This window comes from Campylobacter concisus, assembly GCF_002092855.1.
In the GTDB taxonomy this organism is placed as follows: domain Bacteria; phylum Campylobacterota; class Campylobacteria; order Campylobacterales; family Campylobacteraceae; genus Campylobacter_A; species Campylobacter_A concisus_AI.
On the sequence record NZ_LVLC01000012.1, the window covers coordinates 230121 to 287791 of the forward strand.

The 57671-nt window shown below is 38.8% G+C and carries 56 protein-coding genes (2 of these 56 cut by a window edge); 2 read left to right on the top strand and 54 right to left on the bottom strand.

Features of this window, described 5'->3' with window-relative positions; genetic code table 11:
- The 23 genes from serC to lpxB form a co-directional block, all read right to left on the bottom strand.
- A protein-coding gene (gene serC, locus A3223_RS05425) for a phosphoserine transaminase (RefSeq protein WP_084109459.1) crosses the window boundary here: on the bottom strand, positions 1-916 show its 5' portion. The gene continues 164 nt to the left of window position 1, outside the view; the window shows 916 of its 1080 coding nt (coding positions 1-916); its start codon is at positions 914-916; the stop codon falls past the left edge of the window.
- Positions 917-918: 2 nt separating this feature from the next.
- Positions 919-2085, bottom strand: coding sequence for an exodeoxyribonuclease VII large subunit (gene xseA, locus A3223_RS05430; RefSeq protein WP_084109460.1), 1167 nt, complete (start codon positions 2083-2085; stop codon positions 919-921).
- A complete protein-coding gene (gene ubiE, locus A3223_RS05435) occupies positions 2078-2800 on the bottom strand; it encodes a bifunctional demethylmenaquinone methyltransferase/2-methoxy-6-polyprenyl-1,4-benzoquinol methylase UbiE (protein WP_084109461.1) in 723 nt (240 codons plus the stop codon). Before ubiE ends, xseA begins: the two co-directional genes overlap by 8 nt.
- A gap of 12 nt (positions 2801-2812) precedes the next feature.
- Positions 2813-4219 (bottom strand): CYTH and CHAD domain-containing protein, encoded by a 1407-nt coding sequence (locus A3223_RS05440; RefSeq protein ID WP_257639255.1) that lies wholly within the window; start codon positions 4217-4219, stop codon positions 2813-2815.
- Between the two features lie 140 nt (positions 4220-4359).
- Positions 4360-4770, bottom strand: coding sequence for a Fur family transcriptional regulator (locus A3223_RS05445; protein ID WP_054197019.1), 411 nt, complete (start codon positions 4768-4770; stop codon positions 4360-4362).
- A 72-nt stretch (positions 4771-4842) separates the two neighbouring features.
- Positions 4843-6669 (bottom strand): 1-deoxy-D-xylulose-5-phosphate synthase, encoded by a 1827-nt coding sequence (gene dxs / locus A3223_RS05450; RefSeq protein WP_084109462.1) that lies wholly within the window; start codon positions 6667-6669, stop codon positions 4843-4845.
- Complete coding sequence (fliH, locus tag A3223_RS05455) at positions 6662-7525, bottom strand: flagellar assembly protein FliH (RefSeq protein WP_084109463.1); 864 nt, start codon at positions 7523-7525, stop codon at positions 6662-6664. The genes dxs and fliH overlap by 8 nt, the downstream gene beginning before the upstream one ends.
- Positions 7522-8553 (bottom strand): flagellar motor switch protein FliG, encoded by a 1032-nt coding sequence (gene fliG, locus A3223_RS05460; protein ID WP_021091747.1) that lies wholly within the window; start codon positions 8551-8553, stop codon positions 7522-7524. Before fliG ends, fliH begins: the two co-directional genes overlap by 4 nt.
- Positions 8553-10250, bottom strand: coding sequence for a flagellar basal-body MS-ring/collar protein FliF (gene fliF / locus A3223_RS05465; protein WP_084109464.1), 1698 nt, complete (start codon positions 10248-10250; stop codon positions 8553-8555). The genes fliG and fliF overlap by 1 nt, the downstream gene beginning before the upstream one ends.
- A 4-nt stretch (positions 10251-10254) precedes the next feature.
- Positions 10255-11352, bottom strand: a complete 1098-nt coding sequence (gene hisC, locus A3223_RS05470; protein WP_084109465.1) for a histidinol-phosphate transaminase — start codon at positions 11350-11352, stop codon at positions 10255-10257.
- Positions 11352-12431 carry a prephenate dehydratase gene (gene pheA, locus A3223_RS05475; RefSeq protein ID WP_084042224.1) on the bottom strand — a complete coding sequence of 360 codons (1080 nt, stop codon included), beginning with the start codon at positions 12429-12431 and terminating at the stop codon, positions 11352-11354. Before pheA ends, hisC begins: the two co-directional genes overlap by 1 nt.
- Positions 12415-13638: a diaminopimelate decarboxylase gene (gene lysA / locus A3223_RS05480; protein ID WP_084109466.1), complete on the bottom strand. Its 1224-nt coding sequence runs from the start codon at positions 13636-13638 to the stop codon at positions 12415-12417. Before lysA ends, pheA begins: the two co-directional genes overlap by 17 nt.
- A 55-nt stretch (positions 13639-13693) precedes the next feature.
- Positions 13694-14758: an LptF/LptG family permease gene (locus A3223_RS05485; protein WP_084109467.1), complete on the bottom strand. Its 1065-nt coding sequence runs from the start codon at positions 14756-14758 to the stop codon at positions 13694-13696.
- Entirely contained in the window at positions 14755-15303 is a 549-nt protein-coding gene (pth, locus tag A3223_RS05490; RefSeq protein ID WP_084109468.1) for an aminoacyl-tRNA hydrolase, read from the bottom strand. Before pth ends, A3223_RS05485 begins: the two co-directional genes overlap by 4 nt.
- Positions 15304-15315: 12 nt before the next feature.
- Entirely contained in the window at positions 15316-15852 is a 537-nt protein-coding gene (locus A3223_RS05495) for a 50S ribosomal protein L25/general stress protein Ctc (RefSeq protein WP_021091684.1), read from the bottom strand.
- A 117-nt stretch (positions 15853-15969) separates the two neighbouring features.
- The gene (locus A3223_RS05500) at positions 15970-16962 is read right to left on the bottom strand and encodes a transaldolase (protein ID WP_084109469.1); all 993 of its coding nucleotides are present in this window, start codon (positions 16960-16962) and stop codon (positions 15970-15972) included.
- Between the two features lie 6 nt (positions 16963-16968).
- Positions 16969-17595: a phosphoserine phosphatase SerB gene (gene serB / locus A3223_RS05505; protein WP_084109470.1), complete on the bottom strand. Its 627-nt coding sequence runs from the start codon at positions 17593-17595 to the stop codon at positions 16969-16971.
- Positions 17596-17603: 8 nt separating this feature from the next.
- Positions 17604-18101 carry a chemotaxis protein CheW gene (locus tag A3223_RS05510; protein WP_072594427.1) on the bottom strand — a complete coding sequence of 166 codons (498 nt, stop codon included), beginning with the start codon at positions 18099-18101 and terminating at the stop codon, positions 17604-17606.
- A 9-nt stretch (positions 18102-18110) separates the two neighbouring features.
- Entirely contained in the window at positions 18111-20453 is a 2343-nt protein-coding gene (locus A3223_RS05515; protein WP_084109471.1) for a hybrid sensor histidine kinase/response regulator, read from the bottom strand.
- A gap of 8 nt (positions 20454-20461) precedes the next feature.
- Positions 20462-21415: a chemotaxis protein gene (locus A3223_RS05520; protein WP_021091802.1), complete on the bottom strand. Its 954-nt coding sequence runs from the start codon at positions 21413-21415 to the stop codon at positions 20462-20464.
- The gene (locus tag A3223_RS05525; RefSeq protein ID WP_084109472.1) at positions 21415-22206 is read right to left on the bottom strand and encodes a UDP-2,3-diacylglucosamine diphosphatase; all 792 of its coding nucleotides are present in this window, start codon (positions 22204-22206) and stop codon (positions 21415-21417) included. The genes A3223_RS05520 and A3223_RS05525 overlap by 1 nt, the downstream gene beginning before the upstream one ends.
- Positions 22207-22269: 63 nt before the next feature.
- Positions 22270-22755 carry a transcription elongation factor GreA gene (gene greA, locus A3223_RS05530; RefSeq protein ID WP_072594430.1) on the bottom strand — a complete coding sequence of 162 codons (486 nt, stop codon included), beginning with the start codon at positions 22753-22755 and terminating at the stop codon, positions 22270-22272.
- A 2-nt stretch (positions 22756-22757) separates the two neighbouring features.
- Positions 22758-23792 carry a lipid-A-disaccharide synthase gene (gene lpxB, locus A3223_RS05535; protein ID WP_084109473.1) on the bottom strand — a complete coding sequence of 345 codons (1035 nt, stop codon included), beginning with the start codon at positions 23790-23792 and terminating at the stop codon, positions 22758-22760.
- 102 nt (positions 23793-23894) lie between these two features.
- Between lpxB and surE the strand changes: the two genes are divergently transcribed.
- Positions 23895-24671 carry a 5'/3'-nucleotidase SurE gene (surE, locus tag A3223_RS05540; protein WP_084109474.1) on the top strand — a complete coding sequence of 259 codons (777 nt, stop codon included), beginning with the start codon at positions 23895-23897 and terminating at the stop codon, positions 24669-24671.
- Positions 24661-25308: a tRNA threonylcarbamoyladenosine dehydratase gene (locus tag A3223_RS05545; protein ID WP_084109475.1), complete on the top strand. Its 648-nt coding sequence runs from the start codon at positions 24661-24663 to the stop codon at positions 25306-25308. The genes surE and A3223_RS05545 overlap by 11 nt, the downstream gene beginning before the upstream one ends.
- Before the next feature lie 534 nt (positions 25309-25842).
- On the opposite strand, the gene A3223_RS05550 is transcribed toward A3223_RS05545, so the two are convergent.
- The 31 genes from A3223_RS05550 to A3223_RS05700 all read right to left on the bottom strand — a co-directional run.
- A complete protein-coding gene (locus A3223_RS05550; protein ID WP_084109476.1) occupies positions 25843-27357 on the bottom strand; it encodes a 2-isopropylmalate synthase in 1515 nt (504 codons plus the stop codon).
- 146 nt (positions 27358-27503) lie between these two features.
- Positions 27504-28235 (bottom strand): CDP-diacylglycerol--serine O-phosphatidyltransferase, encoded by a 732-nt coding sequence (gene pssA / locus A3223_RS05555; protein ID WP_021091822.1) that lies wholly within the window; start codon positions 28233-28235, stop codon positions 27504-27506.
- On the bottom strand, positions 28228-28854 hold the full coding sequence (locus A3223_RS05560; RefSeq protein ID WP_084109477.1) for a phosphatidylserine decarboxylase: 627 nt from the start codon (positions 28852-28854) through the stop codon (positions 28228-28230). The genes pssA and A3223_RS05560 overlap by 8 nt, the downstream gene beginning before the upstream one ends.
- A gap of 2 nt (positions 28855-28856) precedes the next feature.
- Positions 28857-30782 (bottom strand): ATP-dependent zinc metalloprotease FtsH, encoded by a 1926-nt coding sequence (ftsH, locus tag A3223_RS05565; RefSeq protein ID WP_084109478.1) that lies wholly within the window; start codon positions 30780-30782, stop codon positions 28857-28859.
- A complete protein-coding gene (locus A3223_RS05570) occupies positions 30775-31608 on the bottom strand; it encodes a 50S ribosomal protein L11 methyltransferase (protein ID WP_084109479.1) in 834 nt (277 codons plus the stop codon). Before A3223_RS05570 ends, ftsH begins: the two co-directional genes overlap by 8 nt.
- Positions 31608-31973, bottom strand: coding sequence for a chemotaxis response regulator CheY (locus tag A3223_RS05575; protein ID WP_002939933.1), 366 nt, complete (start codon positions 31971-31973; stop codon positions 31608-31610). Before A3223_RS05575 ends, A3223_RS05570 begins: the two co-directional genes overlap by 1 nt.
- Positions 31974-32036: 63 nt before the next feature.
- On the bottom strand, positions 32037-32747 hold the full coding sequence (gene hisA, locus A3223_RS05580; protein ID WP_084109480.1) for a 1-(5-phosphoribosyl)-5-[(5-phosphoribosylamino)methylideneamino]imidazole-4-carboxamide isomerase: 711 nt from the start codon (positions 32745-32747) through the stop codon (positions 32037-32039).
- Complete coding sequence (gene hisH, locus A3223_RS05585; protein ID WP_084109481.1) at positions 32747-33358, bottom strand: imidazole glycerol phosphate synthase subunit HisH; 612 nt, start codon at positions 33356-33358, stop codon at positions 32747-32749. Before hisH ends, hisA begins: the two co-directional genes overlap by 1 nt.
- Entirely contained in the window at positions 33355-34251 is an 897-nt protein-coding gene (locus A3223_RS05590; protein ID WP_084109482.1) for a PDC sensor domain-containing protein, read from the bottom strand. The genes hisH and A3223_RS05590 overlap by 4 nt, the downstream gene beginning before the upstream one ends.
- A gap of 2 nt (positions 34252-34253) precedes the next feature.
- Entirely contained in the window at positions 34254-36035 is a 1782-nt protein-coding gene (gene pglF, locus A3223_RS05595; protein ID WP_084109483.1) for a UDP-N-acetylglucosamine 4,6-dehydratase (configuration-retaining), read from the bottom strand.
- Positions 36035-37126 carry a UDP-N-acetylbacillosamine transaminase gene (gene pglE, locus A3223_RS05600; RefSeq protein WP_084109484.1) on the bottom strand — a complete coding sequence of 364 codons (1092 nt, stop codon included), beginning with the start codon at positions 37124-37126 and terminating at the stop codon, positions 36035-36037. The genes pglF and pglE overlap by 1 nt, the downstream gene beginning before the upstream one ends.
- Positions 37127-37174: 48 nt before the next feature.
- Positions 37175-37765 carry a UDP-N-acetylbacillosamine N-acetyltransferase gene (pglD, locus tag A3223_RS05605; protein WP_084109485.1) on the bottom strand — a complete coding sequence of 197 codons (591 nt, stop codon included), beginning with the start codon at positions 37763-37765 and terminating at the stop codon, positions 37175-37177.
- Positions 37752-38357 carry an undecaprenyl phosphate N,N'-diacetylbacillosamine 1-phosphate transferase gene (gene pglC / locus A3223_RS05610; RefSeq protein ID WP_084109486.1) on the bottom strand — a complete coding sequence of 202 codons (606 nt, stop codon included), beginning with the start codon at positions 38355-38357 and terminating at the stop codon, positions 37752-37754. The genes pglD and pglC overlap by 14 nt, the downstream gene beginning before the upstream one ends.
- Positions 38350-39465 carry a N,N'-diacetylbacillosaminyl-diphospho-undecaprenol alpha-1,3-N-acetylgalactosaminyltransferase gene (pglA, locus tag A3223_RS05615; protein WP_084109487.1) on the bottom strand — a complete coding sequence of 372 codons (1116 nt, stop codon included), beginning with the start codon at positions 39463-39465 and terminating at the stop codon, positions 38350-38352. The genes pglC and pglA overlap by 8 nt, the downstream gene beginning before the upstream one ends.
- 2 nt (positions 39466-39467) lie before the next feature.
- Positions 39468-41567, bottom strand: a complete 2100-nt coding sequence (locus A3223_RS05620; RefSeq protein WP_084109488.1) for an STT3 domain-containing protein — start codon at positions 41565-41567, stop codon at positions 39468-39470.
- Positions 41560-42684, bottom strand: a complete 1125-nt coding sequence (pglJ, locus tag A3223_RS05625; protein ID WP_084109489.1) for an N-acetylgalactosamine-N,N'-diacetylbacillosaminyl-diphospho-undecaprenol 4-alpha-N-acetylgalactosaminyltransferase — start codon at positions 42682-42684, stop codon at positions 41560-41562. Before pglJ ends, A3223_RS05620 begins: the two co-directional genes overlap by 8 nt.
- The gene (locus A3223_RS05630) at positions 42681-43724 is read right to left on the bottom strand and encodes a glycosyltransferase (protein ID WP_084109490.1); all 1044 of its coding nucleotides are present in this window, start codon (positions 43722-43724) and stop codon (positions 42681-42683) included. Before A3223_RS05630 ends, pglJ begins: the two co-directional genes overlap by 4 nt.
- Entirely contained in the window at positions 43721-44779 is a 1059-nt protein-coding gene (locus tag A3223_RS05635; protein WP_084109491.1) for a glycosyltransferase, read from the bottom strand. Before A3223_RS05635 ends, A3223_RS05630 begins: the two co-directional genes overlap by 4 nt.
- Positions 44776-45708, bottom strand: coding sequence for a glycosyltransferase family 2 protein (locus A3223_RS05640; RefSeq protein WP_084109492.1), 933 nt, complete (start codon positions 45706-45708; stop codon positions 44776-44778). Before A3223_RS05640 ends, A3223_RS05635 begins: the two co-directional genes overlap by 4 nt.
- The gene (locus A3223_RS05645; RefSeq protein ID WP_084109493.1) at positions 45709-46470 is read right to left on the bottom strand and encodes a glycosyltransferase family 25 protein; all 762 of its coding nucleotides are present in this window, start codon (positions 46468-46470) and stop codon (positions 45709-45711) included.
- A complete protein-coding gene (locus tag A3223_RS05650; protein WP_084109494.1) occupies positions 46471-47988 on the bottom strand; it encodes an MATE family efflux transporter in 1518 nt (505 codons plus the stop codon).
- The gene (locus tag A3223_RS05655; RefSeq protein WP_084109495.1) at positions 47988-50114 is read right to left on the bottom strand and encodes an STT3 domain-containing protein; all 2127 of its coding nucleotides are present in this window, start codon (positions 50112-50114) and stop codon (positions 47988-47990) included. Before A3223_RS05655 ends, A3223_RS05650 begins: the two co-directional genes overlap by 1 nt.
- Positions 50115-50122: 8 nt before the next feature.
- Positions 50123-51355, bottom strand: a complete 1233-nt coding sequence (locus A3223_RS05660; protein WP_084109496.1) for a nucleotide sugar dehydrogenase — start codon at positions 51353-51355, stop codon at positions 50123-50125.
- Entirely contained in the window at positions 51352-51792 is a 441-nt protein-coding gene (locus A3223_RS05665; RefSeq protein ID WP_084109497.1) for an ecotin family protein, read from the bottom strand. The genes A3223_RS05660 and A3223_RS05665 overlap by 4 nt, the downstream gene beginning before the upstream one ends.
- The gene (locus A3223_RS05670; protein WP_084109498.1) at positions 51789-53111 is read right to left on the bottom strand and encodes a UDP-glucose dehydrogenase family protein; all 1323 of its coding nucleotides are present in this window, start codon (positions 53109-53111) and stop codon (positions 51789-51791) included. Before A3223_RS05670 ends, A3223_RS05665 begins: the two co-directional genes overlap by 4 nt.
- An 8-nt stretch (positions 53112-53119) precedes the next feature.
- Complete coding sequence (gene galE, locus A3223_RS05675) at positions 53120-54103, bottom strand: UDP-glucose 4-epimerase GalE (protein ID WP_084109499.1); 984 nt, start codon at positions 54101-54103, stop codon at positions 53120-53122.
- A gap of 80 nt (positions 54104-54183) precedes the next feature.
- Complete coding sequence (locus A3223_RS05680; RefSeq protein ID WP_084109661.1) at positions 54184-55032, bottom strand: DNA ligase; 849 nt, start codon at positions 55030-55032, stop codon at positions 54184-54186.
- On the bottom strand, positions 55032-55610 hold the full coding sequence (locus A3223_RS05685; RefSeq protein ID WP_084109500.1) for a DNA-3-methyladenine glycosylase I: 579 nt from the start codon (positions 55608-55610) through the stop codon (positions 55032-55034). The genes A3223_RS05680 and A3223_RS05685 overlap by 1 nt, the downstream gene beginning before the upstream one ends.
- Before the next feature lie 9 nt (positions 55611-55619).
- Complete coding sequence (locus A3223_RS05690) at positions 55620-56678, bottom strand: NAD-dependent epimerase (protein WP_084109501.1); 1059 nt, start codon at positions 56676-56678, stop codon at positions 55620-55622.
- 45 nt (positions 56679-56723) lie between these two features.
- Positions 56724-57401 carry a DUF4272 domain-containing protein gene (locus A3223_RS05695; RefSeq protein ID WP_084109662.1) on the bottom strand — a complete coding sequence of 226 codons (678 nt, stop codon included), beginning with the start codon at positions 57399-57401 and terminating at the stop codon, positions 56724-56726.
- Between the two features lie 38 nt (positions 57402-57439).
- Positions 57440-57671: the end of an FAD-dependent oxidoreductase gene (locus A3223_RS05700; RefSeq protein WP_084109502.1), read on the bottom strand. It continues 1115 nt past the right edge of the window; the window shows 232 of its 1347 coding nt (coding positions 1116-1347); its start codon lies off the right edge, out of view; it ends in the stop codon at positions 57440-57442.

Consider the following 57671-nt stretch of genomic DNA (forward strand, 5'->3'; position numbering starts at 1 on the left):
GCGCATGATCTTTTGGTATCGTAAAGCTCACGTTCATATCTGATCTGCTTGATTTTTTAGCGTGACCTACGTAAAAGCCATTTGAGCTATCTATGATGTCATAAAGCGTGCTTGCTTTTTTGGCATTTATCTTCTCAACCTCTGCAAGTCCGCCAAGATCAAGCAGGTGCTGCATGGTTAAATTTAAAAGATAAATTCCAAAAGTTGGCGGTGTGTTATAGAGCGAGTTTGCCTCTACGTGCGTTTTGTAGCGCAAAAACATAGGGACATTTTGACTGCTCACACGATCAACTAGGTCTTTTCTTATAATAACGATAGTCACGCCGCTTGGGCCTGCATTTTTCTGAGCGCCGCCGTAAAGCAAGCCAATACTGCTAAAATCAAGCGGTCTAGCGAAAAAATCGCTCGAAGCGTCGACAACTAGGGGCGATTTGGTCTTTGGCATAGCCTTATACTGCGTGCCGTAAATCGTATTGTTTGAGCAGATGTAGGCGTAGTCGGCATCGTCACTAAATTTTACATCAGGGATGTAAGAGAAATTTTCATCTTCACTACTTGCGACGACATCTACGTTTACGCCAAGCACTTTTGCCTCTTTGATCGCCTTATTTGTCCAAACGCCGGTATTTGCATACTGAGCCTTGCCGCCTTGATATAAATTCATTGGTATCATGCTAAATTGCAAGTGTGCACCGCCTTGAAGAAATAAAATTTCATACTCATTGCCGATATTATAGAGCTTTCTTATCTTCTCCATCGCGCCAAAGTGGATCTCCTCAAAGGTTTTGCTTCTGTGGCTGATCTCCATGATCGAGTAGCCCTCGCCTCTGTAGTCGGTAAATTCGGCCTTTGCATGCTCTAAAACGCTTAGTGGTATCGCGCTTGGGCCTGCGCTAAAGTTAATTTTTCTACTCATTTTTACTCCTTGATAATTGCTTTTTTATGTGTATTTTGTGAGATAAGCTCGATCTCATCGTCTATTTTTAGATCCCTAAGATCAACCATCTTGCCATCTTTTCTAACCTCGATAAGCCCTTTTGTGCTCTCAAAAAAGAGTTTCCTCATCTCATAAGCCTTTTCTAGCGAGCCAAGGGCCGAGCCAAGGACTAAAATTTTTCTTTGCACGGCGTTTGTTAGGGCATTTTGCTTGTTTGTCATCTCGCTAAATTTTAGCTCGATCCTAGCTTTTAGAGCATTTGATGAAAATTTAGAAAGAAGAACATTTAGCAAATTTTGCTTTTTGGTGATCTTTAAGCTTAAAGCGCTATCAAGATCATCGCTGAGCCTGTCAAGATACTGAAAAAATGCCTCTTCATCAGGCAGCAGATCAAGCATAGCTGCACTTGGCGTAAGCGATCTGCGGTCTGCTACAAAGTCGCTTATAACGTAGTCGATCTCGTGTCCGATAGCGCTTATGACTGGCGTCTTTGTAGCGTAAATTTCACGAGCTAAGCCCTCGTCGTTAAAGCACCAAAGATCCTCTTTGCTGCCACCTCCTCTAGCTAAAACAATCACATCTACGCCGTATTTATCGGCTCTGCGCAAGGCTTTTATAAGCAAGCTTGGGGCATTTTCACCTTGAGTTAAAGCATCAAAAATATAAATTTCGCTTAATTTCCAACGGCTCGTCACGACCTTTAACATATCCTGAAGCGCCGCCGAAGTAGCGCTTGTGACAAGGGCTATTTTTTTAGGTAAATTTGGTATCTCTTTTTTTGCAGCAATGTCAAAAAGCCCCTCATTTTCGAGCTTTTCTTTAAGCTGCCTAAACGCAAGCTCAAGCTCACCCTCGCCATCAGGCAGCATCGCACTAGCCACTAGCTGATACGACCCGCTTGGCGAATAAATGGTCACTTTGCCATAAATTTTTACTTTTAGCCCATCTTTTGGTAAGAATTTCACCTTTTGGTTATTCATGCGATACATCACAGCTGAGATGCTTGACTTATCATCCTTTAGCGTGAAGTACCAGTGCCCAGAAGTGTGCTTAGTAAGGCGCGAAATTTCTCCACTTACCTCGACGTAGTCAAGCGTTGCTTCAAGCAGTGCCTTTGCTTTTTCGTTTAGCTCAGAAACACTAAGCATTGATTTCTCTTACCTTTTTAGCGATAAATAGTGTCGAGATATCCATGCTAAAGCCCTTGCAAAGCTCTATCTCAAAGCCAGCCTCTATAAGTTCATCACAAAAGCTCTTTGCGTCCAAGAAATTTTCGATCGAGCTTGGCAGATACTCGTATGCCTCTTTATTTTTTGAGATAAAGCCTCCTATACTTGGCAAAATTTTACTTAGATAAAAATCTCTTAGCGAGGTTATAAAGCCCTTTTTCTGGCGCTTTGTAAATTCAAGTACGACTACGTAGCCATTTAGAGCAAGCACTCTGTTAAACTCCCTAAGCGCCGCCTTTCGCTCGACCACGTTTCTGATGCCATAGCTTATGCTTAGAATTTGAGCCTCTCCGCTTGCAAGCGTAGTGTTGTCAGCGTAGGCCTCTATAAATTTAAAATTTGGAAATTTTGCCCTAGCCTCTTTTAGCATACCACTTGAGGGATCGATGCCAGTGAGGTTTTTCACCTCAACGCCAAATTCTTTTGAAATTTCACTCCAAAGCCCCATCATATCGCCAGTACCACAAGCCACGTCGACGATATTTATGCTTCTTTCTTTAAAAATTTCTAGCATATATCTGCAGGCGAATTTCCTCCAGCTCACATCCACACCAAGACTTAATACCCTGTTTGCGACGTCATAAGTCGGAGCGATCTGGTTAAACATATCAACTATTTTTTCTTGTTTTTGCATAAATTTGCCCTTTTATATGTAGTAAATTTTTAAATTTCTTGAAATTTTACGAGTTGCTTTTATAAATTTAAGACGCTTTTTTAGTATCTCTTCTCTACTTTTATAAATTTGCTTGTAAATTTTACTCTCGAGCCTCTCTTTGTCTGGCATTTCTGGAAGTCTTTTAAGGATACCGAGCCAGACGTCATAGTCTTGAAGACTACCAAAAATTTCTTGCATCTGCTTTAGCTTCTCTTCATACTTTTTAAGCCCTTCAAAATAGAAAATTTCACATAAAAGCTCGTATGTATATCTCATCTTCTTAAGCTCTATCCTAAGATCATGAAAGCTCTCATTTGGGCAGTCTTGATTTAAGCCTTTTAGCCTTTTTTGAGCTAAAACCAAAAGCGTTCTAAGCTTAAACGAACCAAGGCGCGAAAGGCTTACATCAAAGAGTTTTGACTTATAAAATTCACCCTCGTTTAAAAATATCTCCCACTCTTTTAAAAATGCGTAATTTTCTTCGTCGCCAAGGTAGCTTTTTACATTTTCATACTCTAAATCTAGAGCCTTTTGCACAAAATAGATAGGCTCATTTGCATGTTTTTGCTCGTTTAAAAAGCTCAAAAATACATCCAAATCTCGCTTTTTGTTTGTCGAGTTTGCAAGCATTTTAAAATTCTCGCCAAAAAAAAGTGTCACTTTCTCATCAAAAACGCCACTAAAAATTTTAAGTAACGATCTAACCTTTCTTAAATTTACGCGAAGCTCATGCAAAACTTCTTCATCTTTGTCTATCAAATACTGGCTTTTTAGACTTTTTATTACTTTAAAAATACTAACAAAAAGGACTCTTAGTGCCTCGCCGCTTTTTAGATTTGCAGCAAAATTTGGAAGAATTTCTTTTCCTTTTATGATCTTATAAGCTCTTTTGTAGTCAATTTCTTCATTTTCATTAGCATGGACGGCAAGAAATTTGTTTTTATATCTTTTATCGCAAGTTACGTCACTTAGGCAAAAATTTTCTAAAAACGGTGGCAGCTTGAAAAAGACAGCTTCATTTTCATCGCTAAATTCGATTTCAAATGTGCAAAGCCCGTTTAATTCATTTTTAAAAATATCAATATTGCAAGGATTGTTATTTAGTTTAAAAATGTATCTATCTTTTAAGATGACGCTACCAATGCGATTTTTAAGAGCCTTTTTAAACTCCGCTTTTTCGCAAAATTCTTCATTTTCTTCTCTGATTAGATCTTTGCCGATCTTTACAGTTTTTATAAATTTATCCTCTTCACTTCGAAAGCGGATCTCTTTATTTTGCGTTATCTTGGTATAAAATTGAGAAATTTCAAGATGCTTAAAGACTACTCCAGCTTCTTTTAAAAAATCTAGAATTTGAGAATTTTTGAGTAAAAATTTACGCTCTATCTCCAAACTCACATTTTTCTCCAAAATTTTTTGTTTATTTTAGCAAGTTAGTGCTTAAAACAATGAGGAAGATGCTAAATTTAGGCTTATTTTAAAAGTATTTTTATTAGGAAAAAAGATGGAATTTATGCTGCTAAATAGCAACATAAATTTTATTTACAGTGTTTACAGCTTTTTACGCTAGCTACGATGTTTAGACGTTCTATTATATTTCCGATCTTCTTTTCTAATGCCTCTTGGTATTTGCCAAGCTCAGCATCATCGTAGCTCACGTCCTCGACGCTTCCACAGCTTTCACAGACAACATGAATATGTGGATATTCGTAGATGTCGTATCTAGCTTTTTGATTGACGATATTTACTTCAACTACAAGACCTTCGTCTTTTAAAGTATTTAAATTTTTATAAACTGTCGCAAGAGAAACCGATGGACTCTCTTTTAAAATCTCATCATAAAGCTCATCAATCGTTGGATGCGTGTGGCGATCAAGAATTCTTAAAACGCTAAGGCGCTGTGGCGTGACTTTTAGCCCAGATTGCTTTAATAATGATACGTATTGCATAGTGCTTTTCCTTGTTTTTATTTTGGCTTATGCTAGCAAAAATAATATTAAACGTTACTTTATTAAATGATATTAATTATTTTCTAGTAAATTTTTGGTAATCTGCTCGGCACTTATACCAAGGTACTTTTCAACCTCGGCGGTTGAACCATGGGGGATAAATTTATCTTCATACTCAAAGCTAATGACGCTTATATTTGAAATTTTATTTTCTTGTAAAAATGCACTTACTATCTCGCCAATACCGCCTTTTTTGGCACTATCGCTAAAGATGTACCACTTTTTAGTGCGTTTTGCAAGATCCAGTAAAAGCTCACTATCAAGCGGCTTTGCAAAGACAAGATCAACCAATATCACATCAAGCTTATCAGCTAGTAAATTTCTAACCAAATTTGCCCTACCAACGCCGTTGCCATAGCCCAAAAATGCAATATCACTATTTGCATCAGCTAAAATTTCACCATTGCCAAACTCAAGTGGCTTGGCATTAAATTCATCTCTTAAGATAAATGCTCCGCGCGGGTATCTAAATGCGCTTACGCCCTTGTAAGAGTAGGCAAATTCCATAACATTTTTCATACTCTCTTCGCATCTTGGGGCAAAGAGAACCATATTTGGCACAGCGTTTAAAAAGCTAATATCAAAGGCGCCCTGATGCGTTTCGCCATCCTCGCCCACGATGCCAGCCCTATCCATCGCAAAGGTAATGTTTAAATTTAAAATAGAAGCGTCATGAATGACCTGATCATAGGCTCTTTGCATGAATGTCGAGTATATTGCAACAAATGGTTTAAACCCCTCTTTTGCCATGGCTGACATCGATGTAACTGCATGCTGCTCAGCTATCGCTACGTCCCAAAAACGATCTGGGAATTCTTGTATCAAGGCATCCATACCAGTACCTGTTGGCATCGCAGCCGTCACACCAACGATATCGCTATGCTCTCTTGCCATTTTTAAAAGCTGTTCACTAAAGATTGCAGTGGCTGACTTGTTTGACTGTCTTTTTATAAATTCGCCACTTTTTAGATCAAATGGCCCGACTCCGTGCCAATTTTCATAATAGCCCTCAGCAAATTCATACCCTTTGCCCTTTAGTGTCTGCACGTGCACAATGACTGGCTTTTTCATATTTTTAGCAGTTTCAAATGTACTAAGAAGCGCGCCTAAGTCGTGTCCATCAACTGGCCCAATATACTCAAGACCAAGCTCTTCAAAAAACATGCCAGGAGTGATGAGTCTGATGCCCTCCTCCATGCGTCTAGCCATGTAGGCTGCAGAGTCTGGCATATAGCTTAAAAAGCGCTCAACCCTGCCTTTAAATTTTTGATAAAACTGTCCTGCCATCATCTGGCTTAAATACTTGCTAAGTGCGCCTATTGGCTTGCTTATACTCATCTCGTTGTCATTTAGGATGATGACGCAAGGATATTTTCTATCGCCTAGCTCATTTAGCGCCTCGTAAGCCATGCCGCCACTTAGTGAGCCATCGCCTATGACAGCTACTGGGATACGATCTTCGTTTTTAAGTTTTATCGCCTTTGCAGCACCAACTGCTAGAGATATAGAAGTCGAGCTATGTCCTGCCACAAAGTAGTCAAATTTGCTCTCACTTGGCTTTGTATAGCCACTGATGCCGTTAAATTTTCTAAGCGTATCAAAGCTCTCCCAGCGTCCAGTAAGTAGCTTGTGTGCATAGCTTTGGTGGCTTACATCGAAGATAAATGGATCTTTTGTCACATCAAAAATTTTATGCATCGCCACAATGATCTCAACTGCACCGATGTTTGAGCTAAGATGACCACCATTTTTGCTAACAGTGGCTAAAATTTTATCCCTGATGTCATGACAAAGTGCGTTTAGTTCATCAACATCTAAACTTTTAACGTCTTTATTCATTATTTACCAGCATTTTTAGTTTTTCTAGCCTTGTTTGCATAGTCGCATCGATATTGCCACCATCACTTATAATAACCACACCGCCTTTGCTTATAGCATCATCAGCGCTTATCTTGACATGTTCATTCTTGCTAAATTGCTCTTTTATATATTCGCTATCTTCGGGATTTACGCGAATTTCTATATTTTTAACATTACTTAGCTCTTTTATAAGCGAGCTTGCTAGATGATGAGCGATCTGACTTGAAGAGGTTGAAATTTCTTTATCAATTACTTCTTTTGCGATTTTTATAGCAGTTTGCCCAAGCTCTTCTTCGATCTTCTTTAAAAACTCATCAAATTTAACGTACTGCTCATCTAGCTTTGCAGCTGAAGCGCTAAATCTAGCCTCAAGCTCATTTATCCTTGCTTCATTTGCCGAATTTGCTTGGGCGATACCCTCATTTTTACCATCTTCTTTTGCACGAGAAATTTCAGCCTCAAGGCGTTTAGCAAATTCGCTCTCTTGGTTTTCTATTTGCATTTGAAGTTTGATGATGTTGCTGCTTAGCTCATCTGTTTTTTTAAGCAGTTCTTCGACAAAGCTTGACTCGCCTGCTTGCTGTATTTGTGGACTTTGAGCCTGAGAAGCAAAGTGGTTTTGTGAGTTTGTCTGCGTTTGGTGGCTAGCTTGAGGAATGAAATTTTCACCCTTTTGCCCAAAATTTTGCTCACTTAGCTCTTCACTAAGATTATTTTCTTCTATCAATACAGGAGCACTATCTGCAGCTCGCTCTCCAACTCCAAGTACTTTAAATCTGTAATTTTCTATAAAGTGAGCTGGAGAAGTTTCACTGGTTATTACGCTGCTTTTCATTCTATCATCTCATCTGCTTCGCCGACTTGGAATACACCTTGATCAGCTAGAGTTTGCACAGTCTCTACTATGCGTCTTTGAGCCTCTTCAACATCTTTTACACGCACTGCGCCAAGATATTGCATCTCCTCTTTGAAGGCTTCTGCTGCACGTTGAGACATATTTGATAAAAATTTATCCTTTATGCCGTCGCTTGAGCCCTTAAACGCGACCATAAGGTCTTTTTTATCGACATTTTTAAGAATTTCTCTAATCGCAGTTGCGTTAAGGTTGATAATATCTTCAAATGTAAACATAAGCTCTTTAATCGTTGTTGCAAGCTTATCATCGCTTTGTTCGATGCGTTCGATCGTACTTTTGCTGGCTTTTTGCCCAAGTCTATTAAGCACTTCTGCCACAGCTCTTGGACCACCAACTTCGACTTTATATGATGTAAGGCTTTCAAGCTTGCCCTCAAGCACGGTTGAAACACGCTTAATTACCGATGGACTAATATCACCAAGATTTGCCATTCTAATGACAACTTCGCTTCTCAGCTCATCTGAGAAAAAGCTAAGCGTTTCAGCAGCGCTCGTTGAGTCCATGTGAGCTAGTATTAGCGCGATGGTTTGAGGGTGCTCTTTTATGATAAAGTCTGCCAGCTGTTGTGGTTTTATCTTATCAAGATAGCCAAAGCTTTTTGAGTTTTCCATGCTTTTTGCAAGCTTGTCCAAAATTTTCTGAGCTGCCTCTGGACCAAATGTGCGGTAAAGAATTTCTTTTGCGTACTCTAAACCACCACTTCTCATATATTGATTTGACTGCATTAGTGCGTAAAATTCTTCTAGTACGGCACTTGCGACTTGTTTGTCTATGTTTTTTGCGGTTGCGATATAGCCTGAAATTTCAGTGATGACATCAACATCCATGTGAGAAAATATAAGAGCAGTTGCCTCTTCGCCAAGCTGAATCAGCAAAATAGCAATCTTTTCAGGCATCGATAGATCATCATAAATCATTTTTTGCTTGTCATTTAGCTTTATTGACATCAAATTTCCTTACGCATATTAAAGTCGCTGTCATTTTTTACCATATCTTGAAGTAGCATTGCTATCTCTTCATTTCTCTCTGTGATGACCGCTCTCATTTTCTCAAGTAAAACATCGTATTTTAATTCATCTTCATTAAACTCGCCACTAAGTCCTAGTTGCTCTTCGACCTTTTTGCGAGCAGCTTTGAATTTTTCAAGCGTATCTTCAGCATCTACCTCAATATCCTCAAGGCCATCTTGAACTTGCTCCTCTTCTTCTTTTGTCTCTTCAAGCATCTTTTGCATAAATGGCACAATGACTTTTTTGTAGAAGATGTAGAGCAACAATGCTGCAAAAATATATTTTAGTAGCGGCATAAATGGCACTACATAGTTATTCACAAAGCCATCCATCTTCTCACTAGTGCTTATATCTTTGCCGGTTTTAAACTCAAAGTTATCTAAACTTACTTCATCGCCCCTATTTTGGTTATAGCCGATTGATTGCTTGATCAAATTTGTGATTGATTCTCTTTGCTCTTTAGAAAGTGGAGTAAATTCTACCTCACCAGTTGGCTTGCCGTCACTATCTTTTTTACTTTGATAAAGTCCGTCTATAACGACAGCCGCACTCACTCTATTTATGCTAGCAAACTGCCCTTTGATGCTTGTTACTTTCTTTGAAATTTCATAGTTTGTCTGCTGTGAGCTTTTATTGTATTGCTCTTTTAAAGTACTATCATCAAGGCCTTGGACAGGGCCAATGTTGCTAACCGCACCTGGGACGCCACCTACTTCATTTGGTGCTGAGCCTTGGCGCTTTTCTTCGATATTACTTTCACTTCTAACGACGTTATTTGGGTCATAAACCTCGCTTTTTGTATCTTTTTTATCAAAGTCAAAGTCAATATTTACCTTTGCTACGACCTTATCTACTCCGCCCACGATAGGAGCTAGCACATTTACGATCTTTTGTTCGTAATTATTTTCAAACTCGCGCTTATAGCGGATCTGCTGAGCTATAGCGTCACTATCAAACTCTCCATCTTCATCGCCAAGTGCGACGCCGTCTTGATTGACGATCTTTACATTTTCTGTGCTTAAATTTGTAACAGAGGCAGCGACTAGGTTTTTAATGCCAAAAATTTGCTTCGCGTTTAGGCTAACGCCTGGCTTTAACTCAACAACGATAGAAGCTGTTGGAAGTGCTTGACGCTCAGTAAAAACGCTCTCTTTAGGGATAGCGATACGAACAGTCGCTTTTTGGATAGAAGAAAGACTCTCGATCGTTCTAGCTAATTCGCCCTCAAGCGCTCTTTGAAATTTTACTCTCTGTTCGGCATCAGTCGCACCAAATTCTTGCTTATCAAAAATTTCAAAGCCGATTTTGCTCTCTTTTGGTATTCCAAGCGTTGCAACAGCGATACGCTCTTTATAGACATCGCTCGTTGGCACAAGGATAGTGCCTTCGTTTGCCAATTTATATTTAATTCCATCTTTATTTAGCTGATCAAGTATTAAGGCTGAATCGTTTGGGCTAATGTTTTCAAAAAGGACGCTATAACCTGCAAAATTTTCATTTTTGCTTTTATAAAGTGTTAAAAATACTAAAAATGCCACGACCAAAACGATCGAGCTAGCTGCAACGATTTTTTGCTTTAATGAAAGCTTTTGATAAATTTGACTTATTTGATGAAGTAATGCTTTAAAATCCATATTCCTACTTTAAAATTTGCTTTAATTCTTCAAAAACTCTATCATTTTGCCAGCTAAGGCCGATGGTGATTCTCACCGCATTTAAGGCGTAGCTTTTTAGATCTCGCAAAATTATACCCTTTTTTAGCATCTTTTCGCATATCTGGCTTGATTTTGGCTCGTTAAATTTAAATGTGATGAAATTTGTATAGCTTGGGATAAATTCTATGCCATTTTGCTTTGCAAATTCTTCATATCTCTTCATCTGCTCGAAGTTATTTTGCATAGTTTTTTGCACAAATTCATCATCACCAAGTGCTACTATCGCCGCTCTTAAGCTTAGAGTTGTGATGTTAAACGGAGCTCTTAGTTTTGAAAGAGCGCCTATGGTCTCTTCATTTGCCACGCCGTATCCCACGCGCATGCCACCAAGTGCGTAGGCCTTTGAGAATGTTCCAAGATATATGGCATTTTTAAATTTTATCACCTCGCTTGGCTTTATCTCTTTTTTACTATCTTTAAATTTTGCAAATTCGTTGTAGGCACAATCAAGCACAACAAGCGTATTTTCATCAACGCTTTTTATAAATTTAAAGACCTCATCTGCGTCCAAACACTCACCCAAAGGATTATTTGGCAAGCAAAGAAAGATGACTGAAATTTCATCTTTTTTGGCGTTATAAATTTCTAAGAACTCGCTCAAATCATGCTCCATACTCTTTGTGCGGTAAATTTTAGCCCCAGTTTGCTTTGCATAAATTTCATACATTGCAAAGGTCACACCAGCCATCAAAACGCCACTTTGCTTGTTTGCTTTTGCGTGTAGTGCATACTCTATGATCTGGTCGCTTCCAGAGCCGATTATTAAATTTTTACTGCTAACATCATATTTTTTAGCCAGCCCTTCTTTTAGTTCAAAATAGCTGTCGTCTGGATATAGATGTGCGTTCTTAGCGACCTCTTTTAGTGCCTCCTCTACGCGTTTGCTCGTGCCAAAAGGGTTTTCGTTGCTAGCTAGCTTTATCACATCTTTTGCTTCAATGCCAAACTCTCTAACTACAAGCTCGATCGGCTTTCCAGCCTCGTAATTAACTAAATCATCTAAAAAATCATTAAACTTCATTACTCTTCTCCGTTTAAATAACTTCCTAACCAGCTTATCTCAGCGCCACTCTCTTTTGCGAGTTCAAAGGCGTTTTGCACCTTCTCATCGTCGATATGCCCTTCAAAATCAAGATAAAACATTGATTTAAACTCGCGTTGCTTAATAGGGCGTGACTCAAGTTTTGTGATATTGATATTTTCATTTTTAAAGATAGAAAGCAGATCAGCAAGGCGTCCTGGGCTGTGATCAGTCTTTGCAAGGATCGAAGTTTTCGAGTTTTCAACTCTTGCGTTTTTAAAATCGCTTAAAATCAAAAATCTTGTTCTATTTGCCATATTGTCTTCAATCGTCTCATAAACTATCGGTACGTTATAAATTTTTGCTGCGATCTTTGAGCAAATGGCGGCTGAGTTTCTATCCATTGATGCCATATATGCAGCTGCTGCGGTTGATTTTGCTGGAACAAATTCAATTTCATTTAGCATATGATCTTCTAAAAATTTACGGCATTGATTATACCCTTGCGGATGCGAATAAATTCGCTTTATCTCTTTTAAATTTTCATTTATGCTAACAAAGCTGTGATGGATATCCACATAAAGCTCAGCAACTATTTTTATATCACTAAATTTACTCAAACAATCAAGCGTAGCGCCAACAGCGCCTTCAGTGTTGTTTTCAATAGGCACAACGCCGTATTTTGCCTCTTTTTGAGCTAGTTTTGTAAAAACCGCCTCGATAGTCGCAAGTGGCAAATATGAACTCATCGCACCAAATCTACTCTGAGCCGCCTGATGTGTGTAAGTGCCTTCAGGCCCTAGATAGACGATCTTTTGAGGCATTTCTAAATTTCTACTTACAGCAAAAATTTCAAGATAAATGGCTTCAATAGCAGCTTTATTTAAGGCTTTATCTTTGCTAAGACTAGTTAGTCGGTTTATGATAGCTCGCTCACGCTCAGGACGATATATAGGCGTTCCACTAGTTTGTTTTAGCTTGCCGATTTGCTCAACTAAAATCATCCTTTCATTTAGTTTATTTAAGATGAGATCATCGATCGCATCGATCTCTTTTCTAAGCTCATTTAGCTCTTGCATCAGCGCTCTCCAAAAATTCTCTCTCAAGTGCCACGACATCTTCAAAGCTCTCACGTCTTCTTATCAGCCTATCTTTGCCATCAAGCACGCAAACTTCAGCGGCTCTGTTTCTTGTGTTGTAGTTTGAGCTCATACTAAAACCATAAGCTCCAGCACCTTTTACCACGATAATATCTCCGCTCTCAGACTCTGGCAACTCTATATCTTTTGCTAAAAAGTCACCACTTTCACAAACTGGACCAACCACGTCGCAAACACCTAAATTTTTATCTTTTCCGCAAACAAAAATTTCATGATGAGCACCATAAAGGCTTGGTCTAATAAGATCATTCATCGCGCCATCAGTGATGACAAATCTCTTTTTGCCGTTAAATTTTTCATATAAAACGCTTGCGACAAAGTAGCCAGCATTACCCACAATAAAGCGTCCTGGCTCGCATACGATAGTCACATCTTGACCCTTTAGTGCAGCTAAAATTCCTTGAGCATAGTCATATAAATTTATCTCTTTTTCGTCGTTATAGATGATGCCAAGTCCGCCACCAACATCGAAAAATTTGATATCTATCTCAAGTGCTCTTAGCTCTCTTAAAAGCTCACTAACGATATTTGCAGCATCAATTATCGGGCTAAGTGATGTTAGCTGAGATCCGATGTGAAAGTGTATGCCAGTTGGCTCAAGAGAGTCTGAAGCTTTAGCGTGGATGTACATTCTTTTAGCTGTTTCGGCATCAACGCCAAATTTATTTTCATTTAGCCCTGTCGAGATATATGGGTGAGTTTTTGCATCGACACCTGGATTTACCCTAATGCTAATTCTTGCCTTTAAGTTTAGCCCTTTTGCGATCTTTTCAAGTCTTAAAAGTTCAGCAAAACTCTCGACATTTATGAGTAAAATTTCATTTTTCAAAGCCTCTTTTAGCTCATCATCGCTCTTGCCAACGCCACTAAAAATGATCTGATATCTCTTTGCACCTGCTAAAAGCGCTCTTTTTACTTCGCCAATGCTAACACAATCAAATCCAGCTCCAAGATCAGCTAGAAATTTTAAAACACTTAAATTTGAGTTTGCTTTCACCGCATAGCAAATGAGAGATTTTCTAGCAAAAAATGCATTTTTTAGTGCTTCATAGCGGTTTTTTATGTAGTTAAAATCATAAACGTAAAGTGGGGTTTTGTATCTATTTGCAAGCTCTTTAAAATCCATAAAATAGCCTTTATTAAAATGGCTTGATTTTACAAAAAGCTTACCAAAATTTGGCTTAACGATGCGATTTTATGAGATAAATGGCGTATACAAAAAGTAAAATAACTGGCAAAACTATGCCGATTTCTGGCAAGATCACAGAAGTTTGTGCAAATTTTGCAAGAATAAAGAGCAGCCCCCAAACGACAAGAGTTATCACAACAAAGATAAAAGTCGAAAGTGCAAGATTAAAAAACCTGCCAGTTACAGGCAAATGATAGTAAAAAATGAGCAACAAAAATGGTGCAAAAAATGGTGCGATAGCAAGGTTGTAAAAAGCTGTTTTTGCGCTATCAAGGCCGATGCCTTCATTCTTAAATGTCTTTATAAAATTTATCGCATCTGGGATATTAAATTTTGAGTTTTCAACACTAGCAGCGCTTTCAATACTCTTTGGCTTAAAGCCTTTTAATGCATCTAAGCTATCACTTTGTATTTTATTAAAACCAGCTTCACCAAGCTCTAAAATTTGCGGCAAAAGAGTTTGATTAACATCTTTTAAAATCCACTCATTGTCTTTAAAATTAGCATGATTTGCAAATGTAGTTGAGAGTAAATTTGTGCCATTTATCTCAAAAATTCTAACATCATTTGCTATTTGATTAACAGAATTTAGCTCTTTTATGTAGATAAATTTGCCTTCAAATTTTAAAAATGAATCATTTGTACTTTTTGAGAAAGCCGTATTTTTAGCGATACTTTTTTGATAGTCGTGTGCATAGGCAAATGGAGTAAAATTTAAGCCAACATAAAAAATAGTTACAAAAAGTGCAATAAAAAAAGGTGGAAAAATTAAGTTATTTTTACTAATGCCAAGCGCATAAAAACTGATTAGCTCGTTTGACCTGACCATATTTACATGTAAAATAATGAGTGCAAAAATAAGCGAAAGTGGCAAAACATAACCAATAGCGCTAAGTGATGTAAGCCCAACATAAAGGAGCTGAAGGTTAGCAGATGGTGGCAGATCTTTTAAATTTGTAAGTAGATCAATGCCTACATAAAATAGTTCAAGTGCTAAAAATACGACAAGAAAAGATTTTATATAGACCCAGCCAACGTATCTGGCGTATAGTTTCATTTGATAAGACCTTTTTTTATCGTAAATTTTTGCGAAATTTCATTGATGTCACTCTTTAGTAGCTCGCAAACTGCATTTTTTGTGTAGGCTAAAATTTCATCTAAAGCCTTTTTCTCCTCATCACTAAACTCTCCAAGAACAAAATTTTTAGCATCACCAAGGTGCCCAATGCCAACACGCACCCTTTCGTAGTCATTGCCTATTAGTCCATCGATCGATTTTATGCCGTTATGGCCGCCGCTACTGCCGCCTTTTTTAAATTTAACTGCACCAAAACTAAGATCAAGGTCATCGTGTATTACGATTATTCTATCTGGTTTATAAAAATCTTTGACCGCTTTTACACTTTGTCCTGAGAGGTTCATAAAAGTTGTAGGTTTTAGCAAGATAATGTCATTAAATTTAAAAACTTCGCCTTGGAATTTGGCTGAGCTAACATCTTTGTAATTTGAGTCTTTTAGGAGATCTATAAGCATAAAGCCTATATTATGTCTAGTGTTTTCATATTTGGAGCCAGGATTTCCTAGCCCCGCTATTAGTGTCACAAAAGCCCTTTTTTATTTAGCTTTAATAACTCCAAGTACCGCAACACGGTCAGCGTCTACAATAGTAACGCCTTTAGGAGCTGTGATGTCACGAACCAAAATAGTATCGTCAATGTCAAGTTTGCTTACATCAACGTCAAATGAATTTGGTAAATTTTCAGCCGTGCATTTTACGCAAAGACGTCTTTTTGACTGGATCAAAACGCCCTTATTTTTAAGACCAATAGGTGTTCCAACTGGCTTAACTGGGATCATATATTTTGATAAAACGCCTGGAAGTGCTACTTTTAGATCTACGTGTTTAAGATCACTTGTAACAACATCTCTTTGGTAATCAACAATAACGACATTATAAACTTTTCCGCCTACTTTTACATCAAAAGCAAGGCTCTCTTTTTTGCGTGCTTCTTTAATAAAGTCATTTACTTTAAAAGCAGCTGCAACATTCTCTAATCCCTTGCCATAAATGTTGGCGATTAGATAACCATCTCTTCTCAAAGCCTTTGCAGACTTCTTACCGATACTCTCTCTAACGATTCCTTCTAACATCGTTTTCCTTTCATAAAAAATAGGTGCTGATTTTATCCAATGCTTTATAAATTTCACATAAAGCTTACTTAAGAATGGTCACTTTTGCTGTTTTTGTATTAGCTTAGGCTTCTTTGTCTAAAGTGATTTCATAATATCATCAAATGCTGATACAAACTGCTTTAAACCGTCGCTTAATAAATCTTTATAAACGACATTTATATCTATCTCATTATTTTTTATAATCTGAAAAAAGCTTGAGATATTTTCTTTACTAGGCACATTTTTTGCCTCTGCTTTTTCTTTTATAAATTCTTTTATCGTCTCTATTGGTGCTGTATTTATAGAATTTTTATACATTAGCTCTCTAACGTAATAATCCCCTCTTAAACCACCACCTTTTACGCCTGTGCTTGCAAAAAGTGTTCTTACATTTTCTAGTCCAAAATCTTCGATCAGGTGGTATATATTTGCAGCATTCATTATGCCAATTTGTCCCGTTGGCAAGCTCTTTGCAGCCATAACTTCATCAAGCTTTCTATCAAATCTACTTACAAAAACGCTTATCACACCTTTTGGCATAGTAGTATCTATAAAGCGACTTGTATAAGCCTTACTACCCTCTTTAAAAGCTTCTAGGCAGTTTTTAGCCTGATCTGGTGAAAATATAAGCGTAGCATTTACACTAATTCCCCTTGCCATAAGCGCGCTCATCGCCTCATAGCCATCTTTTGTAGCTGGAATTTTTATCATAACATTTGGCATTGATATTAGATTATGAAGCCTGATACCTTCTTCTATCGTTGCGACTGTATCGTCACTTAAATTTGGATCAACCTCAATGCTTACAAAGCCATCATCGCCGTTTGCATAATTTCTTAACATTTTACATGCTGCAATTTTTATATCTTGAGTAGCCAAAATTTCATAAAGATCTTTTGGGTGGCGTTTATTGCTAGTTTCTATGATCTTTTTATAAGCAGGTGAAGCAAATGCTGTTTTAAAAATAGCCGGGTTACTTGTAGCGCCGTTTATAATATTATTTTCCAATAAAGAGTTAAATTCGCTTTGTAAAAAATTTCTCTCTATAAAATCACACCAAAGAGAGAATTTAGCTTCGTTGTCATACATTAATTTCTACCTTATAAATTTTAAAATTTCACGCAAGTCTTTAACATCAACACAATGTGTCGCTTCTTTTTTTAAGATATCTTTTGCACAAAATGCAATGCTAAGGTCGCACTTTCTAAACATCGATATGTCATTGGCCCCGTCCCCAACACACATTATCTCGTCCTTGCCTAAATTTAATAGTCCACATAAGCGGTCAATCATATCTCCCTTTGAACTACTAAACATCATTTCTCCGCCAACTTCGCCTGTTAAAATTCCATCTTTGTGGTGCAAAATATTTGCAAAATTTGCATCAAAATTAAGTTTTTTTTGCATTACATCGGTTGCATTGTGAAATCCACCGCTAAAAACCACGACTTTGATACCTTTTTGCTTTAAAGCTTCTATTAGCTCGCCAGCTCCTGGCATTATGGGTAAATTTTTGCAAATTTCATTTACTTTTAAAAGTGGCAATCCTTTTAAAAATTTTACTCTTTTTGTAAGACTTTCAAAAAAATCAAGCTCACCGTTCATCGAACGCTTAGTTATATTAGCTACTTCTTCACTAGCATTATTAGCGGCGGCGAGAATATCTATCGTCTCGCCGTCCATTATTGTAGAGTCAAAGTCAAAAACACAAAGTTTTATCAAGCTATACCCTAAAAATCACGTTTTAAAAGGCTTTCGACCTTTAAGATCGTAAGGATATTTTGATCACGCTTTCCGATACCATAAATCATGCCTTTGTCTTTTACTAAAGTCTCTGGTGGCGGATCGATCCTGTTACGGTCTATTCTGATAGCCTCCGTCAAGCGGTCTATCACAAAGCCAGCAATATTATCCGCATCTTTCATAACGATATATCTTGTGCTTGGGCTTTGTTTTGTGACATTTAGTGAAAAACGCTTACGCAAATCAATAAGCGGAATAACATTTCCACGTAGGTTAAACACGCCAAGAACGTAATCAGGTACACTAGGAACACGTGTATATTCAATAGGTTTGATTATCTCTTGGATATTTAAAATAGGTATTGCGTACTCTTCCTCGCCAACAACAAATCCTACTAGCTGAACTATATCCTCATTATTTTTTAACTCAGGACCATTCATTTGCTGTTTTTGTTTACTTAAAACTTGATTTAGTTTATTGTTCATCCCTTACCCCTAAGCTAATTTTATATTCTTTCTAACGACATTTTCTAAGTACTCGGCTGAATATGGTTTTGTAATATACTCAGTCATTCCAACTTCTACGCCACGCAACCTATCTGTTTTTGACGTCCTTGATGTAACAGCAATAAGCGGTAAATTTCTATACTTAGAGTATTTTCTAATTTCGCCAGCTAGTGTATATCCATCCATTCTTGGCATCTCAATATCTATCAAGATCGCATCAAAGGAGTGCTCTCCGGATTTTACGATATTTAATGCCTCAACACCATTTGTAGCTTCTATTATTGTTACCCCGGTTGGTTCAAGCGCTTTTTGCATGATAGTTCTATCCATTTTTGAGTCATCAACTATCAAGACTTTATAATCGCTTGGTTTTTCCTTTGCTTTTGTGCTATCTTCTATTTCGGCTCTAATATCTACCTTGATATCTTTTGCCATCTCCATCATAGCACCAACATCGATAATCAATGTCACACGGCCATCACCTCTAATAGTCGCACCAGCAATACCTGGGATATTTTGCAAATAATCACCCATTGATTTAATAACAATCTCTTCTTGCCCAACCAAAGTATCGACGATAATACCTAGTTTTGCTTCAGCAACACCGATTATTACGACATAAGTTTGATCTCCACCATCAAAAGCTTTTTCTACACCAAATACATCAGAGAGTCTAACAAGAGATAAGACTTCATCTCTTAGCCTTAGTACATTTTTGCCATCGATCGTGTAGATATCATCAATCGGCACACGAACAGTTTCAAGAACACTAGCAAGTGGAATAGCGTAAAATTCTTCTTGCGTTCCAACAAGTAGCGACTGAATAATCGCAAGTGTGAGTGGAATTTTAAGCTTCATAACTGTGCCTTTTCCAACTTCACTTTCAATATCAATGATACCGTTTAGTTTTTCGATATTAGTCTTAACAACGTCCATACCAACACCACGACCAGATACGTTTGTAACCTTTGCCGCAGTTGAAAATCCTGGTCTAAAGATAAGTCCAAATGCCTCTTTTTCGCTCATCGCATCAGCTTCGCGCTCAGTGATGATGCCTTTTTCTATCGATTTAGATTTAAGCATGTCAGCATCTAAGCCTTTACCATCATCAACTATCTCAACAACGATATGATTGCCTTCATTGTAAGCTTTTAGCTGAACAAGGCCTTTTTCAGGCTTACCTGCGGCCTTTCTTGTCTCGGGATCCTCGATACCGTGATCGCATGAATTTCTGATGATGTGAACTAGTGGATCGCCGATCTCTTCTACGATTGACTTATCAAGCTCAGTCTCTTCACCTGAAATTTCAAGATCGATTTGCTTACCAAGGTCGCGGCTAAGATCGCGTATCATACGTGGGAATTTATTAAAGACTTTTGCTATTGGAAGCATTCTTGTCTTCATAACGGCAAGCTGTATATCAGTCGTAACTAGACTTAGGCTTGAGACTACTTGATTTAGCTCTTCAAGGAATTTCTCACCCTCATATCTCTCTTCCACGTCATCATAAATTTTTAATAAGCGGTTTTTACCAAGAACAAGCTCACCGATTAGATTCATCAAATGATCAAGTCTTTTTACTTCAACGCGTATAGTTTGTTCCTGTGCTACTGCACCACTGCTTGCTGCTGGGACCTTTTTATCTCCGTCTTTTTCCTTACTCTCTGCTTTTGCAGCTGGAGCTGAAGTACTACTTGCGGCTGGGGCTATCTCGCTAGGAGATTTTGGAGCTATACCTTTTGAAGCACGCCTTGCTTGATCCTCAGCCTTTCTAACTTTTAAGAGTCTTTCTATTTCTGCTTCAACTTCTGAATCACTTAGCTTTGAAAGCTCAGCATCACTTATCTCTGGTACTTCTTCGGTAGGCGCGGCTGGCTCTGGCTCTGGTGTTGGCTCAGCTACCGGTGTGGCAGGAGCTTCAGGAGCTGCTGCTGGGGCTTCGCCTTCAGAAATTTGAGTAAGTCTTGCGCAAATATTTTTAATATCAATGCCAGCAGCTGTATCATTTCCATGATCTCTAATACTGCTTAACAAGCCTTTCATCATATCAACTGACTCAAGAACTACGTCCATAATGTCTGGAGTGATCTTTAGCTCGCCTTTTCTAGCTTTATTTAAAACATCCTCCATATGGTGAGTAAGCTCTGTTAAAACATCAAAATTTAAAAAACTTGAACTACCTTTTACTGTGTGAGCAACGCGGAAAATTCTATTTAATAATTCCAAATCTTCAGGGTTTGACTCAAGTTCAACAAGGTCATGATCTATCTGCTCAATAAGTTCGAAAGCCTCTATTAAAAAGTCTTCCATTATTTCTTTCATATCATCCATGTTTCACCTCATTTTGCAGATTTAGAATGTGCTTCAATAACTTTTAGCACTTCTTGATAAAATATGCTTGCATCAAATTTCGTAAGATACGCCGCACCACCAGCTTCTTTGCTCTTGATTTCACTAAAATCATTACTCAATGAGGAGTTAAATACTATTGGAACTTCTTTAAATCTTTCATCATTTTTAAGAGTTGAAGCAAAGCGGTATCCATCCATCTGTGGCATTTCGATATCACTTAAGATAACTCTAAGCTCTCTTGATAGGTTATCTCCGTATCTTTGATAAAGCTCTTCCATTCTCTCCAAGCCCTCAACGCCGTTTTTAGCCTCAACCACGCTAAGTCCCATTTTCTCAAGTGCGTCTTTTACTAGCTTTCTAGCAGTCGAGCTATCATCTAAAACCAAAGCAGCACCTTTTAGTTTTTGATCGTCTGTTACATCAAATTCGATCTTTGGTGAGTAAATTCCAAGCTCTTCTACTATGCTTTCAAGATCAAGAATAAGTAAAACTTCATCATTTTCTATTCTTGTTACGCCTGTTATTTTACCTTTATCTAAAGCGCCAGAACCTGAAGCAAAATTTGCAGGCTCGATATCTTTCCAGCTTATACGCCTGATCCTTTTTGCCTCATGGACGATAAAACCGATCAAAATACCACTAAACTCAGCAATAATAACACGTGGCTTTATAACTACGCCTTCGGTTGGCTCGATAATATTCATCCATCTTGCCAAATTTATGACAGGGATCACCACGCCCCTTAAATCAAAAATTCCCTCGATATACTCAGGAACGCCTGGAAGCTCTGTAAGATTTGGCATCTTAATGATCTCCCGCACCTTTGCGACATTGACTCCGTATATTCCTTCATATACTTTGTTTTCGGTCTTTTTAAAGATACGAAAATCAACAAGTTCCATCTCGTTTGAGTCCGTTTTTAGTACGTTATCTCCAAACATCAATGTCCTTTCAAACTCATTTTGAGCAAATTTAATTTTTGCTGGGCGTATTCTACAACAAAATAACTTTGCTCACATGCAAAACAAGGTAAATTTATATAAAACTTATCGTAAATGTTAAATTGCTCGCCTTGATGATAGTGTCCTTCTATCACGATATTAGCCTCATATCCTTGCAAATGCTTGCTCATTAGCTCCTTAAAATTAGGAATTTTATAGTCCAAATTTTTCTTAGTAAGTCTGGCTAATATCGCTTTTGATATTTTAAAATTTAAAAATTTATCCAAAGCATTCATAAATTTTAAAAACCATCTAAGGCGCAAAAATCTAAGTGCATATTTATCTATAAAAGGTAAAAATATATCACCATGTGCGATCTGAACGCGTTCTTCATTGATCGTTTTGAAATTTGCTGGCTGATCGTAAATATCATAAACCCTAACGCTTTTATAGCGCAGCATCTCGTGCCCATCCCAAATTTCTCTTGTTTTATTAAATAAATTTGAAAGTCTAAAATCGTGGTTGCCCTCGAAGTAAACAATTTCTACCTTTTGTGAAATTTTATTTATAAGGCTTAAGTGCTCAGAGTAAAATTCTCTTGTATATTCGCCCTCGCCCGTTAGAAAGTCAAACATATCGCCTAATAAAAAAATTTGTGGTGGCTCTTTGATCTCGCCACTATTAACAGCTCTTAAAAATTTTAAAAAGCCATCGCGGTTTACGTTTTCATGGGCATCAGCTAAAAAGATCGCACCTTCTTTTATAATAGGGGCATATAGATATTCGCTCAAATTTTGCCTTAATTAAAAATTAGCAGAGCCAAAAAGCAGTTTTTAGCTCTTTGTCTCATCTTTTTAGTCAAATTTTATAGGCTTATAGCAAATTTTTACAATCTCAACGTCGCTTCTACCTTTTGGTAAATTTAGCACTACTTCATCGCCCTCAGCCTTACCCAAAAGTTGCTTTGCAAGAGGTGAGTTTATCGAGATATAGCCTTTATCGATGTCGCTTTCACTAATGCCAACTATCGTATATGTGTGCTCTATTTCGGTTTCCTCGTCCATTATCGTCACACTTGAGCCAAACCTAACTCTATCGTGCTCATAGCTACTTGGATCGATCACTTCGGCATTTGCAAGAAGCGCGCTAAGCTCAGCGATCCTAGCATCTATAAAGGCTTGTTTTTCTTTTGCAGCGTGATACTCAGCATTTTCTTTTAGATCGCCGTGGCTTCTTGCGATATCTATCTCAGTTACGATTTGAGGGCGTTGCACCAGCCTTAGGTCTTTTAGCTCAGCTTCTATCTTCTCATATCCATGCATTGTCATTGGTTCACTCATTTTTACTCCATATTCTTTAAAATTTTTACTACATTTTTACTGCTGCCATGCCCTAAATAAGCCCTTAGTTCATCACAGCCTTTTAAAAATTTCTGCCTATTGCAGCTCTCATAAGCTCTTAGCAAATTTTCAGCTGTTGCAAATTCTTGGATAAACTCCTCATGAAGTGGCTCTTTGCCCATGAAATCAAACATTATGTTTGCAAGTCCTGCGTGCTTGATCTTTACAAATTTTCTAGCTATGAAAACGTCTATCGCTTTTGCTTTATAGGCTAGCACAAATGGTGTGCCAATGAGCGCTGCTTCAAGCGTAGCAGTGCCAGAGCAAACAAAGGCAAAGTCGCTCTCATACAAAGCCTCAGGCGTGTTTGAAACGATTTCAAAGTTACTTACATCGCCATAAATTTCACCAACTTTATCAAGCAAAAATGGTGGCACGACAAGTAGCCTTTTTGCTTCTATCTTTTTAGCAAGCTCTCTATAAACTGGCATCAGCCTTGAAATCTCTGACCTTCTTGATCCTGGCAAAAAAGCCACTTTGCCACTGCTGCTTAGGCTAGTTTTTTTAAGCTTTATCTCATCCATCAAAGGATGTCCAACATAGGTTAAACGGCTATAAAATTTCGCATCAAATGGCAGGATCGAAGCTAGGTTGTCACAGTCCCTCTCAACCGCACTCACACGCTTTGGCTTCCAAGCCCAAACTTGAGGTAAGATGTAGTATGTCACGGCTGCCTTAACCCCAGCCTCTTTTATCGCTTTTGCAAGCGGTAAGTTAAAAGCTGGGCTGTCTATTAGTAGCACAGCATCAGCCTCTTTTGCCATCTGGCTCATCACTTTCATCGCCTTTTTTGCCTTAAAAATGAGCGGCAAAACCTCGACAAAGCCCATCGCTGAAAACTCACTGCTTTTCATATATGGCGTGCCAAGCTCTTCGCTAAAAATTCCCATTAGCTCAAATTCGCCCTCAAAATTTTTCAAAATTTCTTTTAAATGCAAATTTGCCGATGGCTCAAGAGCGGAGACTAAAATTTTCATTTACACACTTTCATCAGGTCTTTTTTTGGGGGCATTATACGCAAAAATTCTTTAAAATTTTAAGAAAGCTGTGATAAAATCCAAGCCTTTAAAGGATAAAATTTGAAAGAAATTTTGATAACAAATGACGATGGATTTGAAGCGGCTGGTTTGCTTGCTTTAAAAGAAGCTTTAAGCGAGCTAGATGGCGTAAATGTCACGATCGTAGCTCCAAGCTCAGAAAAGTCAGCCTGCGCTCACTCACTAACTCTCACAAGGCCACTTAGATTTATAAAACTTGATGATAACTTTTTTAAACTTGACGACGCTACGCCTAGCGACTGCGTCTATCTCGCACTTCACGCACTTTATAACAAAAAGCCAGACCTAGTGATAAGTGGTATAAATCACGGAGCAAATTTGGGCGAAGATATAACCTACTCTGGTACGTGTGGAGCGGCAATGGAGGGGGTTTTGCAGGGCATTAGAAGTATTGCTTTTTCGCAGTTTTATGCGAATAACTCACTAAATGAACTTGGCTTTGAGCTAGCAAAAGAGGTCGTGAAATTTATCGTACCAAAGGTGCTAGAGGGTGAAATTTTACTAAATCAAAGAGAATTTCTAAATGTAAATATCCCGGCTGTAACTAGCAAAAATTTCAAAGGCTACTCCGTAGTGCCAGCTGGCAGACGCACCTACGCCACGCATGCCACGCTTAATCGCAACCCAAGAGGCATCGAGTACTACTGGCTTGGAAACGCCGCACTTGAATATGAAAAAGGCGAGCCAAGCGACATCAGCAAGGTAAATGAGGGCTTTGCCACGATAACGCCCATAAAACTAAACATGACTTCATACGAGAGCTTGGAGGGTCTAAAGGGAAAATTTGATGCAAAATGATAGATTTACAAGGATAAGATGGCTCTTTGGTGAGGATGGTTTTAGCAAGCTTCAAAGCGCAAAAGTGCTAGTTTGCGGAGCTGGAGGCGTTGGTGGGATGTGCGTGGATGCGCTTGCTAGAAGCGGGGTCGGAAGCATCACGCTGATCGATAAAGACATCTTTGATGTGACAAATCAAAACCGCCAAATTTACAGCGAAAATGTAGGCGGCGTAAAGGTGGAGGAGTTTGCCAAAATTTATCCTTGCATCACGCCTATGCAGACGCTGATCACGCCTGAGTTTGTCGCTGGATTTGACTTTAGTAAATTTGACGTGGTGATCGACGCGATCGATGATATCACCGCCAAGATCGCCCTTGCAAATGCGGTGGATCCTAGCAAATTTATAGCCTCGATGGGTGGGGCAAAAAGGGTTGATCCAACCAAGATAAAGGTGGCCTGCGTTTGGAAAACCTCGGTCGATCCACTAGCTAGAAAATATAGATATGAGCTCAAAAAATCAGGCTTTAGCGGTAAATTTGACGTGGTCTTTTCAACAGAAGAGCCACTTTGCAAGCCACTTGGAAGCTTCATGGGTGTGACTGCTTGCTTTGGGCTAAATTTAGCCTCACTAGCTGTTAAAAAGATAGTTGGGTAGTAAGTCAAAAAATTTGTTCTCTGAGCAAAATTTTAAATTAAAGCTGGTATTTTGTGGCTATAAATTTAGTAGTCTGCTATGGCGAGTGTAATGTTTTAAAATTTACAAAATGGCTTGATTAAATTTGCAATTTTTTATTCAAAATGGAGGCAAGGGGACTTAATTTTACTTCTCAGGCTCGCAACTGCGTGGTAGACGCGAAGTCCATCCCCTTGTCCCCCTCCTTTTTTTAAGAAATCCCCCAAATCCCTCGCACATTCAAGAGGCATACACTAGTGCTTTACACTGCATGCGGTCTAAACCTTATCAAATTTTAAAAATTTACGAGCGGGCATATCACGCTTCTAAATTTAGTGGCGAATATTTATGAGCCCTAAAATTAGTAAGTTGCTAAGGTGAGTGAGTAAGATTTTAAAATTTGCAAAGATAGTAAAATTCTATTTTTTAAATAAGGACTTTAAATTTTAAAAATTTATATATTTTTTGGATTAAATTTAAAATAGCCAGCTGCAAATTTAGCAGCCAGCTAAAATTTTAGTTTTTATGTATGCGAAGGTAGCTATTTAGTGCGCCAACATAGGCTTTTGCACTTGCCATCATAGTATCTATGTCAAGTCCATGGCCTATTACAGCCGTTTTGCCCTCAAACTCGACCTTTACATCAACCTTTGCAAGTGCATCCTTACCTTGAGAAACGGACGCTACTTTATAGTCTTTTAGCGTGCCACTAATGCCACTAATGCGATCAACAACCTTAAATATCGCATCTGCTGTGCCATTTCCTAGAGCTGAGTCACTGATGATCTCATCATTGTGTTTTATACTAATTGAGGCACTTGCAAGGCTTCCGCCACTACTTTGAAGAAGAGCCGTGATCTCATAAGCTTGTGGAATTTTTGTAATCTCTTCAGCCACAAGAGCTCTGATATCATCATCAAATATCTCTTTTTTCTTATCAGCTAGCTCTTTAAATTTTTCAAATGCCTTATTAAGAGCATCGCTATCAAGGTCAAATCCAAGGCTAGCAAGCTTATCTTTAAACGCATGGCGACCGCTATGCTTACCTAAAACAAGAGAATTTTTCTCAAGACCTATGCTCTCAGCGCTAATTATCTCATAGGTCTCTTTGTGCTTTAACACGCCGTCTTGATGTATGCCACTCTCGTGCGCAAAGGCGTTTTTACCAACGATAGCTTTGTTTGGTTGAGGCTCAATGCCTATAATACTAGCAATCAGTCTTGAAGTTGGATAAATTTCTTTTGAGATAATGCCTGTATAAAATGGAGCAAAGACGTCTTGGCGGGTTTTGATAGCCATCACGATCTCTTCAAGCGCAGCATTTCCAGCACGCTCACCTATACCATTTATCGTACCTTCAACCTGCCTTGCACCAGCTTTTATAGCCGCTAACGAGTTTGCCGTAGCCATACCTAAGTCATTGTGATTATGCACAGATATTATCGCTCTATCGCCTACAAATTTTACTATTTCACTAATGCGAGCAGTTATCTCTTCAGGATATAAATAACCAACTGTATCAGGGATATTTAAAGTTTTTGCACCCGCATTTATGGCAGCATCACAAATTTCTTTTAAAAAGCTCATTTCACTTCTACAAGCGTCCTCGCAGCTAAACTCCACATCATCGCAAAAGGTTTTTGCGTATTTTATAGACTCGACTGCACGTTTTATTACTTCATCTGGGCTCATTTTTAGCTTGTACTCCATATGAATTGGACTTGTCGCTATAAATGTATGAATTCTCTTATTTTTAGCTGGAGCCAATGCCTCGCCAGCTGCCTTAATATCACGCTCAACTGCGCGTGCAAGAGAGCAAACCGTGATATTTGAGGCTTGCTTTGCTATTTGGTTTACCGCATCAAAATCCCCTGGGCTTGCTGCTGCAAATCCAGCCTCCATAACATCCACGCCAAGCCTTTCAAGCTGAAGTGCGATCTGTAGTTTTTCGGCTGTATTCATCGATGCACCAGGGCTTTGCTCACCATCTCTTAAAGTCGTATCAAAGATTATAATTTTATTCTTATCCATTTTTGTCCTTTTTTTGTTTTTTATATTTAAATTTTAAATTTGATGAGTTAAGTAAAGAAAAATTTGCTACCTAAGTAGCAGCAGTAGAGAGTTTTTGATTTCGATTTTTGGTAAAAATTTACGTGATTTTATGACGCCATTTTCGCTCATTCGCTCTCCTTTTTTTTGGAATTTTTACTAAACATTATAGTGGCTCTTACTATACCATAAAGCATATAGATGCTCATAACCAAAGTCGCACTTTCAAATGGATATAGATAAAGCATCGAAAACGCAACTACAAGAGCTACTAAAATTCTTATCACATGAGTTTGTTTTAAATTTATTTTTTTAAAGCTTGGATAGCGAATGTTACTAACCATTAAAGCTGCCAAAGTAGCTTCAAGTAGCATCAAGCACCACTCAAATCCTTCTAAAAAAGTATAGTCGATATAAATACCAACCCAAAGCACGCTCACGATAGCTGCTGATGGTATAGGAAGTCCGATAAAAACATTTGGCTCATATGTACCAGTAGTGACATTAAAACGAGCAAGCCTGATAGCTCCAAAAACCACAAACATAGCAGCTATAAGTGCTCCAAATCTGCCAAAATTTTTACCAATAGTCAAATAAAATAAAATCGCTGGTGCTACACCAAAAGCAACAAGATCTGCAAGGCTATCAAACTCTACCCCAAATTTACTAGTTGTCTTTGTAAGTCTAGCCACACGCCCATCAAGTCCATCTAAAATAAGCGATAAGATTATATAAATAATGGCTTTAAAATAGTTACCTTGAATAGATGAAATAATGCTAATAACACCCAAAAAAGCACTAGCTGCTGTAAATAAATTTGGCAAGATATACATTAGTTGCATCTTTTGTATGTTATTCATCTCTTTTTCCCTCTTCAAAATATCCCAAAAGTGAAGCAGCCTTTACGCTTTCTCCGACACTTACACATATCTTAGTATCTCTTGGTAGGTATAAAATCACCTCACCACTTCCTAAAAAGCCAAATTTTCTAGATGCTTTAAGGCTAGTAACATTTGAAATTTCCAAACTTCGACTAAAAGCTCCAGCTATAATTTTCATAACAAATTTTATATTCTCTTTTTCAAAGTGAATAATCGCTCTTTCATTTAAAAATTCTGAAATTTTCATAGCTTGACACAAAAATAAGCCATGTCTTTTGCGTATTTCAGCTACTTTTACATCACTTACAGCCCTTAATGTACCAACATCAAAAAAAGATTTTTTTATGACGATCTTAGCTACTTCATTATTGTCAAAATTTGAAGCACTGATCTCTTTTATCTTGCCATCAATTGGCGATAGTAAAGCCAATTTATCATCAGAAAATGGCTCTCTCTCAGGGTCTCTAAAAAAATAAAGCCCCAAAAAAAGTAAAATAGCAAAAAGTAGTGGCAAGATCCCAAACAGCAAAGATAAAACAAATAAAATTAGAAAAAATAATATAAATTTATATCCTGCTTTCGCGATATAGCCACTCATTTTTATTCCTCTTTTTTACTCTTTTCGTCTTCTTCTATCTCTACGAGTCTGCTCTCTAGATCATTTTCGATCTCATAGTTTTTAATGATCTCTCTAACTCTTTTTCCTTCGATTGTTTCTTCTTCATAAAGTGCTGATACCATATTTTCAATAGCGCCTTTATAAATTTCAAGAAGACCAAGCACAGCTGTATATCTTTCATGAAGAAGTGTTTTTACAAACTCATCAACCTTTTCAGCCATCTTATCACTGTAATCTTTGATGCTTTGACCGCCATTTAAAAACGTAGCACGTTGCTTTTCAAGCACCATAAGACCAGCAACATCACTCATACCATACATACTAACCATAGCTTTTATGATATCAGTTGCACGCTCTAGGTCGTTACTAGCTCCGGTTGAAATTTCTTTAATAAACACCTCTTCAGCAGCCCTACCAGCCAAAAGCACATCTACTTCTGCTATCAATTCATGCTTTTGCATCATAAATTTATTCTCTTCAGGCGTATTTAGAGTATAGCCAAGTGCCGCAAGACCACGTGGCACGACTGAGACTTTTGTTACCCTTTTTGCACCTTTTGTTAGTTCAGCTATCAAGGCGTGACCGCACTCATGATAAGTGACGATTCTTTTTTCTTTTGGATTTACGCGGCGAGACTTTTTCTCAAGTCCAGCGATCGATCTCTCAACGGCCTCCACAAGATCAGCCTGCTCAACAAAGGTCTTTGACTTACGTCCTGCAAGAAGTGCAGCCTCATTTATGATATTTTCAAGATCAGCACCTGCTAAACCAGTAGTAAGCCTTGCGATATCTTCGATATTTACATCTTTGCCGATCTTTACATCTTTCATGTGAACTTTTAAAATGTCGCAGCGTCCTTTAAAATCAGGCTTATCAACAAGCACTTGCCTGTCAAATCTACCTGGCCTCAAAAGCGCAGCATCCAAAACTTCAGGTCTGTTTGTAGCTGCTATAACGATGACTGGCGACTTATCCGCATCAAAGCCATCCATCTCAGAAAGAAGCTGATTTAGCGTCTGTTCTCTCTCGTCATTGCCGCCCATCGGACCAGAATTTCTGCTCTTACCGATCGCATCGATCTCATCTATAAAAACGATTGCCGGGGCTTCTTTTTTAGCATTCTCAAAAAGATCTCTAACTCTACTTGCACCAACGCCGACAAACATCTCAATAAAGCTTGATGCTGACATAGAGAAAAATGGCACACTTGCCTCGCCTGCAACTGCTCTTGCAAGAAGTGTTTTACCTGTACCTGGAGGGCCAACTAGTAAAATTCCTTTTGGAATTTTTGCCCCAAGTCTTAGGTATTTATCAGGACTTTTTAGATAATCAACTATCTCTTGAACCTCTTCTTTTGCCTCTTCGACACCTGCAACATCGTCAAATTTAACTTTTGGTTTTTCAGAATTTATAAGTTTTTTTGCACTTCCTATGCCAAGTATGCCGCCGCCAATGTTCTTTTGCATACGACTAGCAATAAACATCCAAATGGCAAAAAATATAAATACTGGGATTATCCATGAAAATATAAGATCTCCAAACCAGTTATTTTCGCTATAAACGCTGTAAGTTATGCCATTTTGCTCAAGTATGCCAATGAGCGTTGGATCATTTATGCGCTTTGCGAGGTAGATGGTTTTGTCATTACCAACGCCTTTTATCGTGGTTTCAGATATCGCAACTTCATTTAGTTGCTTATTTTTTAACATATCTTTAAACTCAGAATAAGCTACCATTTTACTCTGAGCATTACTATTTAGCCCAAAAGAGCCACCAAGTCCGTCTCCACTAAAGCTTCTAAAAGCTAAAACTATAACTATTGCAAAAATGGCAAAAATGAAAATAGGATTTTTATTAAAAAAACCGTTATTGTTGCCATTGTTTTGGTTATTATTTTGGTTATTCATCTATTTCCTTATAAACAAAGCTACTCCAATCGTTACTTTGTTTTATCTCAATTAGCTCCAAATCCTTAAATGTATCTTTAATCCTATCTTCGTATTTGTTTAAAATTCCTGACAATACCAAGTAGCCGCCTTTTTTAAGTAATTTTTTTAAGTCATTTGAGAGCATAAAAATGACATCAGCGATAATATTTGCTACAACAATGTCATATTTTTGCTCTAAATTTGCGATAGAGCCTGTCCAAATTTTATTAAATTTAACCTCATTCAATTCGGCGTTGCTAAGTGAGCTTTGCGTGGCTTGCTCGTCTGTATCACAAGCATCGACCTTGCAGCCAAGCTTTGCCAGGGCAATACTTAAAATTCCACTTCCGCAACCCACGTCTAAAGTAGTATTGCCACTTTTTGCATATTTTTGTAAAAGTTGTAAGCAAGAATTTGTACTTTCATGGTGCCCTGAACCAAAGGCTAGAGCTGGGTCGATTATGATATTTGTTACGCCATTAAGTGGCTCTTCCCAGCTAGGTCTAACATAAATTTTATCAACCAAAATAGGCTTAACTGCCTTTTTATATTCACCTAGCCAGTCTTTATTTTCTTTTAAATTAAGAGAAATTTTTAAATCATTTGAAATTTTACGAACACTAGAGAGCCCTTTTGCATACTCTTCGATACCCCAAGCTATATCTTTTAGATCATACTCTTCCCTGATGATGATCTCGTGATCTAGCTCTTCAACACAGGTGACCCCAAAAGAGAAAACTAGCTCTAAAATTTCATCATAAAAATTTGATGTTTTTATGCTTAATTCGTAGAATTTATCTTTCATTAACCAAGAACGTCTTCAAGCTTCTCTTTTAAAACTTGTGGCGTAAAAGGTTTAACGATATAGTTATTAACACCTGCTTTTAAAGCTGTTATAACTTCGGCTTTTCCGCCTTCTGTTGTTACCATTATGATAGGCATATCAACATACTTTTGCTCAGCTCTTACCTTTTTAACAAGCTCAAGACCGTTCATCTCAGGCATGTTCCAGTCAGTAATAAGAACTTCGATACCTTCATTTTGAGTTAAGATATTCCAGGCCTCAAGACCGTGCTCAGCCTCAAGAATTTCTTGATGTCCTAACCTTTGTAAAGTATTTTTTATGATTCTTCTCATTGTTGAACTGTCATCTACAACCAAAATCTTCACATAATATCCTTTTAGTAAAAATTGCCCTATTCTAGCTAATTTAAATTTATAAAAGCTTTAACGCTATCTAAGTAGTTTAAAGGCCTCTTTTAGGTCAAGTAACCCTTCATAGTAGGCTTTTCCAACTATTACGCCACTAATCTCATTTGTGGCTTTTAGCATCAAAATATCATTTATATCACTCACGCCACCACTTGCTATTGTCTCAAGCTTGCTATTTCTAGCTATTTGCAAGCTAAACTCAACATTAACTCCGCCAAGCATTCCATCCTTGTTAATATCGGTACAAATCACAGCTTCCACGCCAACATCTGCAAATTTTCTTGCAAGATCAATTGCTTTTATATTTGAGATCTCGCCCCAACCTTGCACGGCCACGTAGCCATCTTTTGCGTCAATGCCGACTACAACTCTATAAATTTTAGCCATTTTTTCTGTAAATTCTGGATCATGAAGGGCAACTGAGCCAAGGATCACCCTGCTAACTCCAAGATCTAAATAGCGTTTTATTCGCTCTTCATCTCTTATGCCACCACCCACTTGGACGCTTAAATTTGTAGCCTTTGTAATCTTTTCAATTGTTTTAAAATTTATCATCTCTCCAGCAAATGCACCATCCAAATCAACCACATGAAGCCATTTTGCGCCATAATCTTCAAATTTCTTAGCAAGTTCACTTGGCTCGTTGCTATAAATTTTTGCACTTTGCATAAGACCTTTGCTAAGTCTAACTGCTTGCCCCTCTTTTAAATCAATTGCTGGAAAAATTTCCATCATAACCTCGCAAAATTCTCTAAAATTTTAAGTCCAGCTTCATGACTTTTTTCTGGATGAGGCTGAAAGCCAAAGATATTCTCATGCCAAACCGCACTTGTAAATTCATATCCATAAGTCGTCTTTGCCAGTGCAAATTTATCATCACAAACCACATGATAGCTATGTACAAAATATAAATACTCAAGCTCTTTTAGTCCTAAATTTAATGAACTATTTTGCTTAAATTCCAAAGCATTCCAGCCAATGTGAGGTATTTTTAATGGCTTATCGAAATTAGTTTCATTAAATTTTACGACCTCGCCAGCTATCAGTCCAAGCCCAGCATGTTCGCCAAATTCAAAACCTTTTTCAAATAAAAGCTGCATGCCAAGACAAATACCAATAAATGCTTTACCGCTTTTTACGGCTTCTTTTACGGCTTCATCCATACCATTACTTTTTAGCTTTGTCATCGCCTCACCAAAAGCTCCAACGCCTGGCAAAACAATGTGCGAATACTCCTTTAAATTTTCAGGCTTACTTACTAAGGCACATTTTTTGTCAAGAAAATCAAAAGCATTTATCACGCTTTTGATATTGCCCGCACCATAATCAATAATAGCAATCATCTGTTCTCTTGCCTTTTTACGCTAAAAAGATAAAAGCTAAGTGCCGCCATTAGCATCGCCACGCCGCCTATTAGATAGATAGCGTTTATGATATTTTCAGGTGCAGTAATAGCAAATTTAAAGACTAGCATAAGCGCTTCGATCGCAAGTGCGATGATAATTGAGCCAATAAATCTAACCATGGTTTTATAAATAACACTATTTTCATCGTGATTTTTTCCTAAAACTTCCTCTTCAAATATTGTCTTCACAAGGTCAAAAATGGCAAGAGCGAGCGTTAAGATAATAGTTGATTCAAAAATTTCTTCAACATTTATATGCTGGATACTCTTTGATATAAAGCTCTTCACACCGTGCCAAAACAAAAACGCACAGATCATAAAAAGTGAGGCACAAAATAGTGTGTAAACAGTCTTTAAAAATCTACCAAAATGCTCCTCAACAAAGCCACCATCGACCATTTTTAGGATATTTTCTAAGCTAATGTCAATACAAGCGATAAATTTAAGCTCATTTTTTTCATTATAGATAGGCACGCTTGCTGTGACGCATAAACCTCCATTTAGGCTTGATGGATATGGATCGCTTAAAACGCATCTTTTCTCACGCACTGCAGTGTAGTAGTAGGCTTTATTTGCGCGGTTTTCGCCTTTTGGAATTTTATACTTCTCATTTAGGCTGATAGAGTCTTCGATCTGCACGCCATTTTCATCTAAGATGTATAGTGCGTCAAAATTTTCTATCTCGTGGCTGATCTTATCAAAGCCAGCTTTTATGTTCTCTAAACAAACTCCGGGCAGTCTATTTGGCAAATTTCTACTAAATAAATAACAAATATACGCCCTTGCCTTATATCTCGTGTCACTAAATCTCTTAATATCTTTAATAACCAAATTTAACCTTTTAAATTTAATGCGTGATTGAACTCAGGAACGATCTTTTTAAGCGCAGGTGCGATCTCATTATCCTCAAGCTGTAAAAGCTCACTTATCTGCGAGTTTAAAAGCGCTAAATCGTAAGGCTCTGAATGCGTCACAAAGATCGATTCATACTTAGTTTGAACGTCATCTTTGTTGATAAGCAGCTCTTCATAAAGCTTCTCGCCTGGTCTAAGACCTACAAATTCTATACCCAGATGCTCTTTGTTTGAAAGCAGAAGCATCTTTTTAGCAAGATCAACGATCTTAACAGGCTCGCCCATATCAAGCACGAAAAGCTCGCCACCTTTTGCGATAGAGGCCGCTTGAAGGACTAGCTGACAAGCTTCCGATGTAAGCATAAAATATCTTGTAATCTCTGGGTGCGTGACGCTTAGTGGCCTATTTGCAGCGATCTGCGCTTTAAATTTAGGTATGACAGATCCGCTTGAGCCAAGGACGTTACCAAAGCGCACGCAAACTATCTCACATACACCTGCTTCGTTTGAATTTAGTGCATAAAGCTCACAAACACGCTTAGTTGTACCCATTATGTTTGTTGGACGCACAGCCTTGTCTGATGAGATCATGACAAATTTTTTAACACCATATTTTTTAGAAAGATCGACAGCATTTTTTGTGCCAAGGATGTTGTTTTCGACAGCCGAGCGAGGATTTAGCTCGCAAAGTGGCACATGCTTGTAGGCTGCTGCATGGATGACGATCTCAGGTTTAAAGTCAGCAAAAACTTCTTCAAAGTCCTTTAAATTTGTGATATTTACAAGCTTGCTAATAGTTCTTTTATCTTTTGTATCTTCGCCTATTTTATAAAGGTTAAATTCGCTATGCTCGACCATTATAAGCTCACTTACACCAAATTTCAAGCACTGCTTACAAATTTCACTTCCTATACTGCCGCCAGCTCCAGTGACAAGCACTCTTTTATCTTTTAAAAAATTTGAAATAGCCTCTGGGTTTAAATCTTTTGGCTTTCTAGCTAGCAAGTCTTCGATCGAGATATCCTTGATCGGCTCATTTTCGATAAGAGAGAAGAGCTTCATATCTCTTATACCATATCCACTTAGCTCATCAACTAGAGCTTGAAGCTCATCTTGATCAAGTGCAAGCGCGATGATAGCGGTCTTTGCGTCGTAGTCTTTTATAAGGCTTGGTATATCTTTTTTATCTTGTACTAAAAATCCATCACAATATGTGCCAACAAGGTCACTTCTGCCATCTACCACGCCAACTGCGTAGTAGTCAAGATAGCCCTGCTTTAAGCCACGCAAGACGTGAAGCGCTTTTGACGTTGCGCCTATAACGATACAAGGCTCACCTTTGTGAGGTTTGTTTGAAAAGTCAAGCACCATGCGTTTTGAAATTCTTAAAAGCCCAACAAGTAAGCATGAAATAAGAAGATCAATGAAAATAACGCTTCTTGGATATGGATTTAAAAAATCTTGAATGATAAAAAAAATGATCGTAAATAAAACCGCTGAGCAAACGTGAGCTAGGAAAATTTTTCTTGCTTCGTTTAATCCAAAAAACCTCCACGGTACCTTGTAAATTTTAAACATCCACATAAAAAATAGCTTAAATACGATCAAAAATCCAGCCGTTACAAAAAGCCCTTGCACGTAGATATCTGGGATGTCAGCGTTAAATCTTAAAAGATAAGCCGCATATATCGAAAAAACAAATATAAAAACATCGCCAAGAAGGAAAAATACGAGCCTTTTTAACTTTGTTGCATGAAACATTACGCATTTTCCTTGACTATTTTTATCACTCTTTCTTGTGTCTGTTCGCTCATATCGCTGCCACTTGGCAAGCAAATTCCTCTTGAAAATAGATCTTCGCTATATCCATCGATAAAGCTTAACGCACCCTTAAAGACAGGCTGTAAATGCATAGGCTTCCAAAGTGGACGACTCTCGATGTTCTCATCAGCTAGTGCTTTGATAACTTTTAAATGTGCATCTTTTTTGGCAAAAACGCCAGTTGTTAGCCATCTATTGCCACGAGAATTTGCTAGCTCTGGCATAAATTCTAAAACACCGCCAAGCTCTTTTTCATAAATTTCAAACACTTTTCTCTTTTGCTCGACTCTTTTTTCCAAAACTTCCATCTGAGCCACGCCAATAGCACCTAGTACGTTGCTTAAGCGGTAGTTGTAGCCATAGTCTTTGTGCTCGTAGTGAAGCAGTGGCTCTCTTGCTTGAGTGCTGTAAAACCTAGCTTTTTCTACAAATTCCTTATCACCAACCAGCATACCACCACCTGAAGTGGTGATTATTTTATTGCCATTAAAACTATATGCGCCCATCACGCCAAATGTGCCAAGCGCCTTACCGCCGTAAAATCCGCCGAGTGCTTCAGCTGCATCTTCAACCAAAGCGATGCCCTCATTTTGGCAAATTTCACAAATTTCTTTCATCTTTGAAGCTTGTCCGTAAAGATGAGTAACGACTAATACCTTTGGCTTTTTAGGTAAATTTGAGATCGCTTTTTTAAGTAGTTCTGGGCTTAAATTCCAGCTCTCGTCGCAGTCTATGAATACTGGAGTTGCTTTTTCATAAAGTATAGGCGAGACTGAAGCCATGAAAGTAAAGCTAGAAGCCAGCACAAAGTCGCCCTCTTTTACGCCAAGGACGCGAAGTGCTAGATGAAGTGCCGCGGTTCCAGCGCTTAGTGCTAGTGCGTCTTTTGCTCCAGTGTAGTTTTTTATACTTTCTTCAAATTTATTTACATATTCACCAAGTGGCGCTATATAGTTGCTTTCAAAAACTTTTTTTATATATTCTTGCTCTTTTCCGCTCATATTTGGTGGAGATAAAAAAACCCTATCCATTTCATCCCTTTCGTGATTTTTTGGCGATTTTAGCACTTATTTTTAAATTTATATCTTAGCGTGCTCGCATGCTGGCACGCCGTAAGCCTTTGTGCCGTCCTTTATACCTCTAACGACCACACTTCCAGCGCCGATGATGCAGTTGCTGCCGATGCTTATACCTTGAATAATGCTTGAGCCAATTCCTACATGCGTAAATTCGCCCACGCTAACGTTTCCAGCAAGAGCTACATTTGGGCTGATGTGAGCAAATTTACCTATCACGCACTCATGCTCTATGACTGCACCAGAATTTATGATAGCACCCTCTTTTATGTGAGCTTTTGCGTTTATCACGGCATTTGGCATGACAACTACGCCTTTTTCTATCGCAGCACTTTCGCTCACAACCGCACTTTTATGGATCAAATTTACTATCTCAAAGCCAGCAGCCTCTACCTTTTGGCTGACCTTTTGCCTAGTTTTGTTTTCGCCAATGGCTATTATGATGTCAGCTTTTTCAAGCTCTGGGCTAAATTTACGCTCGCTAGCATCATCTAAAAAAACTATCTCATCATAGCCATTATCTCTAGCGATGTCAGCGACCACAAGACCGTGACCGCTTGCTCCGTAGATGTAAATTTTCTTAGTTTTTACCATTAAATTTCTCCGTCGTCGCCTGCCCCTCTTTGCTGACGCCACTTCGTTTTAGTACCTTTTCGATGGTCATTAAAGCGATCTTTACATCAAGCATAAAGCTTAAATTTTTAGCGTAATAGACGTCGTACTCAAATTTTTTCTCCCAGCTTATGGCGTTTCTGCCATTTACCTGCGCTAGCCCTGTGATACCTGGACGTACGTCATGGCGGTGCTTTTGTGTTTCGTTATAGATGGGCAGATACTCAACTAAAAGCGGCCTTGGTCCGATGAAGCTCATATCGCCTTTTAGCACATTAAAGAGCTGTGGCAACTCATCAAGGCTAAGCGAGCGGATAAGTTTGCCAAATCTACCAAGACGCTGCTCATCTGGCAAGAGCTCGCCATTTGCGTCACGCTCATCGCTCATCGTCTTAAATTTATAAATTTTAAAAATTTTCTCATTAAGACCTGGTCTTGCCTGCGTAAAAATGACATCACGACTTACCTTAAAATAGATAAAAATCGCCGTTGCTATAATGATAGGCGACGTTAAAATGAGTAAAAACAAAGCCCCCAAAATATCAATCACCCTCTTTAAAAAATTTCTATACATCTGTAAATTTCCTATAAATTTCTATATATCTTTTTGCGATTTGCTTCTCGTCAAACTCACTAACCGCCCAGTCCCTGCCATTTTGCCCAAGTCTAGCGCAAAGCGCCTCATCGTCAAGCAAAATTTTTATCTTTCCAGCAAGATCATTTGCGTCTTTTACCTTGCATAAAAGTCCGTTGTAGCCGTCTCTTACAGCTTCATTGCAGCCTGTCACGTCACTTGCAACGACTGCTTTAGCCATGCTCATCGCCTCTAAAACCGTTCTTGGAAAGCCCTCTTTATAGCTAGGAAGTGCTAGCAAATAAGAAGCCTTTAAAAGCTGTGGTATGTCGTTTCTAGCGCCAAGATAACGTACTTTGCCACCTTTTAAAAAGCTTTCATCTGCGGTTGATTTATTACCAGCAAAGCCCTCGCCCACAAAGACAAATTCGCAGTTTTTGTAGCCATTTAAAATTTCAGCTGCCTCGTAAAATTCTCGAACGCCCTTGTGCCACATGGCTCTTGCGATCATTAAAATCACCTTTTTTTCACCAAGGTCCGCTGCTTGCGTTATGGCTGGGTCAAATTTAGCAGTATCTACGCCGACACTTTTTATGCGGTAAACTTTACTTTTATCTATCAAATTTTTTGAAATCATATAATCAGCGTCAGAGTCGTTTACAAATACGCAAACATCAGCCTTTGCAAAGGAAAATTTATAAAGACTCTCCATGACAAAACGCACAGCCTTTGTCTTAATATCATCATCTATATAAAAGCTACCAAGGCCTTCAACTAAATTTATCACATGCTTTATACCAGCGTTTTTGGCAGCAAACGTGCCAAATACATTTGACTTATGAGCGCCAGTTTGCAGCAGGTCTAAATTTAACTCGCCTAAAATTTGAGATAGTTTTTTAGAGTTATTTATCACAGTTAGTGGATTTAGGCTCGCCTTGTCAAGCTCGTAAGTGACAGAGTGAAAGCTTTTAGCAAGCTCATCAGTAAAATTTCCTTTTGGAGCGATAGCAAAAACCTCATGCCCCATATCTTTTAAGGCTTGCATAATAGGCCGTCTAAAAAAGTGTATGCTCATATCAGCATGGCTTAAAAACCCTATCCTTGCCATCTCTACCTCTTTAGCCTATAAATTTTTGCCGCCCCATCAAGTATGACTGGCTCAAAAATTTTTGGATCGTACCTTTCAAGCACAAAAAGCTGGATGTATGCGCTATTTAAAATACTTTCATCAAGGATGATAAACCTACCATAATCTCTCATAAAAATGACAGAAATATTTGAAAGTTCGTTATTTTTATACTCTTTGACATTTAGCTTGCCAGCCTCGTTATAATCAGTCTCTATGAAAGATTTAAGAGGCAAGATATTGCCATCATAGATTAAATTTGTGACATCACTTGTGAGCGTAAATCCACCATTTAGTCTAATGCCATTTTCATTTTGAGAGATCGCTCTTGTGACGATAAAAAGGCCGTTGTTTAAATTTTTACCGCTTTTTAGATCGATCTTGCTAAATTGCAAAATTGTCGGAAAAATACCAAGCATCCTATCTGGAAGATAGTAATAAATTTCCCTTGTCTTTGCTGGCAGGCTAAAATTTGCCTCTTTTATATCACTAAAAAACTGATCAATGCTTGCGTTTCTCTCTTTTAGAATTTGAGCCAAATTGCCGTTAAATCTCTCTTTAAAATTTCTCTCTGTGTACTCAACATCAAGCCTTGCCATATTTGCTGAGCTCACCTCATCGCTTCCAAGCGCAAAACTCACGGCAAAATTTTCGCGTCCAAGGTGCTTTCCACCGTCAATGAGCGTCTTAACATCGCTGTAATATCTAATCGGATATCCATAGTCCCACCACGCAACCACGTAGTCCTCGCGTCCTGCGATACCTTTTAGCTTATTTAAAATTTCAACCTCTTTGTGCACAAAAACTGGCTCAGCTTTGTAACCATAGATATGAATGAGCGCTGGAGTAAGAGCGAGCACTGTTATAAAGGCTCTCGCAAGATTTAGCACCGCTCCTTTTAGCTTTAAATTTGAAAGTATAAACTCCACCAAATAGCCAAAGCCAAGCGCCATAATAGGCACAGCATAAATAGTAAATCTAAGGCCACTTTTAAAGGCTAAAAAGCCAAGAGCTAGCATGCCAAGCGAGACGGCAAATGAGCGGTATTTAAAGCAAAAAAGAGTAACACCAGCAAGTGAGATCAAAAATGTGATGACATTTGCGCTGATCCTCTCACAAAATAGCGTAAAATCAACGATGCTTGACTCTTGGATGGTTTGATTGACATTAAAAAAGTGAAAGCTCATGCCTCCAACTTCAGGCGCATCTCTAAAGACGTAAAATTTAAGCTGAAAAATAATCGGATTTAGTCCGCCACGAATTACAAAAACAATAAAAACAACTGCCAAAATGCCAAAAGCAATTTTTAAATTTATCACCTCTTTTTTAAAGAGGCAAAGTGCATAAAATGCAAATATCACACCAAATTTAAGTGATAGATCAAGGTTTGAAATGGCAAGTAAAAGCAGTGAAATTTCAAGGTAAAAAAGTGGATTTTTCCTATCAAAAATGAGCGTGTAAAGTAAAAATAGCCCAGTTAAAATGCTAATAAGCGAAAACGCGCTCGCATACCACCACATATAAATAAGCACGCTTAAGGGTGCGATTATTAGGCTCTTTGCGTCCTTTTTTTCAAGCACCCTAACAAGTCCCCAGACGACAAAGACGCTAAGTGGGATGATGAGCATATCAGTATCGTAGTAGCCTGCCATAGTGCGGTTGTAGTAGCTATTTGCGACCACCGCAAGAAGTGTAGCGATGAAGCCAGCAAATTTTAGCTTATACTCATTTGCGATCAGGATAACTGGCACAGCCACAAGCGATGAGAAAAATACGCTCATATAAATCATCGCTGTCTCAAGCTTGACACCTAGAAATTTCACAATCCAGTAAGTAAGCGTCGAGAGCGGATAGCCGTAGTAGCTAAGGTCGTTTTCTTGGTGAAAGCCAGCTAGCATGTCCCTTGCTCCCTCGGCAAATGCGTAGCCGTCGTTTGTGCTGATCATTAGCTCGTTGTTCCAGAAAAATACCGGATATTCACTCGCCCAAAAGACCCAGTAGAGCCTACAAACCATGCCAAAAAGAACTGCGACAAATATCATCAAGTATAAAGAGTAATTTTTAAAAAATAAATTTCTATTCATTAGGATTTTCCAAAAAATTTATAAGCTCGCTCGCTATATTTTCACTATCAAAAAATTTAGCCCGATTATACGCAACCTTTTCAAAATTTTGACTTATTCTAGGCATGTTAAGCACCTTTATCATCGCCTCTTTCATCGCATTTTCGTCATCAACTGGTACCAAAATGCCAAACTCACTCTCGCCTAAAAGCTCCTTTGCGCCACTCTTATGCTCTGTCGAGACAATAGTTTTTTCACATGCTAGTGCTTCAAGCAAGACATTTGAAAAGCCCTCAAAACGCGAAGCACAAAGTAAACAAGAGGAGTTTTTTATATGCCTAAAAGGATTTTTATCAGTGCCAAGAAGCTTTACTCGCCCAGCAACGCCAAGCTTGTCGATTAAATTTTGCAACTCGTCCTTTAAAGGCCCTTTCCCTAAAATGCCAAGCGTAGCGCGAGGGTCATTAATGGAGGCAATTATTTTTATTAGCATGGCTTGATTTTTACCGCTATCAAGGCGGCCGATATTTATGAAAAATGGCCTAAAATCACTCTCTAGCGGCTCATCTTTTAGCAAATTTATGGTTTTTAGATCAAGGGCGTTATAAAGCACCTTTGTTTTGTCCTCACTCATGCCAAAATTTCGCACTAGATCCTCTTTGTTACCAACTGCATTAGCAAGAATGAGATCTGCTTTTTTATAAAGATGAGTGAGTAAAAATTTATTAACCCTGCCGCTTAGATCGTCTTTATATAAGATCGACGGACAGCTTCGCTCGCTAATAACCAGCCTAGCCTTTAGCCCTAAAATTCTAGCAAGCCCAGCAATATAACAAGGGCGGTTCATCAGCACAAACTGCGTGTCTATGCCTAAATTTTGACAAAGCTTTTTATACTTAAAGGCAAGCATTGGCATCGCCAAAAAGAGCCTTGCAAGCTTCTTTAGCCCGCTCTCATAAGGATCGCTATTTTCTATAAAGTGGATTTGCACCTCGCTTGGGATCTCGTAGGCGATGACCTTGCTCATTAGGATGAGATGAACTTCATAGCGTTTAACCAAAAATGGCAGTAAATTTGCCACATTTCGCTCAGCCCCACCAGGCCCCATCGAATATAAAAAAACGGCTAATTTTTTCACTTGCTAACAACCTTTTTTATAAATTCTCGCCACTGTTTGATGATATTTTCTTTGCTAAATAAATTTGCACTTTCACTGGCGTTTTTTGCTAGTTTTTGCCTTAAATTTTCATCTTTTAAAAGCATCTCAAGCTTCTCTTTTAGATCATTTGCGTCGCCATTTTTAAAGATAAGCCCGTCTGTGCCGTCACTTATAAGCTCTCTTGCGCCCACAGTGTCGCTACTTAGCCTAGCGCAACCAAAAGCGCCTGATTCTATTAACACATTTGAAAGCCCCTCGCTTCGTGAGCTAAGAGTAAAAATTTTTGCCTCGTTGTAAAGCTTTGTGACGTCATTCATGTGGCCTAGAAATTTGACGTTAAGCCCTAAATTTGACGCCATTTGCTTCAGTTCGGCCTCTTGCCTGCCACTGCCTGCGATCTTTATCTTCCAGCCATCAAGCAAGCTCTTATCCACCTTGCTAAGCGCCTCAAAATAGATATCATAGCCTTTTACCTCCTCCAGCCTAGCCACGCTTAAGATGACATTTTGCTTCTCGCAAATTTCAGGCACGTCGATAAAAAGTGGGTTGTGGATGACCTCGCGGTTTTTGGCAAATTTATAGTAGTCGTAGTCGCTTTTACTTAGCACGCTTAAGCCATCTACAAAACGGTAGCTAATATCACGCATAGTACTTGCGATTTTGCTTTTTAAGTAGCTGTGCTCGTGATGCTCGGTTGCTATTAGTTTGCTCTTTAGCCCAGCATTTGCCAGCACACAAGCGACGTTTGTCCAGTCGATAAAGCTCATTATCAGATCAGCCCTTTGCTCTTTAAAAAACGCTCTAAGAGCGAGGATTTTTTTAAATTTTAAAGCGAGTCCTGAGCCAGTGACGCTAAGGTTTATGATATTTATTTTTTCACTAAATTTATAAAGCCCAAGGTCCTCTTCAAGAAGAGCGATAGTGATCTCATTGTCTTTGCAAAGCTCGTTTGCAAGCACGTTTAGCACACGTTCAGCCCCACCATTTCTAAGTGCGGCGATGACAAAAAGAATTTTCACTTCACACCTCCAAGCTTTAAAAGCTCCAGCCATTTTTTATAAATTTGCTCCACGCTAAACTCATCAAGTCTAGCTCTTGCGTTTTTGACAAATTCGCCCATTTTTGCCTCATCTTGCAGCAAATTTGCAAGCTTTTCGCTCATCTGATCAGTGTCATTTATCTCGCAAAGCAAGCCATCAAAGCCATCTTTTATAAGCTCTTTTGCCCCGCTAGTTTTTGTAGCAACCCGCACACAGTCGTAGTTTATCGCCTCTATCAAGGTATTTCCAAGACCCTCGAAATTTGAGCAAGAGAGCAGCACCTTTGCTCTTTTATAAAGCGAGGCGATGTCGCTTACATTGCCTAAAAACTCTACATCAGCGCCCAAACTTTTAGCTAAATTTTCTAAATTTGCTCTCTCGCCGCCATCTCCAGCGACAGCGAATTTATAGCCGCTTTGCTTTAAGTTTGCAGCCACTCTTACAAACATTTCGCAGTTTTTTATCTTATTTAGCCTGCCAACAAAGATGATTAAATTTTCTTTAGCAAAGCTCTCACTGCGCACCTCTTCAAAGAGTGGGTTGTAAATTTTCATCACATTTTTGCAAAATTTAGAGTAGTAGTCTAGATCCTCGTCGCTTAAGACGCTAAGTGCGTTTGCAAATGGATAGCTTATGCGTCTTAGCACCTTAAAAATGGCTCTTTTTGGCGCAAGATAGTTTGTGTGCTCGCTTATGATTATAGGCGTTTTTAGCCCAGCTGAGCTAAAGAGCACCAAGGTATTTACGGCGTCTAAAAATGATATCACAGCGTCAAATTTGCCATCTTTTATGAGCTCTCTTAAGGCAAGCACCTTTAAAACTCTCTTTTTTAAATTTCCAACAAAGCCAAGCTCATCAGCCCCAACGCCTAAATTTATGAGCTTCACACCACTTGCTAGCTCGTAAAATGGCTCGTCCTTGTCAAATTTAACAAGACTTACATCGTGGTCCACACTAAATCTTGACGCGATCACCGCGCAAACTCGCTCCGCACCGCCACTTCTAAGCGTTGATGTGACAAATAATATCTTCATACGCCAAACCTTTGCTTGATCTTTACTCTAAGCTTTGAAAGTGCCGGTAAAATGCCACTTGGAAGTGGGCAAAGTAGCAAGAAAACAAACGCCTCTTTGCTAAATTTAATGCCAAGACTTTTAAAGATACACCTTAGCATCAGCCCATATTCGCCAGCGATTTTGGCGTAGTAAGCGGCATTTTTATACTGCATAGCTAGAAATTTTGGCTCATTTTTTATAGCGATGTCGTAGTGCAAATTTGCAGTTTTTATGTAGGCGTTTGCCACGTTTAACGCGTGTTTGCTGGCATTTAGTGTCGCACTATCGCTTCTTGCGATGCGGTAGATGTAAAGTGGCTTTTTAAGATAAAAGACATTTTTTTCAAAAAAGCGGATATAAAGCTCATTTTCGCCGCCAAAACTGCTCTCATCAAACCTAAAATCATCTATAAATTCACGCGAAAAAAGTTTAAAATACTCGCCATTTATCCGCCCGCAGTGATAATCAACCTTGCTCATCGCCCCACTCTTGTTATACGGGCTTCTACCAGCCATCACCTCAGTCATAACGCCATCTTTTTCACAGATCGCGTCTGCAAAAACACATGAATATTCGCCGCTTTTTAAAATTTCATAGCACTCTTTTATAGCATCTGTCAAAAGCTCATCGTCATCGTCAAGCAAGCAGACAAACTCGCCTGTTGCGTTGTCAAAGCCGTTATTTTTGTTGCCATTTGGGCTCTTTTTGTGAGTGCTATTTTTTACAAATTTGATCCTAGCATCGTTAAAACTCTTGCAAATTTCACTCGCACTCTCGTCATCGCCGTCATCGGTTACAACTATTTCTAAATTTTTATAGCTTTGAGCTAGAGCGCTTTTTATGGCCTTTTTTAAAAGCTCTGGACGCTTGTAAGTTGCGGTTACGATGCTGATTAATGGCTCGCTCATTTAGCCCCTTTTAAAAATTCTCTCATAGCCTTGAAGCTTCTCAAGTCGTGAGAAAAGTATAAATTTAATTGTCTTGATATAGGCCTTTAAATTTGCGCTGTATCCTCTCTCAAGGCGCTCGCCCTCGATGTTTGAGCCACTTAGATCAGTCGGATGCGCAAAAAGATCACAAAAATACATCTGCATATCATTAACGCCTAGCAAATAGTCCCAAACATCGGTCGTGCAAAGCGCACGTTTATGAATTTCAAGCAAATTTTTAGCACTTTTTTTAGTTAGCACGTAAGCCCCTGCTCTATAAATGCTTGAAAATGAGTGCTTTGAAACCTGCCAAAGAGGCTTACTTAGGCTAGTATCCACCTTTTTGCCAAAGGCGCTAAACCTACCTTCTAGCCCATCTTGCATGCCGCATATCAGTACGCTATTTTCAGGCATCTTGCTAGCTGCTAAAAAGGCCTCTTTTATGTCCTGGTCATCTCCGATTACGTCATCTTCAAAGATGAGGGCAAATTTAGCCTCACTTGCCAAAAATGCCTCGTAGGCTTTCACATGCGAGAGCGAACAGCCTACCTCTGCTGGGCTTAAAACCTTGCCGTAAGCTTTAAATGATGGCGAAATGATCTTGTAATACTCCCTCGCGTTTAGCTCCCTGCCGTCTATTGCATCTATTAGCTTAAAGCTATCATAAGAGCTAAATTTCTGCTGCAAAAGCTCGCGCCTGTTGGTATCTTTTGCCAAAGAGATCAAATAAATTTCATTCATTTAAGACCTTTTAAATTTTTTTAAAATTTTACGCCAGACTATGCCTCGCTCGAAGGCATTAAAAAACAAAAAATATCCCAAAACATAAGCTGCGCCGGCGTATATCGCAGCAAAGATAGCAAATTTTAGCCAGTTATTTAGGCTCACAAAGTCCTTGCAGGCAAACATCGCAAGCACGCAGAGCACAAAAACGGCTAAATTTTTAAAATAAACCCCATAAAACGTAGTGAGCTTTACCTCTAAATTTAAAGCGGCATTTATAAGGTCAAAGCCAAGAATTCTTATGCTATAAAAAATGGCTGCGACGATGACGATGCCATAAACGCCGTAGTTACTAAATTTAAGCAGTGCGATCTGTGCTATGATCGTGCTAACGCCAAGGATAGTGTTAGCAATGGCTGGTCGGCGAAGCTTGTTTGTCGCGCTATCAAGGTTAAAAAGCGAAAAAACAAAGCTTATAAATACGATAGGCACAAGCGTGATCATCGAGATGCTATAGATAAATTTAACCTCATCTGCGCTTTTAAAAGGTAGCCAAAGCGTGTAAAAATCAAGCCCAAAAACGACGAAAAATGCAGCCGGAGCGCTCATCACAAAGGCGATCACTTTCATTGAAAATTTAGCCTCTTTTATGAGGTCCGTGATCAAATTTTTAGAGTAAAGCTCGACAAATTTTGGCGCAAAGATACCGCTAAGCTGCGCTACAAAACTCTCAAGTATGATAGGAGCGGCCTTGGCGACAGAAAGAAGTCCTGTGGCGTTCGCATTTACGAAAATGTTGCAGATAAAAAGATCCATGCCCGTTAAAAGTATGCGATTTAGCGCATTAAAGCTGTTCCAAATGCCAGAGCTTAAAAGCTCTTTTATCTTAGAAAAGTCAAATTTACTAAGGCTAAATTTTAGCTCCGGTGTGATGCGAGCTGACATAAAAATGGTGCTAAAAAAGACAAAAAGGCTAGCAACTAGCGCTGAAATGGCGATGTATGAAATGAATGGCTTAAAAAAGAAAAAGAGCGCCACGATGAGGATCGCCAGGATCGCGCTTGAGATGGCATTTCTGATGGAAAGTAGGTAAAGCTTGTTTGTCACAAAAGCACAGACCGTCAAAACGCCGTTAAATAGCCCAACGCAGAAATTTATAAAGTAAAAAAGAAGAGTCATTCTCACATCAAATAGTAAATTTTCAGGGACATTTAAAAAGCTTTGCAAATTTAGTATGAAAATGGAGCTTAGCATCACAACAACGGCGCAAAAGAAGATATTTACAACAAGCACTGATGAGTAGTAGGTGTTTGCAAGGTTTAGATCTTTTTTGTGCCACGCATGAGCAACAAAGCGCCCACTGACCGAGTTTATGGCTACACTTACAACCGCTGCGTAGCTAACGATGGCGTTGCTAAGGCCCACAAAGCCAAATGCCTCGTTGCCAAGGCTTTTTAAGATAAATGGCGTAAGAAAGAAATTTATACCCATTGATACGACAAAAACGACGATCGAGCTTATTAAATTGATTAGCATTAGATTTTTAACCTGTAAATTTTTACGCCACTTGAGATAACAAATGGCTCAAAGTATCGCTCATCAACTCGTTCAAATATAAAAAGCTGCACAAAAGATGAGTTAAAAGCATTTTCATCAAGCAACAATATCCGCGCATAGTCTTCTAAAAAAACCACATAAATTTTGGCGTTTTCATCTATGATTTTTTCATCTATTCTTAAATCTCTTCCAGCACCTTTTACCTTATAAAATGATTTTACGGCTATTTTCTCGCCGTTATGCATGATAAATTTTTGCTCATTTGTAGGCAAAGTATAGCCGTCTCCGAGGTCGATACCAGCTTCGCTAATGCCATTTAATGCACTAACATGATAAAAATCCTCTTTTTGCCTTTTACCAGTTGTGACGTCGATATAGCTATATCTAAAGATATTTGGCGCGATGTCAATCATATTTGGCACAAGATAGTAATAAACCGCCTTCTTTGCCAGCGGTGGATTAAAATTTTCACTTTTAAGCTGGCTTAAAAAAGTATTTATATCGCTTGTGTTGTAGTCTTTTAAAATTTTATCTATTGGCCTTATATTTTGCTCAAGCGAGATGTCATTATACGTAACTGCCACTCTTGCAAGTCTAGCCGAAAATGCCTCATCTTTTCCCAAAGCAAGGCCAACAAAATAATTATTTTCGCCACCTTGCCTACCAGGATCGTTTAAAGTCATAACATCAGCAAAATACCTTATAGCATACCCATAATCCCACCATGAAAATACATAATCATCACGCTTTGTGAGCTTTTTAAGTTCATCAAGCACCACTGCTTCATCACGGCTAATCACAGTGTTTGGCTTATATGAATAAGCAAAATCTAAATTTATAGCAAGAGCGGCTACGGCAAAAACTAAAAATGACAAATTTTTAATGGAATTTCTAAGATCAAATAAATTTAAAAAAAAATGCAAAAAATACCCAAAACCAAGCGCAACAAGTGGTGTTACGTACATAACAAATCTAACTCCACTAAAGAAAGAGAGGAGTCCAAGTCCAAGCATTGGTAATGTAAGCAAAAATGGACGAAATTTAAAGCAAAGTAGCAAGTAACCAATAATAGCCGCCAGTAGTATAAGAATATTTCCCGACATGAAATATATAAAATACAAAGGACTGGCACTTTTTACTTCGCTGATGAAATTATGCTCATTTATAAAGTGAAATTTATCGCTAAGAATTTCATTGCCTTTAAAAACATAAATACCTATTTTTGAAGTAACGAAATCAAAACCACCAAAATAGATAAAAATAGCTAGCATTAAAGTAAGAAAAATGGCTAAATTTCTAGCTGAGAGTAAATTTTTATATTTGCAAAAAAGAGAGAAAAATAAAGCAATAACTGCTAAATTTAAAACCAAAATTTTATTTGCTATTAGTGGATCTTTAGTAAAAGCATTTGAGCTTACGATGCTTATAAACATAAAAAATATCGCTTGATAATTTTGCAATCTATCTCGCATAAAAACTAGCGTATATAGTAAAAACATAAAGAAAATACTTAAAATAAGTGCATATGAGCTTTGATACCACCAAAGATAAAGCGATACAAAGACTCCAGGCAAAACGATAAATTTTTGTTCATTTGTGTTTAAAAGCCTGATCAAAAAATAGATGATAAAAAGTGCAAATGTGACATTTAACATGTCACTATCAAAATATCCAGGCGATGTCCTTGAAAGATAGCTTGGCAAGATAACACTCACAAACGCTGCCACAGCTCCTACCCTAAGAGCCTTAAGCTCATTTGATATCAAAATAACTGGAAGTGCGATAAGAGGAGCTAAAAAGATGCTCATGTAAAACATCACGCTTTCGATCTTAAAAGGAAAAATTTTGCAAATATAAAAAACTATAGTTGAGATTGGGTGATTAAATGGGCTAAAGTCATTTTGCTGATGAAAGCCAGCCAGCATGTCTCTAGCACCTTCTGCGTAGCAGTATGCGTCATTTGTCGTAAGCATAAATTCGCCATTAAAGTAAAACTCTGGCATATCCTTTGCCCACAATACCCAGAGCATCCTAGCTACAAACCCAAACAGATAAGCAGCTAGAAATATAAGTAAAATTTTACAATTTACGCTTACTTTATGCACTAAATTCCTTACAGCCTAGCGTCAGCCTCTGGGTAGATATTTTTTATATCGTAAACTAAATGTCCTTTTAGATTTAGCTTTTTAAACTCATTGTGAGCTACGGCAATCACGATGCAGTCGTAGTCATCTAGGTTATACTCTTTCACTAGATCAAAGCCGTACTCGTGTTTTACCTCAGCACTATCAGCCCAAGGATCAGTCACATCGACCTTGCAGCCAAAATCTTTTAGCTCATCAACCACGTCTATAACGCGAGAATTTCTTATATCTGGGCAGTTTTCTTTAAATGTCATACCAAGAACAAGCACGCGGGCTTTGTTGATAAGCACGCCTTTTCTTATCATTAGTTTTATAACCTGATCAGCTGCGTATCTGCCCATATCGTCGTTGATACGGCGGCCTGCTAGGATCATTTCAGGATGATAGCCTACCTCTTGAGCTTTGTGAGTTAGATAATATGGATCTACGCCGATGCAGTGACCACCAACTAGACCTGGGCGGAAATTTAAGAAATTCCACTTAGTACCTGCAGCCTCAAGCACATCAATAGTGTTGATATGAAGCTTTTCAAAAAGCATCGCAAGCTCGTTTATAAAAGCGATGTTGATGTCCCGTTGGGTGTTTTCGATGACCTTTGCAGCCTCTGCTACTTTGATGCTTGAAGCTTTGTGAGTGCCAGCTGTGATGATCGAGCGATAAATTTCATCGACCTTGTCGGCTATCTCAGGAGTTGAACCGCTAGTAATCTTTTTGATCTTTGTTACGGTATGCTCTTTATCACCTGGGTTTATACGCTCTGGCGAATAGCCGCAGAAGAAGTCTTTGTTAAATTTCAAACCGCTTTTTTCAAGAAGTGGCACGCAAATTTCTTCTGTAACGCCTGGATAAACGGTGCTCTCATAAACAACGATGTCGCCTTTTTTAAGCACTTTTGCCACACTCTCAGTCGCTTTTACGACTGGAGTTAGATCAGGGCGTTTGTTCTTATCTATCGGAGTCGGGACGGTCACGATGAAGAAGTTGCACTCTTTAATATCGTCTAAATTTAGGCTAAATTTCATACCATTATCGATCGCTTTTTTCATCTGCTCGTTGCTAAGTTCAAGCGTTCTATCATAGCCACTTTTAAGCTCTTCTATACGTTTTGCATTTACATCAAAGCCTACTACTTCGTACTTTTCACTAAAAGCTGCTGCAAGTGGAAGTCCAACATATCCAAGTCCTACTACTGCTATTTTCATTTACTTTTTCCTTTCTTTTTTGCTTCTATCTTTTTTACGCGTTCGTACATTCTTATTTCCGCACTTACACCTTTTGGAGTTATAATTCTAATAGGGCTAACGCCTGGTAAAATTTGAGTGAGCTCGTAATAAACCCGTCTCTTTTTCTTTCCGTCCTTGCATAGCATCATCGTTTGCGCTAGCTCATCCCCGCCGCTAAATTCATAATAAATCCCGCGCGCGTCCTCTTTTTCTTCAAGCTTTCCGCCGAGCAAAAAGGCAAAGTTGCAGTCGATTTCTATCTCTTTAAAAAAAGCGACTTCGTATTTAAAATAATCAGGCGGCATCTTTGAGATAGGTAACTCAAAAATATTTTCCTCGGTTTTTGCCGCATTTTCGCCCGCCAAAAGTACAAACGGAAGCGTGCAAGCTGCAATAAAAAGTAAAAATTTTCTCATGCCTTTACTCCGATTTGAAAATACTTAAATCCATGCTCAGCTAAAATTTTAGCGTTGTATTGGTTACGTCCGTCAAAAATAACGGCATTTTTTAGCCTCTCTTTGATCTCCATAAAATCAGGCGATCTAAACTCGCTCCACTCGGTCACAAGCACCATAGCATCGGCGTTATTAAGCGCGTCATATTTATTTTTAGCATATTTCACATCTAAATTTGGTATATATTTTTTAGCTTCCTCGCTTGATTTTGGATCATAAGCGACCACTTTTGCGCCAGCTTCGTCTAAAAGCTTTATCAAAGTTAGCGAGCTAGCCTCTCTCATATCATCGGTATTTGGCTTAAATGCAAGCCCCCAAAGCGCGATCGTCTTGCCCTTTAGATCTCCACCAAAGAAGTTATAAATTTTCTCAAATAGTACTCTTTTTTGCGCCTTATTTCTTGACTCGACCGCGTTTAAAAGCTCTGGCTCAAATCCATTTTGTCTAGCTGTGTAGATGAGTGCCTCAACGTCTTTTGGAAAGCAGCTGCCGCCGTATCCGCAACCTGGATAGATGAAGCTATATCCGATCCTTGAGTCGCTGCCGATGCCTTTTCTTACTAAATTTACATCAGCGCCCACGCGTTCACAGATATTTGCTATCTCGTTTATGAAGCTTATTTTGGTTGCTAGCATCGAATTTGCAGCGTATTTTGTCATCTCGGCTGATTTTACGTCCATACAAATGAGTCTGTCGTGATTTTTCATAAATGGCTCGTAAAGCTCTCTCATCACGCTAAAGCCCCACTCGCTGCTAGCTCCGATAACTACGCGATCTGGCTTTAAAAAATCTTCAACCGCCGCGCCCTCTTTTAAAAACTCTGGGTTTGAGACGACTTCAAATTTAACCTTTGCATTTCTCTTTTTAAGCTCAGCCTCGATCACCTCATGCACCTTAGCTCCTGTGCCTACCGGAACGGTTGATTTATCGACTACGATTAGCGGTTTGCTTAAATTTTCTCCGATAGATTTTGCCACCGATAGGACATATTTTAAATCCGCCTGTCCATCAGCGCCCATAGGCGTACCAACTGCGATAAATAGCACATCCGCATGCTCTAGTACTTCAGTTATTTGCGTGCTAAATTTAAGCGAGCCATTTTTATAGCACTCACTCACGATATCAGCAAGCCCTGGCTCATATATCGGTACGACGCCATTTTTTAGTGCCTCGATCTTTTTTTCATCGACATCGACGCAGATCACGTCGTTGCCCATCTTAGCAAAGCATGCACCACTCACTAGTCCAACGTATCCAGTTCCAATCACAGCTACTTTCATGCTTATCCTTAAATTTTCTTTTCCCACTCAAGGGCAGTTTTTATGATGAGCGCTAGATCGTCTCTTTTTGGATTCCAGCTTGTTAGCGAGCGCAGTTTGCTTGCGTTTGAGATAAGAATAGCTGGGTCGCCGTCCCTTCTTGGCGCATTTAACACTTTAAAATTTACCCCACTCACCTCTTTTGCAGTCTCGATGACCTCTTTTACGCTAAATCCTCTGCCGTATCCCACGTTAAAAATTTCGCTACCATTTTTACCAATATACTCTAGTGCACTAATGTGAGCATCTGCTAGGTCACTAACGTGAATGTAGTCTCTTACGCATGTGCCATCTTTTGTCGCGTAGTCATCACCAAAAATGCCCATACTCTCGCGCTTGCCAAGTATAGTTTGCACAGCCACCTTGATAAGGTGCGTGGCATTTGGATAATTTTGACCGATAAGTCCCTCTTCGTCTGCGCCTGCTACGTTGAAATAGCGTAAAATCGCAAATTTAAAATTTTTATTTGAAGCGGCATAATCTTTAATGATCTGCTCGCTCATAAGCTTGCTTCTACCATATGGATTTATCGGATTTGTAGGCGTTGTTTCACTCACCTCTGCCACGTCTGGCTCGCCGTAAACTGCGGCAGTTGAGCTAAATATAAATTTATTTACATTATAAGTTTTTGCGTATCTTAGCACCCTCGCAACGTTTGCGGTGTTGTTTAGATAGTATTTTAGCGGCTCACTCATACTCTCAAAAACCTCTATAAACGCTGCAAAATGGATGATCGCATCAAATTTACCATTTTCAAAAATTTCACTTAGATCATCTTCTAAATTTGCGTTTATAAATTTAAAATTTCCGATTTTTTGGAGCGCCTCAAGTGCTTTTTGTGAGCCTTTGCAGAGATTATCGATGATAGTTATCTCATCATTGCCTTGCTTTAAAAGTGCTTTTACTACGTGGCTGCCGATGTATCCAGCACCACCTGTTACTAAAATTTTCAAGTTTAAGCCTTTCGTAAAAAGTGGTTAATTTTATCAAAAATAGAGTAAAGCAAAAGTAAAGCAAGGCTTTTGAATAAATTTTAATCTTCTCTAACCCTTAAAAATATTGGAAATCTTGGCTTGCCTTTGGCTGTTAAATTTTGAAATTTATATGTGATTATGGAGCCTATCTTTGGGGGATTTGTACGTTGCTCGTCGCTTAGTCCTGAGCCTATTTTAAAGATAGTGCCAGATTTTGGCTCGCCAGCTTTTTCTTCATCATCTTTGCCACCAAGCGCTTTACAGGTAAGCGAGCCAGCAAGATTTGCGTATTTGCCGCTGCCTTTGTTTATAGAGACCACCTCGCACTCGGCGTCTTTAAATTTTTTAAATTTTAGTGCATTTTTGCTTCTTTTTCGCTCGTACGGCGCATTTGGCTCACGCACGACTGCTCCCTCTCCGCCTTTTACAATAATGTCCTCTGTGAATTTTAAAAAGTGGGCGTTATCACGCATTTTTATCTGTTTTATGATGATCAAATTTTGATTTGGTTCATTTTTTAGAAATTTAGCCAAAACTTCAAGCCTATCAAGCAAGCCACCACTTGCCTCCGGCACGTCAAAAACGTGAAATTTAAGCCTGCTCCACGCCTTTTCATCTGGCAGTTTATCCATCACAGTAGCCTGAATTTCTTCAAATTTAAGCTCATTTGCATAAAGCTCGCCATCGAGTGCAAATTTTGGGAAATTTTTAGTAAAACTTAGCGGTGCATTCAGCTTTTTGCCCTGTCTTGAGAGTAAATTCTCTCCGTCCCAGTAGGCACGCACGCCATCAAGCTTCTCGCTAGCTAGCCAGCCTGAGACGTTTTGATCTTTATACTCGCTAAGGCGCAGCAAATCAAGAGAAAATGCAAAATTTAAAAGGGCTAAAGCCACAAAAATTATTCTAATCAAGCTTTTGCCTTGCAAAAACAATAATCCATATGATCGTCTACAACGCCCACACTTTGCAAAAATGCATAGGTGCTAACAGAGCCTAAAAATTTAAACCCTCGCTTTTTTAGCTCCTTTGCCACAAAGTCTGACATAGGCGTAGTGGCTGGCACTTGTTTGATATCTTGATAGTGATTTATGATCTGCTTGCCGTCAAATTTGGAATCAAATTTTTTTAATAAATATCCCCAAAGATAGTCATAAAAACTACCAAATTCTTGCGTTACGGATAAAAATACAATGGCGTTTGCAGAAAGTGATTTTAGTTTTAATTGGTTACGGATCAGCCTCTCATTTTGCATAAATTTAGCTATCTCAGCCTCGCCGTAAAGCTTGATCTTCTCTGGATCAAAGCCATCAAACGCCTCTCTCATAGCCTCTCTTTTTTGAAGCACTCCATGCCACGAAAGTCCCGCCTGAAAACCCTCCAGAACTATCATTTCGAAAAATTTTCTATCATCTTTTACGACTTTGCCCCACTCGTTATCGTGGTAAGCTATATCAAGCTCGCCTTTTGCCCATTCACATCGCCTCATCTGCTTTCCTTAAATCTTAACTCCGTAAAACTCGCAGTACCACTCGACAAATTTAGCCACACCGTCGTTTACCTTTGTATTTGGCTTGTAGTCAAAGTCAGCCACCAAATCGCTCACATCAGCAAATGTCGCTGGCACGTCGCCTGCTTGAAGTGGGAGGAAATTTTTCTTGATCTCGCGGCCGATCTTTATCTCAACCGCCTTGATGTAGTCCATGAGCTCGACTGGGCTGTTGTTACCGATATTATATACCTTAAACGGCGCTTTTGAAGTAGCAGGGTCTGGGTGCTTTGCGTCCCAAGCTGGGTTTGGCTTGGCTGGGTTGTCGATGCATTTAATTATGCCCTTTACGATGTCGTCCACGTAGGTAAAGTCGCGCTTCATCTTGCCATAGTTAAAAACATCGATAGTTTTATCTTTAAGCGCAGCATCAACAAACAAAAATAGTGCCATATCAGGACGTCCCCATGGTCCATAAACCGTAAAAAAGCGAAGTCCAGTCGTTGGTACGTTGAATAGATGGCTATAGGTGTGTGCCATCATCTCGTTACTCTTTTTAGTCGCTGCGTAGAGGCTTATAGGGTGATTTACCGCCTCGTGCGTAGAAAACGGCATGTTTTCATTTAGGCCATAAACCGAACTAGAGCTTGCATAGACTAAATTTTTGATCTCATTGTGGCGGCAGCACTCGAGGATATTCACAAAGCCTGTGATGTTGCTGTCTATATAGGCTTTTGGATTTATGAGCGAGTAGCGAACGCCTGCTTGTGCGGCTAAATTTACCACTATGTCAAATTTTTCTTTAGCAAAAAGCTCTTTCATCGTCTTTTCATCAGCGAGGTCTGCTTTTATAAATTTTAAATTAGGCTGCGTTTTTGAGGTGATAAGCTTGCCATAGTCTATCTCGCTCGTATCAAAGCCAGCCGTTTTTAGGCGCGCGAGCTTTAAATTTACATCATAGTAGTCATTTATAACGTCATATCCAACGACCTCATCGCCACGTGCCACAAGGGCATTTGCAAGGTGAAATCCTATAAATCCAGCTGTTCCAGTTACTAAAATTTTCATATTTTTCCTTTCATTTTTGGCTTATTTTAGTGCAAAAATGTAAATTTACGTATTTAGATCAGGGTAGTCCCAAGCGTTAAATTCGGCTCTTAAGTCGTCATTTTCCCAACCTTTGCAGCATAGCCACTCAAGCCCTGCACGTCTTTCCATAACGATCTCTTCGTCAAGTCCAGCAACCTTTTTGCCATTTATCCTTGCGTCCACACACGCCCAGTGATAGCGATAAACTAGGTCAAGCTTGCTTAAAATTTCATCCAAACTGCGCAGCTTTGAGCGGTTTTTGAGCCCACCCTCTCTAAAGACATTCATCACAAAGTCACAGTCACAAATTTTATCCATCTCTCCGATATCTTCGGCAATGCCAAGTGCCCAAAGCAAGATCCAAAGCGACTCATACTTCCAGCCCATATTTACGGCCAAATTTATATCGGCTCTGCCCTCTACGACCTCTTTTTCTTTTACACTTAGGTCATCATAAAAATCGCCCAAAAAGTCTTTAGCCCAAGCTATCTCATCTTCACTTAGGTGGCCATTGTCGCGGATAGTGCAAGCACACATAATGGCCGTAAATGAGCAAACCGCACGAGCAATGATCTCATCAATGCTTCTTGGCGTAACTTCACTATTGTCATACCTTAGTGGTAGACTCTCAAGCACAGCCACGCCCTCTTTTTTTAAAATTTTTATACTCTCATCTTTTCTTTGTTGTGCTGTTTTTGGCATATCCGCACCTTTTTTAAAAATATCAAACACTCCCATTTTTATCCAAAAAACTCAGCGTTAAATTTCTCTTCGTTAAAATTTTTACCTAAAAATTTACAGGCTTCGATCATATCAGTTCTTGCTATTTCAAAGCAACTCGTAGCCCCAGGGCTTGGAGTCATGTTAAAACTTATGCCCTCGCCTGTGCTTATCTTGCCCTCGCCAAGCTCAAGGCACTTTTTATTACGGTCGATAACTTGCGGTCTTACGCCACCAAAATTTACAGCATAG

Coding starts and splice junctions, on each gene's coding strand:
- xseA (WP_084109460.1), bottom strand. CDS start 2,085: ATGCTTAGTGTTTCTGAGCTAAACGAAAAAGCAAAGGCACTGCTTGAA.
- ubiE (WP_084109461.1), bottom strand. CDS start 2,800: ATGCAAAAACAAGAAAAAATAGTTGATATGTTTAACCAGATCGCTCCG.
- A3223_RS05445 (WP_054197019.1), bottom strand. CDS start 4,770: ATGCAATACGTATCATTATTAAAGCAATCTGGGCTAAAAGTCACGCCA.
- dxs (WP_084109462.1), bottom strand. CDS start 6,669: ATGAATAAAGACGTTAAAAGTTTAGATGTTGATGAACTAAACGCACTT.
- fliH (WP_084109463.1), bottom strand. CDS start 7,525: ATGAAAAGCAGCGTAATAACCAGTGAAACTTCTCCAGCTCACTTTATA.
- fliG (WP_021091747.1), bottom strand. CDS start 8,553: ATGTCAATAAAGCTAAATGACAAGCAAAAAATGATTTATGATGATCTA.
- fliF (WP_084109464.1), bottom strand. CDS start 10,250: ATGGATTTTAAAGCATTACTTCATCAAATAAGTCAAATTTATCAAAAG.
- hisC (WP_084109465.1), bottom strand. CDS start 11,352: ATGAAGTTTAATGATTTTTTAGATGATTTAGTTAATTACGAGGCTGGA.
- pheA (WP_084042224.1), bottom strand. CDS start 12,431: ATGCAAGAGCTAAATGAGCTTAGAAAAGAGATCGATGCGATCGATGAT.
- lysA (WP_084109466.1), bottom strand. CDS start 13,638: ATGGATTTTAAAGAGCTTGCAAATAGATACAAAACCCCACTTTACGTT.
- A3223_RS05485 (WP_084109467.1), bottom strand. CDS start 14,758: ATGAAACTATACGCCAGATACGTTGGCTGGGTCTATATAAAATCTTTT.
- A3223_RS05495 (WP_021091684.1), bottom strand. CDS start 15,852: ATGTTAGAAGGAATCGTTAGAGAGAGTATCGGTAAGAAGTCTGCAAAG.
- A3223_RS05500 (WP_084109469.1), bottom strand. CDS start 16,962: ATGTATGACAACGAAGCTAAATTCTCTCTTTGGTGTGATTTTATAGAG.
- A3223_RS05510 (WP_072594427.1), bottom strand. CDS start 18,101: ATGAACAATAAACTAAATCAAGTTTTAAGTAAACAAAAACAGCAAATG.
- A3223_RS05515 (WP_084109471.1), bottom strand. CDS start 20,453: ATGGATGATATGAAAGAAATAATGGAAGACTTTTTAATAGAGGCTTTC.
- A3223_RS05520 (WP_021091802.1), bottom strand. CDS start 21,415: ATGTTTGGAGATAACGTACTAAAAACGGACTCAAACGAGATGGAACTT.
- greA (WP_072594430.1), bottom strand. CDS start 22,755: ATGAGTGAACCAATGACAATGCATGGATATGAGAAGATAGAAGCTGAG.
- lpxB (WP_084109473.1), bottom strand. CDS start 23,792: ATGAAAATTTTAGTCTCCGCTCTTGAGCCATCGGCAAATTTGCATTTA.
- A3223_RS05545 (WP_084109475.1), top strand. CDS start 24,661: ATGCAAAATGATAGATTTACAAGGATAAGATGGCTCTTTGGTGAGGAT.
- A3223_RS05550 (WP_084109476.1), bottom strand. CDS start 27,357: ATGGATAAGAATAAAATTATAATCTTTGATACGACTTTAAGAGATGGT.
- pssA (WP_021091822.1), bottom strand. CDS start 28,235: ATGAATAACATACAAAAGATGCAACTAATGTATATCTTGCCAAATTTA.
- A3223_RS05560 (WP_084109477.1), bottom strand. CDS start 28,854: ATGAGTGGCTATATCGCGAAAGCAGGATATAAATTTATATTATTTTTT.
- ftsH (WP_084109478.1), bottom strand. CDS start 30,782: ATGAATAACCAAAATAATAACCAAAACAATGGCAACAATAACGGTTTT.
- A3223_RS05570 (WP_084109479.1), bottom strand. CDS start 31,608: ATGAAAGATAAATTCTACGAATTAAGCATAAAAACATCAAATTTTTAT.
- hisA (WP_084109480.1), bottom strand. CDS start 32,747: ATGGAAATTTTTCCAGCAATTGATTTAAAAGAGGGGCAAGCAGTTAGA.
- hisH (WP_084109481.1), bottom strand. CDS start 33,358: ATGATTGCTATTATTGATTATGGTGCGGGCAATATCAAAAGCGTGATA.
- pglF (WP_084109483.1), bottom strand. CDS start 36,035: ATGTTTCATGCAACAAAGTTAAAAAGGCTCGTATTTTTCCTTCTTGGC.
- pglE (WP_084109484.1), bottom strand. CDS start 37,126: ATGGATAGGGTTTTTTTATCTCCACCAAATATGAGCGGAAAAGAGCAA.
- pglD (WP_084109485.1), bottom strand. CDS start 37,765: ATGGTAAAAACTAAGAAAATTTACATCTACGGAGCAAGCGGTCACGGT.
- pglC (WP_084109486.1), bottom strand. CDS start 38,357: ATGTATAGAAATTTTTTAAAGAGGGTGATTGATATTTTGGGGGCTTTG.
- pglA (WP_084109487.1), bottom strand. CDS start 39,465: ATGGCAAGGATAGGGTTTTTAAGCCATGCTGATATGAGCATACACTTT.
- A3223_RS05620 (WP_084109488.1), bottom strand. CDS start 41,567: ATGAATAGAAATTTATTTTTTAAAAATTACTCTTTATACTTGATGATA.
- A3223_RS05635 (WP_084109491.1), bottom strand. CDS start 44,779: ATGAAGATATTATTTGTCACATCAACGCTTAGAAGTGGCGGTGCGGAG.
- A3223_RS05640 (WP_084109492.1), bottom strand. CDS start 45,708: ATGAGCGAGCCATTAATCAGCATCGTAACCGCAACTTACAAGCGTCCA.
- A3223_RS05645 (WP_084109493.1), bottom strand. CDS start 46,470: ATGAATGAAATTTATTTGATCTCTTTGGCAAAAGATACCAACAGGCGC.
- A3223_RS05650 (WP_084109494.1), bottom strand. CDS start 47,988: ATGCTAATCAATTTAATAAGCTCGATCGTCGTTTTTGTCGTATCAATG.
- A3223_RS05660 (WP_084109496.1), bottom strand. CDS start 51,355: ATGAAAATAGCAGTAGTAGGACTTGGATATGTTGGACTTCCACTTGCA.
- A3223_RS05665 (WP_084109497.1), bottom strand. CDS start 51,792: ATGAGAAAATTTTTACTTTTTATTGCAGCTTGCACGCTTCCGTTTGTA.
- A3223_RS05670 (WP_084109498.1), bottom strand. CDS start 53,111: ATGAAAGTAGCTGTGATTGGAACTGGATACGTTGGACTAGTGAGTGGT.
- A3223_RS05685 (WP_084109500.1), bottom strand. CDS start 55,610: ATGAGGCGATGTGAATGGGCAAAAGGCGAGCTTGATATAGCTTACCAC.
- A3223_RS05690 (WP_084109501.1), bottom strand. CDS start 56,678: ATGAAAATTTTAGTAACTGGAACAGCTGGATTTATAGGATTTCACCTT.
- A3223_RS05695 (WP_084109662.1), bottom strand. CDS start 57,401: ATGCCAAAAACAGCACAACAAAGAAAAGATGAGAGTATAAAAATTTTA.